This is a genomic window from Microbacterium sp. NPDC058345 (genome assembly GCF_042723855.1).
Classification (GTDB): Bacteria; Actinomycetota; Actinomycetes; order Actinomycetales; family Microbacteriaceae; genus Microbacterium.
In genome coordinates, this window is the sequence record NZ_JBHXIG010000004.1 from 57,188 (window position 1) to 113,247 (window position 56,060).

General features: G+C 69.6%; 56 protein-coding genes and 1 tRNA gene (2 of these 57 running past the window's edge). 34 read left to right on the forward strand and 23 right to left on the reverse strand.

Translation table 11 applies throughout. From position 1 onward, the window contains the following. A protein-coding gene (locus tag ACFWH5_RS14665) for an MFS transporter (protein WP_378836297.1) crosses the window boundary here: on the reverse strand, window positions 1–1,009 show its 5' portion. Its footprint begins 263 nt before the window's first position; the window shows 1,009 of its 1,272 coding nt (coding positions 1–1,009); its start codon is at window positions 1,007–1,009; its stop codon lies beyond the left edge, outside the window. An 82-nt stretch (window positions 1,010–1,091) separates the two neighbouring features. Between ACFWH5_RS14665 and rsmA the strand changes: the two genes are divergently transcribed. From rsmA to ACFWH5_RS14705, 8 genes are all read left to right on the forward strand, one after another. Next, window positions 1,092–1,934: a 16S rRNA (adenine(1518)-N(6)/adenine(1519)-N(6))-dimethyltransferase RsmA gene (gene rsmA / locus ACFWH5_RS14670; RefSeq protein ID WP_378835951.1), complete on the forward strand. Its 843-nt coding sequence runs from the start codon at window positions 1,092–1,094 to the stop codon at window positions 1,932–1,934. A 43-nt stretch (window positions 1,935–1,977) separates the two neighbouring features. Next, complete coding sequence (mgrA, locus tag ACFWH5_RS14675) at window positions 1,978–3,042, forward strand: L-glyceraldehyde 3-phosphate reductase (protein ID WP_378835953.1); 1,065 nt, start codon at window positions 1,978–1,980, stop codon at window positions 3,040–3,042. Between the two features lie 7 nt (window positions 3,043–3,049). After that, window positions 3,050–3,982: a 4-(cytidine 5'-diphospho)-2-C-methyl-D-erythritol kinase gene (locus tag ACFWH5_RS14680; protein ID WP_378835956.1), complete on the forward strand. Its 933-nt coding sequence runs from the start codon at window positions 3,050–3,052 to the stop codon at window positions 3,980–3,982. Between the two features lie 48 nt (window positions 3,983–4,030). Further along, window positions 4,031–5,086 (forward strand): LacI family DNA-binding transcriptional regulator, encoded by a 1,056-nt coding sequence (locus ACFWH5_RS14685; RefSeq protein ID WP_378835958.1) that lies wholly within the window; start codon window positions 4,031–4,033, stop codon window positions 5,084–5,086. 168 nt (window positions 5,087–5,254) lie between these two features. Next, a complete protein-coding gene (mmsA, locus tag ACFWH5_RS14690) occupies window positions 5,255–6,775 on the forward strand; it encodes a multiple monosaccharide ABC transporter ATP-binding protein (RefSeq protein WP_378836300.1) in 1,521 nt (506 codons plus the stop codon). After that, window positions 6,772–8,130 carry a multiple monosaccharide ABC transporter permease gene (mmsB, locus tag ACFWH5_RS14695; RefSeq protein ID WP_378835961.1) on the forward strand — a complete coding sequence of 453 codons (1,359 nt, stop codon included), beginning with the start codon at window positions 6,772–6,774 and terminating at the stop codon, window positions 8,128–8,130. The genes mmsA and mmsB overlap by 4 nt, the downstream gene beginning before the upstream one ends. Before the next feature lie 40 nt (window positions 8,131–8,170). Continuing rightward, window positions 8,171–9,295 carry a substrate-binding domain-containing protein gene (locus ACFWH5_RS14700; protein ID WP_378835963.1) on the forward strand — a complete coding sequence of 375 codons (1,125 nt, stop codon included), beginning with the start codon at window positions 8,171–8,173 and terminating at the stop codon, window positions 9,293–9,295. Between the two features lie 81 nt (window positions 9,296–9,376). Then, window positions 9,377–11,176, forward strand: a complete 1,800-nt coding sequence (locus ACFWH5_RS14705; RefSeq protein ID WP_378835965.1) for an ABC-F family ATP-binding cassette domain-containing protein — start codon at window positions 9,377–9,379, stop codon at window positions 11,174–11,176. Here the strand turns inward: ACFWH5_RS14705 and ACFWH5_RS14710 are convergent. Genes ACFWH5_RS14710 through idi form a run of 8 tightly spaced genes read right to left on the reverse strand, consistent with a single transcriptional unit; the run spans window position 11,157 to window position 18,216 of the window. Next, window positions 11,157–12,728, reverse strand: coding sequence for an SDR family oxidoreductase (locus ACFWH5_RS14710; RefSeq protein ID WP_378835968.1), 1,572 nt, complete (start codon window positions 12,726–12,728; stop codon window positions 11,157–11,159). The genes ACFWH5_RS14705 and ACFWH5_RS14710 overlap by 20 nt on opposite strands. Then, window positions 12,728–13,588: a prenyltransferase gene (locus ACFWH5_RS14715; RefSeq protein WP_378835971.1), complete on the reverse strand. Its 861-nt coding sequence runs from the start codon at window positions 13,586–13,588 to the stop codon at window positions 12,728–12,730. Before ACFWH5_RS14715 ends, ACFWH5_RS14710 begins: the two co-directional genes overlap by 1 nt. After that, window positions 13,578–13,877: a lycopene cyclase domain-containing protein gene (locus tag ACFWH5_RS14720; protein ID WP_378835973.1), complete on the reverse strand. Its 300-nt coding sequence runs from the start codon at window positions 13,875–13,877 to the stop codon at window positions 13,578–13,580. The genes ACFWH5_RS14715 and ACFWH5_RS14720 overlap by 11 nt, the downstream gene beginning before the upstream one ends. Beyond that, a complete protein-coding gene (locus ACFWH5_RS14725) occupies window positions 13,874–14,203 on the reverse strand; it encodes a lycopene cyclase domain-containing protein (protein ID WP_378835976.1) in 330 nt (109 codons plus the stop codon). The genes ACFWH5_RS14720 and ACFWH5_RS14725 overlap by 4 nt, the downstream gene beginning before the upstream one ends. Continuing rightward, entirely contained in the window at window positions 14,200–15,747 is a 1,548-nt protein-coding gene (gene crtI / locus ACFWH5_RS14730; protein WP_378835978.1) for a phytoene desaturase family protein, read from the reverse strand. Before crtI ends, ACFWH5_RS14725 begins: the two co-directional genes overlap by 4 nt. Further along, a complete protein-coding gene (locus tag ACFWH5_RS14735) occupies window positions 15,744–16,613 on the reverse strand; it encodes a phytoene/squalene synthase family protein (protein WP_378835981.1) in 870 nt (289 codons plus the stop codon). The genes crtI and ACFWH5_RS14735 overlap by 4 nt, the downstream gene beginning before the upstream one ends. Continuing rightward, a complete protein-coding gene (locus tag ACFWH5_RS14740) occupies window positions 16,610–17,659 on the reverse strand; it encodes a polyprenyl synthetase family protein (protein ID WP_378835983.1) in 1,050 nt (349 codons plus the stop codon). The genes ACFWH5_RS14735 and ACFWH5_RS14740 overlap by 4 nt, the downstream gene beginning before the upstream one ends. Continuing rightward, window positions 17,656–18,216, reverse strand: a complete 561-nt coding sequence (idi, locus tag ACFWH5_RS14745; RefSeq protein WP_378835985.1) for an isopentenyl-diphosphate Delta-isomerase — start codon at window positions 18,214–18,216, stop codon at window positions 17,656–17,658. Before idi ends, ACFWH5_RS14740 begins: the two co-directional genes overlap by 4 nt. Before the next feature lie 72 nt (window positions 18,217–18,288). Between idi and ACFWH5_RS14750 the strand changes: the two genes are divergently transcribed. The 5 genes from ACFWH5_RS14750 (at window position 18,289) to ACFWH5_RS14770 (ending at window position 22,499) form a co-directional block, all read left to right on the forward strand. Then, window positions 18,289–18,861 carry a MarR family winged helix-turn-helix transcriptional regulator gene (locus tag ACFWH5_RS14750; RefSeq protein ID WP_378835988.1) on the forward strand — a complete coding sequence of 191 codons (573 nt, stop codon included), beginning with the start codon at window positions 18,289–18,291 and terminating at the stop codon, window positions 18,859–18,861. A 58-nt stretch (window positions 18,862–18,919) separates the two neighbouring features. After that, the gene (locus ACFWH5_RS14755; RefSeq protein ID WP_378835991.1) at window positions 18,920–19,690 is read left to right on the forward strand and encodes a class I SAM-dependent methyltransferase; all 771 of its coding nucleotides are present in this window, start codon (window positions 18,920–18,922) and stop codon (window positions 19,688–19,690) included. A 109-nt stretch (window positions 19,691–19,799) separates the two neighbouring features. Next, on the forward strand, window positions 19,800–20,711 hold the full coding sequence (locus tag ACFWH5_RS14760; protein WP_378835993.1) for a MetQ/NlpA family ABC transporter substrate-binding protein: 912 nt from the start codon (window positions 19,800–19,802) through the stop codon (window positions 20,709–20,711). A gap of 82 nt (window positions 20,712–20,793) precedes the next feature. Next, on the forward strand, window positions 20,794–21,840 hold the full coding sequence (locus ACFWH5_RS14765; RefSeq protein ID WP_378835996.1) for a methionine ABC transporter ATP-binding protein: 1,047 nt from the start codon (window positions 20,794–20,796) through the stop codon (window positions 21,838–21,840). After that, window positions 21,840–22,499, forward strand: a complete 660-nt coding sequence (locus ACFWH5_RS14770; RefSeq protein ID WP_378835999.1) for a methionine ABC transporter permease — start codon at window positions 21,840–21,842, stop codon at window positions 22,497–22,499. The genes ACFWH5_RS14765 and ACFWH5_RS14770 overlap by 1 nt, the downstream gene beginning before the upstream one ends. A 2-nt stretch (window positions 22,500–22,501) precedes the next feature. On the opposite strand, the gene ACFWH5_RS14775 is transcribed toward ACFWH5_RS14770, so the two are convergent. Beyond that, window positions 22,502–23,440, reverse strand: coding sequence for a pseudouridine synthase (locus tag ACFWH5_RS14775; RefSeq protein WP_378836002.1), 939 nt, complete (start codon window positions 23,438–23,440; stop codon window positions 22,502–22,504). 37 nt (window positions 23,441–23,477) lie between these two features. Further along, on the reverse strand, window positions 23,478–23,972 hold the full coding sequence (locus ACFWH5_RS14780; RefSeq protein WP_378836004.1) for a MarR family winged helix-turn-helix transcriptional regulator: 495 nt from the start codon (window positions 23,970–23,972) through the stop codon (window positions 23,478–23,480). Window positions 23,973–24,075: 103 nt separating this feature from the next. On the opposite strand from ACFWH5_RS14780, the gene ACFWH5_RS14785 reads away from it, so the two are divergent. From ACFWH5_RS14785 to ACFWH5_RS14810, 6 genes are all read left to right on the forward strand, one after another. Then, window positions 24,076–24,147 (forward strand) — tRNA-Gln (locus tag ACFWH5_RS14785). A gap of 1 nt (window position 24,148) precedes the next feature. Further along, a complete protein-coding gene (glmU, locus tag ACFWH5_RS14790; RefSeq protein ID WP_378836007.1) occupies window positions 24,149–25,597 on the forward strand; it encodes a bifunctional UDP-N-acetylglucosamine diphosphorylase/glucosamine-1-phosphate N-acetyltransferase GlmU in 1,449 nt (482 codons plus the stop codon). Between the two features lie 7 nt (window positions 25,598–25,604). Continuing rightward, window positions 25,605–26,639, forward strand: coding sequence for a ribose-phosphate diphosphokinase (locus tag ACFWH5_RS14795; RefSeq protein WP_378836009.1), 1,035 nt, complete (start codon window positions 25,605–25,607; stop codon window positions 26,637–26,639). A 44-nt stretch (window positions 26,640–26,683) separates the two neighbouring features. Next, window positions 26,684–27,136 (forward strand): FMN-binding protein, encoded by a 453-nt coding sequence (locus ACFWH5_RS14800; protein WP_378836012.1) that lies wholly within the window; start codon window positions 26,684–26,686, stop codon window positions 27,134–27,136. A 10-nt stretch (window positions 27,137–27,146) separates the two neighbouring features. After that, window positions 27,147–28,037, forward strand: coding sequence for an FAD:protein FMN transferase (locus tag ACFWH5_RS14805; RefSeq protein ID WP_378836015.1), 891 nt, complete (start codon window positions 27,147–27,149; stop codon window positions 28,035–28,037). Window positions 28,038–28,041: 4 nt separating this feature from the next. Further along, window positions 28,042–29,592: an FAD-dependent oxidoreductase gene (locus ACFWH5_RS14810; protein ID WP_378836017.1), complete on the forward strand. Its 1,551-nt coding sequence runs from the start codon at window positions 28,042–28,044 to the stop codon at window positions 29,590–29,592. A gap of 166 nt (window positions 29,593–29,758) precedes the next feature. Here ACFWH5_RS14810 and ACFWH5_RS14815 read toward each other — a convergent pair whose 3' ends face one another. The 3 genes from ACFWH5_RS14815 to ACFWH5_RS14825 form a co-directional block, all read right to left on the reverse strand. Next, window positions 29,759–31,255: a sensor histidine kinase gene (locus ACFWH5_RS14815; RefSeq protein ID WP_378836020.1), complete on the reverse strand. Its 1,497-nt coding sequence runs from the start codon at window positions 31,253–31,255 to the stop codon at window positions 29,759–29,761. A gap of 9 nt (window positions 31,256–31,264) precedes the next feature. Continuing rightward, complete coding sequence (locus tag ACFWH5_RS14820; RefSeq protein WP_378836021.1) at window positions 31,265–31,993, reverse strand: response regulator transcription factor; 729 nt, start codon at window positions 31,991–31,993, stop codon at window positions 31,265–31,267. Between the two features lie 67 nt (window positions 31,994–32,060). Beyond that, on the reverse strand, window positions 32,061–32,825 hold the full coding sequence (locus ACFWH5_RS14825) for a FadR/GntR family transcriptional regulator (protein ID WP_378836024.1): 765 nt from the start codon (window positions 32,823–32,825) through the stop codon (window positions 32,061–32,063). A gap of 135 nt (window positions 32,826–32,960) precedes the next feature. On the opposite strand from ACFWH5_RS14825, the gene ACFWH5_RS14830 reads away from it, so the two are divergent. The 6 genes from ACFWH5_RS14830 to ACFWH5_RS14855 all read left to right on the forward strand — a co-directional run bounded on the left by ACFWH5_RS14830 (window position 32,961) and on the right by ACFWH5_RS14855 (window position 39,605). Next, window positions 32,961–34,268 carry an ABC transporter substrate-binding protein gene (locus ACFWH5_RS14830; RefSeq protein WP_378836028.1) on the forward strand — a complete coding sequence of 436 codons (1,308 nt, stop codon included), beginning with the start codon at window positions 32,961–32,963 and terminating at the stop codon, window positions 34,266–34,268. Between the two features lie 65 nt (window positions 34,269–34,333). Further along, the gene (locus tag ACFWH5_RS14835; RefSeq protein ID WP_378836030.1) at window positions 34,334–35,260 is read left to right on the forward strand and encodes a carbohydrate ABC transporter permease; all 927 of its coding nucleotides are present in this window, start codon (window positions 34,334–34,336) and stop codon (window positions 35,258–35,260) included. Then, window positions 35,257–36,141: a carbohydrate ABC transporter permease gene (locus ACFWH5_RS14840; protein ID WP_378836033.1), complete on the forward strand. Its 885-nt coding sequence runs from the start codon at window positions 35,257–35,259 to the stop codon at window positions 36,139–36,141. The genes ACFWH5_RS14835 and ACFWH5_RS14840 overlap by 4 nt, the downstream gene beginning before the upstream one ends. A gap of 2 nt (window positions 36,142–36,143) precedes the next feature. Continuing rightward, window positions 36,144–37,298, forward strand: a complete 1,155-nt coding sequence (gene dgoD / locus ACFWH5_RS14845; protein ID WP_378836035.1) for a galactonate dehydratase — start codon at window positions 36,144–36,146, stop codon at window positions 37,296–37,298. Window positions 37,299–37,341: 43 nt separating this feature from the next. Continuing rightward, window positions 37,342–38,331, forward strand: coding sequence for a zinc-binding dehydrogenase (locus tag ACFWH5_RS14850; protein ID WP_378836038.1), 990 nt, complete (start codon window positions 37,342–37,344; stop codon window positions 38,329–38,331). Between the two features lie 38 nt (window positions 38,332–38,369). Beyond that, window positions 38,370–39,605: an FAD-binding oxidoreductase gene (locus ACFWH5_RS14855; RefSeq protein WP_378836041.1), complete on the forward strand. Its 1,236-nt coding sequence runs from the start codon at window positions 38,370–38,372 to the stop codon at window positions 39,603–39,605. 56 nt (window positions 39,606–39,661) lie between these two features. On the opposite strand, the gene gndA is transcribed toward ACFWH5_RS14855, so the two are convergent. Next, on the reverse strand, window positions 39,662–41,116 hold the full coding sequence (gndA, locus tag ACFWH5_RS14860) for an NADP-dependent phosphogluconate dehydrogenase (protein WP_378836043.1): 1,455 nt from the start codon (window positions 41,114–41,116) through the stop codon (window positions 39,662–39,664). An 80-nt stretch (window positions 41,117–41,196) separates the two neighbouring features. Next, window positions 41,197–41,322, reverse strand: a complete 126-nt coding sequence (locus ACFWH5_RS14865) for a hypothetical protein (RefSeq protein WP_378836046.1) — start codon at window positions 41,320–41,322, stop codon at window positions 41,197–41,199. Between the two features lie 206 nt (window positions 41,323–41,528). On the opposite strand from ACFWH5_RS14865, the gene ACFWH5_RS14870 reads away from it, so the two are divergent. Together ACFWH5_RS14870 and pth are read left to right on the forward strand one after the other, a co-directional pair. Beyond that, on the forward strand, window positions 41,529–42,149 hold the full coding sequence (locus tag ACFWH5_RS14870; protein WP_378836048.1) for a 50S ribosomal protein L25/general stress protein Ctc: 621 nt from the start codon (window positions 41,529–41,531) through the stop codon (window positions 42,147–42,149). 75 nt (window positions 42,150–42,224) lie between these two features. Next, complete coding sequence (pth, locus tag ACFWH5_RS14875; protein WP_378836051.1) at window positions 42,225–42,806, forward strand: aminoacyl-tRNA hydrolase; 582 nt, start codon at window positions 42,225–42,227, stop codon at window positions 42,804–42,806. Between the two features lie 21 nt (window positions 42,807–42,827). Here pth and ACFWH5_RS14880 read toward each other — a convergent pair whose 3' ends face one another. Further along, the gene (locus ACFWH5_RS14880) at window positions 42,828–43,415 is read right to left on the reverse strand and encodes a hypothetical protein (RefSeq protein ID WP_378836053.1); all 588 of its coding nucleotides are present in this window, start codon (window positions 43,413–43,415) and stop codon (window positions 42,828–42,830) included. Window positions 43,416–43,455: 40 nt separating this feature from the next. Continuing rightward, complete coding sequence (gene trpS, locus ACFWH5_RS14885) at window positions 43,456–44,460, reverse strand: tryptophan--tRNA ligase (RefSeq protein WP_378836056.1); 1,005 nt, start codon at window positions 44,458–44,460, stop codon at window positions 43,456–43,458. Between the two features lie 56 nt (window positions 44,461–44,516). Between trpS and ACFWH5_RS14890 the strand changes: the two genes are divergently transcribed. Next, the gene (locus ACFWH5_RS14890; RefSeq protein WP_378836058.1) at window positions 44,517–44,843 is read left to right on the forward strand and encodes a hypothetical protein; all 327 of its coding nucleotides are present in this window, start codon (window positions 44,517–44,519) and stop codon (window positions 44,841–44,843) included. A 3-nt stretch (window positions 44,844–44,846) separates the two neighbouring features. Here ACFWH5_RS14890 and ACFWH5_RS14895 read toward each other — a convergent pair whose 3' ends face one another. From ACFWH5_RS14895 to sdhC, 5 genes are all read right to left on the reverse strand, one after another. After that, a complete protein-coding gene (locus ACFWH5_RS14895) occupies window positions 44,847–45,686 on the reverse strand; it encodes an exodeoxyribonuclease III (RefSeq protein ID WP_378836061.1) in 840 nt (279 codons plus the stop codon). A 104-nt stretch (window positions 45,687–45,790) separates the two neighbouring features. Next, the gene (locus ACFWH5_RS14900) at window positions 45,791–46,561 is read right to left on the reverse strand and encodes a succinate dehydrogenase iron-sulfur subunit (protein ID WP_378836064.1); all 771 of its coding nucleotides are present in this window, start codon (window positions 46,559–46,561) and stop codon (window positions 45,791–45,793) included. Window positions 46,562–46,563: 2 nt separating this feature from the next. Continuing rightward, on the reverse strand, window positions 46,564–48,390 hold the full coding sequence (sdhA, locus tag ACFWH5_RS14905) for a succinate dehydrogenase flavoprotein subunit (RefSeq protein WP_378836066.1): 1,827 nt from the start codon (window positions 48,388–48,390) through the stop codon (window positions 46,564–46,566). A 17-nt stretch (window positions 48,391–48,407) separates the two neighbouring features. Further along, the gene (locus ACFWH5_RS14910; RefSeq protein WP_378836068.1) at window positions 48,408–48,851 is read right to left on the reverse strand and encodes a succinate dehydrogenase hydrophobic membrane anchor subunit; all 444 of its coding nucleotides are present in this window, start codon (window positions 48,849–48,851) and stop codon (window positions 48,408–48,410) included. Next, window positions 48,851–49,285: a succinate dehydrogenase, cytochrome b556 subunit gene (gene sdhC / locus ACFWH5_RS14915; protein ID WP_378836071.1), complete on the reverse strand. Its 435-nt coding sequence runs from the start codon at window positions 49,283–49,285 to the stop codon at window positions 48,851–48,853. The genes ACFWH5_RS14910 and sdhC overlap by 1 nt, the downstream gene beginning before the upstream one ends. Before the next feature lie 201 nt (window positions 49,286–49,486). On the opposite strand from sdhC, the gene ACFWH5_RS14920 reads away from it, so the two are divergent. From ACFWH5_RS14920 to ACFWH5_RS14945, 6 genes are all read left to right on the forward strand, one after another. Next, a complete protein-coding gene (locus tag ACFWH5_RS14920) occupies window positions 49,487–50,599 on the forward strand; it encodes a mannose-1-phosphate guanylyltransferase (RefSeq protein WP_378836073.1) in 1,113 nt (370 codons plus the stop codon). 168 nt (window positions 50,600–50,767) lie between these two features. Beyond that, window positions 50,768–51,850 (forward strand): BMP family protein, encoded by a 1,083-nt coding sequence (locus tag ACFWH5_RS14925; RefSeq protein ID WP_378836076.1) that lies wholly within the window; start codon window positions 50,768–50,770, stop codon window positions 51,848–51,850. Between the two features lie 101 nt (window positions 51,851–51,951). Next, window positions 51,952–53,466, forward strand: a complete 1,515-nt coding sequence (locus ACFWH5_RS14930) for an ABC transporter ATP-binding protein (protein ID WP_378836078.1) — start codon at window positions 51,952–51,954, stop codon at window positions 53,464–53,466. Continuing rightward, window positions 53,463–54,722: an ABC transporter permease gene (locus tag ACFWH5_RS14935; RefSeq protein ID WP_378836081.1), complete on the forward strand. Its 1,260-nt coding sequence runs from the start codon at window positions 53,463–53,465 to the stop codon at window positions 54,720–54,722. Before ACFWH5_RS14930 ends, ACFWH5_RS14935 begins: the two co-directional genes overlap by 4 nt. Beyond that, on the forward strand, window positions 54,719–55,993 hold the full coding sequence (locus tag ACFWH5_RS14940; protein ID WP_378836083.1) for an ABC transporter permease: 1,275 nt from the start codon (window positions 54,719–54,721) through the stop codon (window positions 55,991–55,993). Before ACFWH5_RS14935 ends, ACFWH5_RS14940 begins: the two co-directional genes overlap by 4 nt. A gap of 30 nt (window positions 55,994–56,023) precedes the next feature. Continuing rightward, on the forward strand, window positions 56,024–56,060 hold the 5' end (the start) of the coding sequence (locus ACFWH5_RS14945) for a cytidine deaminase (protein ID WP_378836085.1). The gene runs 380 nt beyond the window's last position; 37 of the gene's 417 nt are visible here — the first part of the coding sequence; it begins with the start codon at window positions 56,024–56,026; its stop codon lies beyond the right edge, outside the window.

A 56,060-nucleotide genomic window follows, 5' to 3' on the forward strand; every position in this document is an offset into this window, starting at 1 on the left:
GCAGTTCGTGCGGCACGAGCCGTTGGCGCACCGTGGTGGAGATCGTGCCCCACACGAAGGCGTAGAAACCGAAGAACACCATGATGACCAGCGCCACCCAGCCGGTGGTCGTGAGCGCGAACGAGAGGTGCATGAGTACCTCCAGCGACAGGCACACGCGCATCAGCGTCGCGAACGAGACGTGCCGCTCCAGCCATCCGAAACTCATGGTGGCGAGCAGGCCGCCCGCGGCGGAAGCCGTGGTCAGAGCGCCGTAGCCGATCGCACCCATCTGCAGGTGCTCGGTGGCGTACAGCACCAGGACGCCCCACGGCGCCGCCCAGGTGATGTTGAACAGCAGGATGATGAGCACGAGCATCCGCACGGGCGGGTTGCGCCACAGCCAGCGGATGCCCTCGGCGATGTCGGTGTGCACCGGCGTGCGCACATCGGCCTCGGCGCGGGCGGGCACCGGAGTCGCGGCCATGCGCGAGACGAGCACGATCGCGAGGAGCACGCAGAGCACCTCGAGCAGGAACGGCCATGCGGCGCCAGCGGCGAACAGGAACGCCCCGAGCGGAGGGCCGGCGAACTGGTTGGCGACGAGGTAGCCGGCCTGCAGCCGTGCGTTGCCGATACCGAGGTCGGCGGGCTTGACCAGCATGGGCAGCAGGGTGCTGGCGGCGGTGTCGACGAACACCTCGGCCGTGCCGTAGAGGAACGCGACGGCGAGCACGATCCAGATGTTCGCGGTGCCCGTGATCAGGAAGAGGCACAGGGCGGCGAGCACGACGGCGCGCGCGGCATTCGCGAACATCACCATGCGGCGCCGGTCGAACCGGTCGGCGATCGCGCCGGCGTGCAGGCCGAACAGCAGCCACGGCAGGAACTGCAGCACCGCACCGGAGGCCACGAGGATCGGCGAGGAGGTCATCGAGGCGATCAGCAGGGGAGCGGCGGCCAGCGCCACCCCGTCGCCGACGTTGCTCGTCCACGACGAGGCCAGCAGCCAGCGGAAATCCCGCCCCATGCGGCGTGGCGCGACGAGCTCTCCCAGTGCGGTCACCCGGTCGAGCATAGGGCCATCTCCGAACATGCGGGAGAATGGCGGGATGACCGTCTCCCTGCTCGGCGCGACCGAGATCCGCCGTCTGGCCGCCGAGCTCGACGTGACGCCCACGAAGAAGCTCGGGCAGAACTTCGTCGTCGACGCGAACACGGTGCGCAAGATCGTGCAGGCGGCGTCCGTGCGGGCGGGGGAGAGGGTCGTCGAGATCGGACCGGGGCTCGGCTCGCTGACGCTCGCGATCCTCGAGACCGGCGCCTCGGTCACGGCGGTCGAGATCGATCACCGGCTCGCAGAGCGGCTGCCGCAGACGGCGGCCGAACGCGGGGTGCCCGAGGGCGCGCTCACCGTGGTCGATGCGGATGCCCTGCGCGTCACCGAGCTGCCCGGAGAGCCGACCGTGCTCGTCGCGAACCTGCCCTACAACGTCTCGGTTCCCGTGCTGCTGCACTTCCTCGAGACCTTCCCCGCGCTCGAGCGCGGGGTGGTGATGGTGCAGGCCGAGGTCGCGGAACGGCTCGCCGCGAAGCCGGGCTCGAAGATCTACGGCGCTCCCAGCGTCAAGGCGGCCTGGTACGGTCCGTGGCGTCTCACCGGCAACGTCTCGCGGCAGGTCTTCTGGCCGGTGCCGAACGTCGACAGCCTGCTCGTCGGATTCCATCGCGACGCCGAGCCGCGCGGCGACGAGACCGAGCGCCGGCGCACCTTCGAGATCGTGGATGCCGCCTTCAACCAGCGTCGCAAGATGCTGCGTCAGGCGCTGTCGGGTGTCTTCGGCGGATCCGCCGCGGCATCCGCGGTGCTGGAATCGGCGGGCGTCGCTCCGACCGGCCGCGGTGAGGACCTCACGGTCGACGACTATCACCGCATCGCCCGCGCGGCGGGATGACGTCGGGCGGGCGGATGCCGTCGTATCCGGATAGCCTGTCAGCGTGACCGAACCGCGCTATCGTCCCGACGTCCCAGAGCTGCACCGGCCGTACACGGCGGCCGCCGGTCGGTACCAGCGCTTCGCGTACCGGCAGGTCGGCTCGTCCGGCCTGTACCTGCCGCCGATCTCGCTCGGGCTGTGGTGGAACTTCGGCGACAACATCCCCCTCGACAACCAGCGCGAACTGCTGCGCCACGCGTTCGACAACGGCATCACGCACTTCGACCTGGCCAACAACTACGGCCCGCCCTACGGCTCGGCCGAGAAGAACTTCGGCCGCATCCTCGCCGAGGACCTGCGCCCCTACCGCGATGAGCTGATCATCTCGTCGAAGGCCGGCTGGGACATGTGGCCGGGGCCCTACGGCGACCTGGGCAGCCGCAAGTACATCCTCGCCAGCGCCGAGCAGTCCCTGACCCGGATGGGACTCGACTACGTCGACATCTTCTACTCGCATCGCGTCGACCCCGTCACGCCGGTCGAGGAGACCGTCGGGGCGCTCGACACGCTGGTCCGCCAGGGCAAGGCGCTCTATGTCGGGATCTCGTCGTACAGCGCCGAGCGCACCGCAGCCGCCGTCGCCGTCGCCCGCGACCTCGGCACGCCCCTGGTGATCCACCAGCCGTCGTACTCGATCCTGAACCGATGGATCGAGGAGGGCCTGACCGACACGCTGCGCGCCGAGGGGCTGGGCGCGATCGCCTTCACGCCGCTGGCTCAGGGACTGCTGACCGGCAAGTACCTCGCTGACGGCCGGGCGGAACGCGCGCAGAAGCGACGCTCGCTGCCCGACAGGCCGGTGTCCGAGGAGGGCCTGGCCGTGCTGCGCGGCCTGAACGACGTCGCCGCCGAGCGGGGGCAGTCGCTCGCCCAGCTCGCGCTGCAGTGGACGCTGCGCGATCCGGTGGTCGCCTCGGCGCTCATCGGCGCATCCCGCCCGGAGCAGCTGGACGAGAACCTCGCGGCGGTGGACGGCCCCGAGTTCAGCGACGAGGAGCTCACCGCGATCGACGCGCTCGCGCACGGCATCGACGTGAACCTGTGGGCGACCTCGTCGGAGCTGTGAGCGAGCGATGACGCTGGCGCATCGACCGGACGGCGTGCACGTGCGCGCACCGGGCAAGATCAACGTCTATCTGGGTGTGGGGCCGCGGCACGACGACGGCTATCACGCGCTCGCGACCGTCTTCCAGGCGGTGTCGCTGTACGAGGACGTCTACGCGTATCCCTCCGAAGGCTTCTCGGTGGAGATCGTCGGCGACGTGAACGTCGCCGACGTGCCCACCGACGACCGCAACCTCGCCATGCGGGCCGCCAAGCTGCTCGCCCGCACCGCCGGGGTGGACGACGGCGTGCATCTGCGAATCCGCAAGGGCGTTCCGGTCGCGGGCGGCATGGGCGGCGGCTCGGCGGATGCCGCGGCGACCCTCGTCGCCTGCGACGCGCTGTGGGGCACCGAGCTCGGCCCGCACCGGCTGCACGAGCTGGCCGCACGGCTCGGTGCCGACGTGCCCTTCGCCCTGCACGGCGGCACCGCCGTGGGCACGGGTCGCGGCGACCAGCTCACCCCGGCGCTGGCCCGCGGCCGCTTCGACTGGGTGCTCGCGATGAGCGAGCAGGGCCTGTCCACGCCGACCGTGTACGGGCGGCTGGACGAGATGCGCGCCCACGGTGAGGGCCTGGCCGACGACGCCGCGCCCTCGCTGGAGGTGCCGGTCGCCATGCTGCACGCGCTGCGCGTCGGCGACGCTCACGAGCTCGCGCCGGTGATGATGAACGATCTCGAGCCTGCGGCGATCGCGGACCGCGCCGACCTCGCGCTCGCCCTCTCCGACGGCGTGCGATTCGGCGCGCTGACCGGCATCGTCTCGGGGTCGGGTCCGACCCTCGCCTTCCTCTGCGCGGGCCCCGGGGCGGCCAGGACCGTCCAGGAGGAGCTGCGCGCGACGGGACGCGATGCACTGCACGTGCACGGTCCCGTCGCCGGCGCGCGGATCATCCTCTGACCGCGAAGCAGGGCCGGCGGATGCGGGTGCGGGCCCTCGCATGCCATGATGGAATCTCGATGTGACCGTGCACATGCGAGGAGGCATGCCGTGACCGCCGCCTCCGAACGTGCCAGGACGCCCAGCATCCGCGATGTGGCGCGGCTCGCTGGCGTCTCGCATCAGACCGTGTCGCGCGTGCTCAACGATCACCCCAGCATCCGCCCGGAGACGAAGGCGAAGGTGCTCGACGCGATCTCCGTGCTCGACTATCGCCCGAACCTCGCGGCCAGGGCCCTGGTCACCAGCCGCTCCAACACGCTCGGCATCCTCTCGGCGACGATCGGCGAGTTCGGCCCCACCTCGTCGATCGCGGCCATCGAGGAGGCGGCGCGCGCCGAGGGGTACTCGGTGTCGACGCTCAATCTTCCCGAGACGACGCCCGAGGCGATCGGCGCCGCGGTGCGCCAGCTGGGCCGCGAGCACGTCGACGGCATCGTGGTGCTCGCCCCGCAGGTGCGGGTCTTCAACGTCCTGCGCGGCATGGCGGCCACCGTGCCGTACGTCAGCCTGCAGACCGCGTCCGGATCGGACGGCGTGACGCTGTCCGCCGACCAGGTGTCCGGCGCCCGCATCGTCACCGAGCATCTGATCTCGCTCGGGCACTCCGACATCCTGCACCTCGCGGGCCCGCAGGACTGGATCGAGGCCGAATCACGCATGCGCGGCTACCTCGACGCGCTGCGGGACGCCGACCTGCCGACGTTCCCGCCGATCAGGGGCGACTGGACGGCCGACTTCGGCTACTTCGCCGGGCAGGAGCTCTCCCGGCGGCCGGACTTCACGGCGGTGTTCGCCGCGAACGACCTCATGGCGATCGGGCTCATGCACGGGTTCCGCGACGCCGGGCTGCGCGTTCCACAGGACGTCAGCGTCGTCGGATTCGACGACATACCCGTCGCCGCGCACACCTCGCCGACGCTGACGACGGTGCATCAGGACTTCTCCGAGGTGGGCCGGCGCGCCGTGCGCATCCTGATCGCCGAGATCCGCGGCGAGGCGATCCCGGTGTTCGGGCCGCTGCAGCCGGAACTCCGCCTGCGCGAGTCCTCTTCGTCACGGTGAGATTGCGAATCGCGGCCCTCCTCTTGACACTGCGGGCAGGGCGGTGCACCATGGGGTAGCCAATGTGAACGGTCACATCGGCACATGCGAGAGCATGGCCGCCTGTATCGAGGAAGATTCGTGAGCATCACCACCACGCTGCCGAGCGTCTCGGGCCCGATTCTCGAGATGCGACGCATCACCAAGGAGTTCCCCGGCGTCAAGGCGCTCTCGGATGTCTCCATCACCGTGCGCGCCGGCGAAGTCCATGCCATCTGCGGAGAGAACGGCGCCGGCAAGTCCACCCTCATGAAGGTGCTGTCCGGCGTGTACCCCTACGGCAGCTACCAGGGCGACATCGTGCTGTACGGCGAGGAGCAGCGCTTCAAGGACATCGCCGCGAGCGAGGCCGCCGGCATCGCGATCATCCATCAGGAGCTCGCGCTGATCCCCGAGCTGTCGATCGCGGAGAACATCTTCCTCGGCAACGAGATCCGCCGCTTCGGCGCCGTGGACTGGCAGGCGCAGAAGCAGCGTGCGCTCGAGCTGCTCGCCCGCGTCGGTCTGAACGAGGATCCCGACATCGCGATCAAGCACCTCGGTGTGGGCAAGCAGCAGCTGATCGAGATCGCGAAGGCGCTCAACAAGGACGTCCGGCTGCTCATCCTCGACGAGCCGACCGCGGCGCTCAACGAGTCAGACTCCCAGCACCTGCTCGATCTGATCCTGGGGCTGAAGGCCAAGGGGATCGCGTCGATCATCATCAGCCACAAGCTCAACGAGATCGAGCAGATCGCCGATGAGATCACCATCATCCGCGACGGCCGCACCATCGAGACCCTCGACATCTCGCGCGGCGAGATCAACGAGGACCGCATCATCCGCGGGATGGTGGGACGGTCGCTCGAGAGCCGATACCCGGACCGGACGCCCGAGATCGGCGAGGTGTTCTTCCGCGTCGAGGACTGGTGGGTGCAGCATCCGACGGTCTCCGAGCGGATGGTCGTGAAGGGGTCGAGCATCGATGTCCGCCGCGGCGAGGTGGTCGGGATCGCCGGTCTCATGGGCGCAGGGCGCACGGAGTTCGCGATGAGCATCTTCGGGCGCTCGTACGGCAACTTCCAGAGCGGCCGGCTGTTCAAGGACGGTCAGGAGATCGTGCTGCCCGACGTCGCCGCCGCGATCCGTCACGGACTCGCCTATGTCAGCGAGGACCGCAAGGTGCTGGGGCTCAACCTCCTCGACACCATCAAGCGCTCGATCGTCTCGGCGAAGCTGTCGAAGATCGCCGGCCGCGGCGTCGTGGACGATCGCGAGGAGTTCGCCGTGGCCGAGCGGTACCGCAAGGCGCTGCGCATCAAGACGCCCAGCGTCGAGGAGGGCGTCTCCAAGCTGTCGGGCGGCAACCAGCAGAAGGTCGTGCTGGCGAAGTGGATGTTCACCGACCCGGACCTGCTCATCCTCGATGAGCCCACGCGCGGCATCGACGTCGGCGCGAAGTACGAGATCTACTCGATCATCAACGAGCTGGCCGCACAGGGCAAGGGCGTGATCGTCATCTCCAGCGAGCTCCCGGAACTGCTCGGCATCTCCGATCGGATCTATACCGTCTTCGAGGGACGCGTCACCGACTGCATCCCCGCGAACCAGGCCACCCCGGAGGCGCTCATGCGCAGCATGACCTCCACGAACCAGAAGGCGAGCGCATGAGCGAGCTGAACACCGAGACCACGCAGCGGGGATTCCGGTTCCGCGACATCCGCCGGATGTTCGGCGGCAACGGAACATCATCCCTGCGCCAGTTCGGCATCCTCGGCAGCCTGATCGTGATCGTCCTGCTGTTCGAGATCCTGACGCTGGTGCGCAACGGCCCGAACGGCGCGACCCTGACGTCGGGCAACCTGATCAACGTCATCAACCAGTACTCGTTCATCCTGATCCTCGCGATCGGCATGGTGATGGTCATCATCATGGGTCACATCGATCTGTCGGTCGGCTCCGTGGCCGCGTTCGTCGGCATCATCGTGGCCAAATCGATGACCGAGTGGAACCTGCCCTGGCCGCTGGCGATCCTGCTGGGGCTCGTCGTCGGCGCCCTCGTCGGAGCGTGGCACGGATTGTGGGTGGCGTACGTCGGCGTGCCGGCGTTCATCGTGACGCTGGCCGGCATGCTTTTCTTCCGCGGTGCGAACCAGTGGATCGGCAACTCGCAGACGGTGCCGGTCGCACAGGGCTTCCAGTACATCGGCACCGGCTATCTGCCCGAGGTCGCCCTGCCGCTGAACTTCAACGTGCCGACGATGGCGCTCGCACTGCTCGGCGTCGTGTGGCTGGTCTTCTGGGAGATGCGCACCCGGCGCGTGCAGCAGAAGATGGGCTCCGACCGCGCGCCGGTGTGGGTGAGCGGCGTCAAGGTGACGCTGCTGTCGATCATGGTGCTCGCCGCCGGCTGGATGTTCGCCACGGGACGACCGGGCACGAGCTTCCCGGTGCCGGGACTGATCCTGCTGGCCCTCGTCATCATCTACTCGTTCATCACGCGCAACACGGTGTTCGGCCGCCACATCTACGCGGTCGGCGGCAACCGGCAGGCCGCCCGTCTGTCGGGCGTGAAGGACCGCTGGGTGGACTTCTTCGTGATGATGAACATGTCGGTGCTGGCCGCGCTGGCCGGCATGATCTTCGTCGCCCGCTCGCAGGCCTCCGGCCCCGGCGACGGCAACGGCTGGGAGCTCGACGCCATCGCCTCGGTCTTCATCGGCGGCGCCGCCGTCGCCGGCGGCATCGGCACGGTGATCGGCTCGATCATCGGTGGTCTGGTGATGGCCTTCCTCAACAACGGCCTGGCCCTGCTCGGTCAGGGCGCCGACGTCGTCTCGATGATCAAGGGCCTCGTGCTGCTGCTGGCGGTGGGCATCGACGTGTGGAACAAACAGCAGGGACGCCCGTCGATCATCGGCTTCCTCACCCGTCGCCGGCCGCGTACCGACGAGTTCGGGTCATCGACCCTCCAGCCCCCCGCCGCCACCAGCGCGAGCGGACAGAAGGAGACCGCGTCGCGCTGAGCGCGGGCGGCCTTCGAAACACCAGAGAGAAAGAGATCGCATGAAGAGAATGGCAGTGGCGGCGACAGCGATGTTCGCCGCGGCAGCGCTCGCCCTGACCGGCTGCTCGTCGGAGCGCGGTGGCGGCGCGGGAGACGCCGGTGGCTCGGGCGACGAGGCCAAGGGCTTCGCCGCCGACGCCTCGATCGGCGTCGCCCTTCCGGACAAGACCAGCGAGAACTGGGTGCTCGCCGGTCAGCTGTTCACGGACGGACTGAAGGAGGCCGGCTTCGAGGCCGACGTCCAGTACGCCCCGGCCAGCAACACCGTCGCCGAGCAGCAGAACCAGATCCAGGCCATGGTCACCAACGGCGCCAAGGTCATCATCATCGGTGCCAAGGACGGCAAGCAGCTGGCCACCCAGGTGAAGGCCGCGAAGGACGCGGGCGCCTACGTGATCGCCTACGACCGCCTCATCGAGAACACCGACGCCGTGGACTACTACGTCGCGTTCGACAACTTCAAGGTCGGCCAGCTGCAGGGGCAGGCCCTGCTCGACGGCCTGGAGGCGAACGCCGGTCACGAGGCGCCGTACAACATCGAGCTCTTCTCGGGCTCGCCCGACGACGCCAACTCCGCGGTGTTCTTCGACGGCGCCATGGAGGTGCTGCAGCCGAAGATCGACGACGGCACGCTGAAGGTCGTCTCGGGGCAGACCGAGATCGCGCAGACCGCGACCGAGGGCTGGCTCGCCGAGAACGCCCAGAACCGCATGGACACCCTCCTGACCGGTTCGTACGGCGGCGACACCGTCCTCGACGGCGTGCTCTCACCGAACGACACCCTGGCCCGCGCGATCATCACGTCGGTGCAGCAGGCAGGAAAGCCCGTGCCCGTGGTCACCGGCCAGGACTCCGAGGTGGAGTCGGTGAAGTCCATCATGGAGGGCGTGCAGTACTCCACGATCAACAAGGACACCACGCTGCTCGTGGAGCAGGCCATCAAGATGGTCGGCCAGCTGCAGAAGGGCGAGGATGCCGAGGTCAACGACACCGAGCAGTACGACAACGGCGTGAAGGTCGTCCCCGCGTACCTGCTCGACCCGGTGATCGTCACCAAGGACAACGCGGAGGAGGCGTACGCGAACGTGCCGAGCCTGCTCGAGATCGTGCAGTCCTACAAGTAATCGCCGCGCGCGTGATTCGCGGGCCGCTGCGGATGCTTCGGGGCGGCCCGCTCTCGCATGCACGGCTACCCTTGACAGGACATGGCACATCTTCTCGGGGCCGAAGGGCTCCACCTCGAATACCCCACCCGCGTCGTCTTCGACTCCGTCACCCTCGGCATCGAGGAGGGCGAGCGGATCGGCATCGTGGGCCGCAACGGCGACGGCAAGTCGAGCCTGCTCGCGATGCTCGCGGGGCGGAAGGAACCGGATGCCGGGCGGGTGACCATGCGCGGCGGCACCACGATCGGCGTGCTCGACCAGGCGGACACGCTCGACGACGCCCTCTCCGTGGGACGTGCGGTCGTCGGAGACACCCCCGAGCACGAATGGGCGGGCGACGCGAGGGTGCGCGACGTCATCGCGGGCCTCGTCGCCGACCTCGACTGGGACGCGTCGGTCTCCTCGCTCAGCGGCGGGCAGCGCCGGCGGGTCGCGCTGGCGACGCTGCTCGCGGGGGAGTGGGACGTCATCGCCCTCGACGAACCCACCAACCACCTCGACGTCGAGGCGATCACCTGGCTCGCCGGGCACCTGAAGACCCGCTGGGCGAAGAACGCCGGTGCGCTGCTCGTGGTCACCCACGACCGCTGGTTCCTCGACGAGATCTGCACGGCGACGTGGGAGGTGCACGACCGCGTCGTCGAGCCGTTCGAGGGCGGCTACGCCGCGTACATCCTGCAGCGCGTGGAACGGGATCGGATGGCGGCCGCATCCGAGGCGAAGCGGCAGAACCTGGCCCGCAAGGAGCTGGCGTGGCTGCGCCGAGGCGCGCCGGCCCGCACCAGCAAGCCGAAGTTCCGCATCGACGCGGCCAATGCCCTGATCGCCGACGTGCCGCCGATCCGCGACACCATCTCGCTGCAGTCGCTCGCGGTCGCCCGCCTCGGCAAGGACGTCGTCGACCTGCTCGACGCCGGCGTCGAGTACGGCGACCGGGAGGTGCTGAAGGACGTCGAATGGCGCATCGCTCCCGGTGAGCGCACCGGCATCCTCGGCGTCAACGGGGCGGGCAAGTCGACCCTGCTCGGGCTCATCGCCGGCACCGTGCAGCCCACCAGCGGCAGGGTCAAGCGGGGCAAGACCGTGCAGGTGCGCACCCTGACTCAGCGCATCGACGAGCTGGCGCAGCACTGGAACGACCCCGTGCGCACCGTCATCAACGGGCTGCGCACCTCGTACACCTTCGGCGCCGGCTCCAAGGCCCAGGAGCTGACGCCCGGTCAGCTGCTCGAGCGCCTCGGATTCAGCTCCGCGCAGCTGTCCACTGCCGTGAAAGACCTCTCCGGCGGTCAACAGCGTCGCCTGCAGCTGCTGCTGGTGCTGCTCGACCAGCCGAACGTGCTCATCCTCGACGAGCCCACCAACGACATGGACACCGACATGCTCGCCGCGATCGAGGATCTGCTCGATTCGTGGCCGGGAACCCTGCTCGTGGTCAGCCACGACCGCTACTTCCTGGAGCGCGTCACCGATCAGCAGTTCGCGATCCTCGACAGGCACCTGAGGCACCTGCCGGGCGGGGTCGAGGAGTACCTGCGGCTGCGGGCGCTGGAGCAGACGACGGATGCCGCCGCATCCGCCTCACGCGTCTCGGCCTCGGGAACCGCGCCGGAGCTGGACGGCGCGGCCCGCCGCGCCGCCGAGAAGGAGCTCTCCGCGCTGGAGCGGAAGATGCAGAAGCTGAACGACCAGATCGACCGGGCCAAGCACGCGCTGGCCGACCACGATCAGTCCGACTACGCGGGCCTCGGCGAGAAGATGAAGGCGATCCAGGCCCAGCAGGGCGAGGTGGAGGAGCTGGAGCTGCGCTGGTTCGAGCTCACCGAGCAGCTCGACTGAACAGCGCGTCCTCGGCCGTCGCGACGATGCGGCGCGCCATCCCGCGGAAGATCAGACCGTGGAAGGGCAGCATGGCGAGCCAGTAGAGGCGCCCCGACAGCCCTCGCGGGAAGAAGACCGCGCGCTGCCGGTACTCGGCGCCCGTGGCTGACGGCGTCACACCCAGTTCCAGCCATGCGCTGCCCGGTACCCGCATCTCGGCACGCAGTCGCAGCAGGCGTCCCGGCTGCACCGCCTCGACCCGCCACACGTCGACGGCGTCGCCCTGCCTCAGGTGCGACCGCGTGCGGCGGCCGCGCTGCAGACCGACGCCGCCGATGATGCGATCCGCCCAGCCGCGCAGCGCCCACAGCAGCGGCGCCGAGTACCAGCCGTTCACGCCGCCGATCTGGACGATGGCCGCCCATACGGCGTCGGGGTCGGCGACGGTACGACGGCGTCTGTGATCGGTGAAGACCGTGCGTCCCGCCCAGTCCGGGTCACTGGGCAGCGGATCGCTCGGCGCGCGGTCGACGCTCGCGTCGACCCAGCTGGTCTCGACGTCATCGATCGCGATCCTGCCCAGCGCCATCCGCACGGCCTCGCGGTAGCCCGTCAACCCATCTGGGGGACGGGGGATGATCCGGTCGACGTCGTGGTCGGCCATGACGCAGGGATGCTGCAGCGACTCGACCAGGGGGCGCGCGATCTGCTGAGGCACCGGGGTCACCAGCCCCACCCAGAGCGACGCGAGGCGCGGGGTGAGCACGGGAAGCGCCGCGATCCCGCGCTGCGGCAGACCCGCCTCCACCGCATAGCCGTTCATCATCTGGCCGTAGCGCAGCACGTCGGGGCCGCCGATGTCGACCGTGCGATTCAGCTCGGCGTCCACGCGGGCGCCGGCGAGCAGGTAGTGCAGCACGTCGCGCACGGCGATCGGCTGGATGCGGTTGCGCACCCATTTCGGCGCAGGCATGTACGGCAGCACCTCGGTGAGGTGGCGCACCATCTCGAACGACGCGGATCCGGACCCGATCACGACGCCGGCCTGCAGCACCAGCGTCGGCACGCCCGAGCGGAGGAGAATGTCACCGACCTCCCTGCGGGAGGCGAGGTGGCGGGAGAGCCGTGCGCCGTCCGGGTGCAGCCCGCCCAGATACACGATGCGACGGACGCCGCCGCGTGCGCTGCCGTACGCCACGTTGCGGGCGATGCGGCGGTCGGCGGCCGCGAAATCCCCTCCGCCGTTCATGGAGTGCACGAGGTGGTAGACGATGTCCGCACCGGAGGTCGCCGCGAGCACCGCGTCACGATCGGCAGCGTCCCCGGTGAAGATCTCCACCTCCGACGCCCACGGCAGCGGCTGGATGCGGTCCGCGGAGCGCGTGAGCACCCTCACCCGGTAGCCGCCGTTGAGCAGTCTCGGCACGAGCCGCCCGCCGATGTATCCGGTCGCCCCGAGCACCAGCACGAGCGGCGCTGCTCCGTCGGGGCCCGGCACGGACCGGAGGATCTGCTCGGCACCGGACGGTGCGCGAAGACCGGCTGTTCCGGCGTGTGCGTCGTGCGACATCATGCGGTCCTCATCGCGAACAGGATCAGCAGCAGGGTGACCACGAATCCGCAGGCGTAGTTGATCCAGAGGAAGTGGCGCCAGCCGCGGTTCGCGCGGGCCGAATCCGCATCCGTCACCCGCGCGTAGGGCAGAGCGGCGATGAGATAGGGCACCGCGAGCAGGGCGGCCAGCGCGCCCGGCAGGCCGGTGGTGAGCATCAGCAGCCCCGCAGCGGTCCAGCAGGCGAGGGCGAGGCGCACCGTGCGGGCGGCGCCGATGACCGTCGCGATCGAGGAGATCCCGCCCTCGCGGTCGGGCACGACATCCTGCACCGCCCCGAACGCGTGACTGGCGACCCCCCACAGGAAGAACGCCGCCAGCATGGCGAGCAGTCCCGGCGTCGGCGATCCGCCGGCCAGCGTGACGCCGTAGACGGCGGGGCTCACGAAATGCACGCTCGAGGTGATCGAGTCGAGCACCGGGATCTCCTTGAACCGGAAGGGAGGAGCCGAGTAGGCCACCACGGCGAACAGGCTGACCGCGAGCACGAGCCACGAGACGGCGCCGCCCATCAGCACCAGCGCGATGACGAACGGCAGAGACGTGAACAGTGCGGCGAGCAGAACGCCCCGATGACGCTCCGGCGCCAGCACCGCACCCTCCACGCCGCCCTTACGCGGATTGGCGAGGTCCGAGGCGTAGTCGAAGACATCGTTCACACCGTACATGGCGAGGTTGTAGGGGATGAGGAAGAACAGCGTGCCGACGATCAGTGCGGCGTCCACCTCGCGGCCGGACAGGAGGTAGGCTGCAGCGAACGGGTACGCGGTGTTCACCCAGCTCAGCGGCCGGGACGCCGCCAGCAGATCAGCGATCATCTCGCCTCCGCATCCGGCTCCACAGCGCCGGCAGGAGGATCACCGCGGCGAGCGGATACGCGAAGTCCTCGAGGGGCGCGGCGCCGATGCGCAGACCGGAGACGTGCGCATCGGAGTAGGCGAAGAGTCCGGCCGAGATCATCAGGTTGTCGAACACGGCGGTCAGCAGCAGGAGCACCGCGGCCGCGATGACGAGCGCCGGCAGTGACAGATCGCCCCGCCGGCGCAACACGAGGGCGGCGAGGGCGGCGGCCATCAGGAACCCCGCGCACAGCAGCAGGTAGGTCACGGGAGCTCCTTCCGGCGATGCGCGAGCATCCGCTCCGCACCGCAGACGAGCACCATGGTGAGCTCGCACAGGAAGAGCAGGAAGACCGGCTCTTCGAGTGGTAGGTCGGGCGCGAGCAGGATGCCGGTGGCGAACGGCCCGTCGGCGCGGAAGAAGATGCCCAGGGCGATGCCGGCGAGATCCCACAGCAGGAAGAAGCCGACCCCGATGCCCAGGACCGCCAGCGCGCGTCGCGGATCACGGCCGAGGAACAGCCGGTGGCGCACGTCGAGGGCGGTCACCCCCGCGAGCGAGACGAGCAGGAACGTCAGGTAGAGGATGCTCACAGCGGCTCCGGCAGCGGTCCGGGCGAGCGGTCGCCGCGCAGCCGCTTGACGACCAGCTCGGCGCTGATGAGGCACATCGGCAGGCCGATGCCGGGGATCGTCGTCGCCCCGGCGAACAGCAGCCCGCTCACCTTGGACGAGGCGTTCGAGCCCCGCAGGAGCGCGCTCTGACGCAGCGTGTGCGCCGGTCCCAGCGCGCCGCCCCGCCACGCCCCGAACTCGCGTTCGAAGTCGGCCGGGCCGATGCTGCGCCGTACGACGATCCGTTCGCGGAGGTCGGGGATGCCGCACCAGTCCGAGATCTGATCGATCGCCGCGTCGACGGCGCGCTCCACGGCGGCCGAGCCTGCTCCGTCCACCCCGCCGGCGCCGATGGCCGGGTCGGCGGGCACGGGGATGAGTACGAACAGGTTCTCATGGCCCTCGGGAGCGACGTCGTCGGTGGCGCTGGGACGGCACACGTAGATCGACGCGGGGTCGGGGATGCGGGGACGATCGCCGTAGATGGCGTCGAACCCTGCTTCCCACTCCCGGGTGAAGAGCAGCGTGTGGTGCGCGAGCGCGGGAAGCTCGCCGCGGACGCCGAGGAGCGCGAGCACCGCGCCGGGACCGGGGTCTCGGGTCCGCCACCAGCGGTCGTCCCTGCTGCGGTGCTGCGGCTCCAGCAGTCGATGCTCGGTGACGTGCAGATCGGCCGTCGAGACGACGACGTCGGCGGGCAGGTGCTCCGGGGCACCGTCCCGGCCCTCCACCTCGACGCCGACCGCGGCTCCGTCGCGCACGGTGATGCGCCGCGCCCGGCATCCGGTGCGTATCGTCGCGCCGTGCTGCGCGGCGAGTCGCGCGATGGCGTCGATCACGGCGGAGAATCCGCCGCGCGGATAGAGCACTCCCTGGCCGATGTCGAGGTGGCTCATCAGGTGGTACATGCCGGGGGCCGCCGCGGGGGACGTGCCGAGGAAAACCGCGGGGTAGCCGAGCACCTGCTGCACGCGGAGGTCGCGGGAGTGCCGGCGGATGCGGCGGTCGAGCGGCTCGCTCAGCAGCCGTGCGAGCCGGTGGAGTCCGCGCAGGGTGTCGCGGCTGAGCAGGGGGCGCAGCGACTCGTACGTGCTGTAGAGGAAGCGCGACGTGGCGAGGTCGTAGGTCTCGGCGGCCGAGGCGAGATAGGAGTCCAGCCGGTCTGCGGAGGGCGGGTCGAGGGAGACGAGCGCGTCGCGCGCACCCTCGGCCGGCAGATCGAACGGCTCGTCCTCGCCCTGAAAGTAGACGCGGTACGCGGGGTCGAGGCGCACGAGGTCGAGCTGCTCGGCGGCCGAGGTTCCCATGAGCCGGAAGAAGTGGTCGAACACCTCCGGCATGAGATACCACGACGGGCCGGTGTCGAAGGTGAACCCGCCGGACTGCCAGCGTCCCGCGCGGCCGCCGAGTTCCTCGCGCGCCTCGATGAGGGTGACATCGGCGCCCTCGCGCGCCAGCAGGGCCGCGGTGGCCAGGCCGGAGATCCCGCCGCCGATCACCACGGTGCGCCTCGCGGCGCTCATGCGCGCACCCGGCCCATCGCGGCGCCGGCGAGCAGTCGCAGCTTCACGACGGTGGGCACCGAGATGCGGCGTCGCCGAAGCTCGGCCGCGGGAGTGGCGCGCAGCTGCTCGTTGAGCCGGGTGAAGAGCGCGGCCGCGGCGGTCGTCGCACGGCGCGATCCGCGCGGGAGCCGCGCGATGGCGATCCTCGCGGCCGCCAGATCGTCGGCGATCTCGTCGACCACCGCATCCTTCTGGGCGTCGGTGAGCGTGCCGGGATCGACCCCCGGGATGTACGACCTGCCCAGACGCCCGGCGTCCTCGGCGAGATCGCGCAGGAAGTTCACCTTCTGGAAGGCCGCGCCCAGCCGGCGGGCGCCCTCCTCCATCTCGGCATCCAGCTGCAGGCCGGGGCTCTCGAGAGTGAAGACCCGAAGGCACATGGAGCCGACGACTTCGGCGGAGCCGTGGATGTACCGGCGATACTGGTCGCGATCGAGGTGCACGTCGCCGGCATCCATCCGCATGGAAGCGAAGAACGGGCGCACCAGTGACGTGTCGATGCCCGTCGCCCTCGCGGTCGCCGCGAACGCGTGCACGACGAGGTTGGCGCTGAATCCGCGGGTGAGCGCGGCCAGGGTCTCGCTCTCGAGCTCGTCGAGCACCTCACGCGTGGCCGCGGAGCCCATGCCCGCCTCGGACGCGGGTCCGTCGACGATCTCATCCGCCACCCGGACGAGGGCGTACACGTCGGCGATGCCGTCACGCACCGCTGCCGGCAGCAGCCTGCTCGCCATGCCGAACGACGTGGAATAGGCGCGGATCACGCGCGACGACGACGCGCGGGCGGTGCGCGTGTAGAGCTCGAGACCCGTGCGCCTGGTCACGCGTCCCGCTCCGCGCATTCGGCGGCGATGCGCGTCAGCTCATCGCGCAGCGGTCCGGGCAGCTCCGAGTCGGCGATCGCGTCGCGCACGCGGTCGCGGTGCGCCGAGACGGTCGCCTGCATCCGCTCCGCCGCCCCCGAGGTGACCAGGGCGGTCCGGAGTCGCTCGGCATCGCTCTCCTCCAGGGACGCACGCCCGAACAGATGCTGCACGGCGCGCCACTCCGCGCTGCCCTCCGCGAAGGCGACGAGCAGGGTGCGCTTGCCCTCCCGCAGGTCGCCGAGCACCGTCTTGCCGCTGCGGTCCTCCGCTCCGAACACGCCGATGACGTCGTCGCGCATCTGATAGAGCAGCCCGAGGTCCGCCCCGATGCCGGCGAGTGATTCAAGGGTCTGCGTCGCGGCGCCGGCCAGCATCGCACCCGCCTGAAGGGGCGCGGCGAACGAATAGCAGGCCGTCTTCTGCTCCATCATCCGCAGGATAGCGGGCTCGTCGGCGGAGATCACGCCCAGCGCGAGACCCACATCCGCGTGCTCGCCCGCCGCGGTCACGGCCAGGCAGTCGTCCACGAGCGCATGCAGCGCGGTGCGGGCCGGATGCTCGATGCGGGAGAGCAGCGCGTGCACGCCGCTGATCAGCACGTCCCCGGCGAGCAGCGCGGAAGCCGTTCCCCACCCCGTCGCCGTGCCCACCGGGCGACCGTCCTCGACGGCGTCCGCGGCGAAGCGGCCGGCGAGGTTGGGGCGGCCGCGGCGGATGAGGTCGCCGTCGAGCACATCGTCGTGCAGCAGCAGGGCCGTGTGCAGCACCTCGAACGCCGCCGCGGCGGCCCGGGCCGCTGCGGGATCCTGGCCACCGAGATGCTCGTGGGCCAGCAGGAGCAGCTGCGGACGCAGCCGCTTGCCGCCGTTTGCGGCATCCGCGGCCGTGCGCCAGACGTCCGCGTACGACGTGCCCAGCTGCTCTGCGCGGGCGATCCGCTCGGCGAAGTAGCGGTCGATGACCTCATCGACAGCGTGCGGCCGCGTCGAGCGCACCGCTCTCACGCCGCGTTCCTCCATGCGTCCGCATGAACCGTTCCGCCGGCGGCGGACATCTCGGCGGCCTGCAGCACCAGCCACGGGCTGAACGCCCACGGCGTCGCGGTGAGCGCGTCCGCCAGGTCTTCGGGCTCCACCCAGCGGTGGTCCATCGCCTCGGCGGCGTTGAGCGCGGGCTCGCCGGCGGCGACGGCGATGTACACCGGGCAGACCTCGTTCTCCACGACACCGCTCGCATCCACCGCGCGATAGCGGAAATCGGCGAGGACGAGGCGCACGTCGCGCAGCGGCATCCCCAGCTCCTCGAGGGCGCGACGGTGCACGGCGTCCGGGATGGCCTCGAAGGGCTGCGGGTGCCCGCAGAACGCGTTGGTCCACACGCCCGGCCACGTCCTCTTGCCCAGTGCCCTGCGCGTCATGAGGATGCGGCCGCGATCGTCGAGGACGTGACAGGAGAACGCGAGGTGCAGAGGTGTGTCCTCGTGGTGGACGTCCGACTTCGGCGCGGCGCCGCGCGGACTGCCGTCCTCCTCGAGCAGCACGACGCGCTCTTCCTCGGTCATGGGCGTCTCCTTTTTCGCTAGCCAGGCTAACTTCTCGCCAAATATATATCGTCATTGCGATAAAGTCATGCCATGGCGAAGCGGAGTGCGCATGAGGTGCAGCGCGTGACTCTGCACGACCCCGCGCGGCTGGATCCCGATCAGGAGATCGTGCGGCGATCGCACCTGTCCGAGCAGGATCTCGAGGGGATCGTGCGCGTTCTCGACGCGATGCACCGGTGGCGCGAGGCGGAGCGCGAGATGAGCGAAGCCTCCCGCCGCTACATGAAGCTCGGCGAGACCGACATGCGAGCGCTGCGTCTGCTCATCGCCGCCCAGCGGCAGCAGATGGTGGTCACCCCGACGTCGATCGCGACGCACCTCGGCATCTCCACCGCATCCACCACCAAGCTTCTGGACCGGCTCGAAGCCGGCGCGCACATCCGCCGGACGCCGAATCCCCGAGACAGACGGAGCCTGGCGATCGAGGTGACGCCGGCGACGCTCCGTGCCGCGCGCGAGAGCGTCGGGCGCGCGCACGCACAGCGCTTCGACGTCATCGCGAGCCTGTCGCCCGAGGCGCGTGAGTCCATCGCCGACTTCTTCGACGCGCTCACGGCGACGACGGCGACGGCCGACGACGACGAGGGTGAGCGAGGGTTCTGAGAAGGCCTACCCGTCGGCGCCGGATGCTGTCATCCTGCTCGTGTGAGAGGAGACGGTGATGGACGAGGGGATGTTCCGCACCGCGGAGGGCTATGACCGCCTGATCGGCCGCTTCCTGCCGTCGCTGGCGCCCGCGTTCGCCGAGTTCGCCGGTGTGCGCGCGGGCAGGGTGCTCGATGTGGGCTGCGGTCCCGGTGGTCTCACGGCGGAGCTGGTGGAGCGCGTCGGCGACGGGAAGGTGTCGGCGATCGACCCCTCCGCACCCTTCGTCGCCGTCTGCCGCGACCGCGTGCCGGGAGCCGATGTGGTGGAGGGGGTGGCCGAGAGCCTGCCCTATGCCGACGGTCACTTCGATGCGAGCCTGTCGTCCCTCACCGTGGGGTTCATGACGGACGCACGGCAGGGCGTCCGGGAGATGGCGCGCGTGACCCGGCCCGGCGGCGTCGTGGCGCTGTGCTTCTGGAGCAGCGGTCGGATGCAGGCCGTCGGCCGCTTCTGGCGCGCGGCCGGCCGTGCGATCGGCGCCTTGCCCTCCGACGACGCCCTGGTCGGAAGGCAGGAGGGAGACCTGGAGGGTCTGCTGGAGGAGGCCGGACTGCAGGACATCCGTGCCGCCGAGATCGAGGCGACCGCGTCCTACGCCGGCTTCGACGATCTGTGGTCCGGCTACATCGCGGGAGTAGGACCGATCGGACGGTATGTGCGGTCGCTCACGCCGGCACAGCTCGAGGCGGTGCGCGTCGCGGCGCGGGAAGACCTCGGAACGGCAGGGCAGCCGTTCACGCTGACGGCGATGGCCTGGGCGGCCTGCGGCGTCGTCCCCGGGTGACCTCCCGCGCCACCCGTCGCGGATGACGTCGTATGACGACCTGATTGGAAGGTGCCGAGGAGCGCCGCGTACCGTGACGGAGTCCACCACGAGAGGAACCCGAACCGTCATGTCCCGCCGCACCACCTCCGTCATCGCCGCGCTCGCGGCCGTGCCCCTCGTCGTCGCCCTCGCCGGGTGCGCGTCCTCGCCCGCGTCGGACGACGCCGGTGACAGCGGCGGTGCCGCCGGTGAGACGGTTCGCATCGGCGTGGTCGGCAAGAGCGACCCGCAGTGGCCGGCCTTCGTCGAGGCCGCCGCGGAGGAGGGCATCGATGTCGAACTGGTCGACTTCGCCTCCTACGAGCAGCCGAACCCCGCCCTCAGTGCGGGGGAGCTCGACCTCAACCAGTTCCAGCACATCGTGTACCTCGCCGGATACAACGTCGCCTCGGGCGACGACCTCGTGCCAATCGGCTCGACCGGCATCTACCCGCTCGGCCTCTACTCGCAGAAGGTCGACGACGTCGACGACATCGAGAAGGGCGAGACGGTCGCCGTGCCCGACGACGCCTCCAACCAGGCGCGCGCCCTGCTCGTGCTGCAGTCGGCCGGCCTCATCGAGCTGAAGAGCGGCGGCACGATCTTCTCCGACCTCGCCGACATCGACGAGGCGAAGTCCAAGGTCAAGGTCACCGCGCTCGAGGCCGCGCTCATCCCGAACTCGCTGCCCGACGTCGCCGCCGCCATCATCAACAACGACTTCGTCACGCAGGCCGGTCTCAAGTTCGAGGATGCCATCGCCCAGGACGACCCGAGCGACCCGAACGCGCTGCCCTACGTGAACATCTTCGCCGCCCGCGCCGAGGACAAGGACAACGAGACGTACCTCACCCTGGTCGACATCTTCCAGAACGACCCTGAGGTGCAGGCCGGGCTCGCCGAGGCATCCGGCGACACCATCGTGCCGCTGAAGACCCCCGTCGCCGACCTGGAGAGCTCGCTGCAGAAGGTCGAGAAGGACACCGAGGAACAGGGCTGATCCGGGCGGTCAGCCGAGTGCGGCAGAATCGGGCGGTGCGCATTCGCGCCGCCCGATTCCCGCGTGCACAGGGAGAGAAGACATGACAGCCATCGTGACCCTCAGCGACGTCACGAAGACGTATCCTCCGGCAGCGAAGGGCGATGACGTCGTCACCGCCGTCGCCGGCGTCGACCTCGAGATCGAGCGCGGTGACGTCTTCGGCATCATCGGGTACTCCGGCGCGGGAAAGTCCACCCTCGTCCGGCTGATCAACGCGCTCGAGCCTGCCACGAGCGGATCGATCCATGTCGACGGCGTCGACATCACCGCACTGCCGGAGCGCGAACTGCGCAGGGTGCGCGGCGGCATCGGCATGATCTTCCAGCAGTTCAACCTCTTCTCGGCGAAGACCGTGAAGGCCAACATCGCCTACCCCCTCAAGCTCGCCGGGTGGTTGAAGGCCGACATCGACGAGCGGGTCGCAGAACTGCTGCGCTTCGTCGGGCTCAGCGACAAGGCGAAGGCGTACCCCGAGCAGCTGTCGGGCGGGCAGAAGCAGCGCGTCGGCATCGCCAGAGCGCTCGCCACCCGCCCCGCCATCCTGCTGGCCGACGAGGCCACCAGCGCGCTCGACCCGCAAACCACGCACGAGGTGCTGGCGCTGCTCAAGCGCGTGAACGAGGAGCAGGGCGTCACGATCGTGGTGATCACCCACGAGATGGATGTCATCCAGACGATCGCCACGAAGGTCGCCGTCATGGAGCGAGGGCGCGTCATCGAGCAGGGCGACGTCTTCCAGGTGTTCTCCGACCCGCAGAATCCCGCATCTCAGCGGTTCGTGGGCACCGTCATCAAGGGCATCCCCTCCCCGGCCGAGGCCGCCGCGCTGCGCGCCAGGCACGAGGGCAGGCTGGTGACCTTCTCGTTCCGCGACGGCGACTCCTCGCAGGCGCAGGTGTTCCTCGACCTCGCCGAGGCGGGTATCGGGTTCGAGCTGGTCTACGGCGGCATCAACGACATCCGGGGCCGGGCCTTCGGCCACCTCACCCTCGCACTGCGCGGAACGGATGCCGCTGTCAGCAGCGCCCTCGACCGGATCCGCGTGCATGCCACGGTCACCGAGATCGAGCGGGAAGGGGCACTGTGATGGACCGGCTTAACGAACTGTGGCCCGAGTTCTGGGACGCCGCGCTCGAGACCCTCTACATGACCAGCTTCGCGCTGGTGCTCGCCGGTGTGCTCGGCACGATCATCGGCGTCGGCCTGTACGTCACCCGGCCGGGTGGCGTGATGCAGAACCGCGTGCTGAACGCGCTCCTCGAACTGCTGGTCAACTTCTTCCGGCCCATCCCGTTCGTCATCTTCATCGCCGTGCTGCAGCCGGTGACCCGCGCCGTGATCGGCATCGGTATCGGCACCACCGCGGGCGCCTTCGCCATCGGTATCGCGGCGGCGTTCGCCATCGGCCGCATCGTCGAGCAGCACCTGATCTCGGTCTCACCCGGCGTGATCGAGGCGGCCCGCTCGATGGGAGCCGGCCCTTGGCGCATCCTCTTCACCGTGGCGATCCCCGAGTCCCTCGGGCCGCTCATCCTCGGCTACACCTTCATCGTCGTCGCGCTGATCGACATGACCGCGATGGCCGGGATGGTCGGCGGGGGCGGCCTGGGCGCGTTCGCGCAGATCTACGGCTTCCGCCGGTTCGAGCCGATCGTGATGTGGGCGGCGATCGTCCTCATCGTCGTGTTCGTGCATCTCGTGCAGACGCTGGGCACCCGTCTCGCCCGCGTCATCATGCGACGCTGAGCTCAGCGGCCGGGCGCCTGCTGCAGCACCCGTCTGGTGCGGAACTCCCGCTGCTCGCCGGTGAGCGGATCGGTGAAGCGCAGCTCCCGCGCCAGCAGCTGCAGCGGTCTGCCGAAGTCGTCTGGTGCCTCCGGCAGAAGCTCCGGGTAGAAGCCGTCGTTGAGGATGCCGGCGCCCAGCGCCGCCAGGTGCACCCGCAGTTGGTGCATTCGCCCGGAATGCGGGCGCAGCAGCGTGTGCAGCACCCGGTCATCGTGACCGATCAGCTCGATCAGCGTCTCGGAGTTCGGCTCACGATCCGCATCCACACGGACGCACACGTGCGCGCGGAGCTTCTCGATGTGGTTGCGGTACACGATCGGGAACGGCCGGCCGTCGAGGGCAGGGGATGCCGCGTCCCAGCCCGCAGGCAGCGCCGAAACGGCCTCGTACACCTTCTCGACCCGGCGGTTCTCGAAGAGCAGCTGATAGGCGCCTCGGGTGGCGGGACGCGTCGAGAACATCAGCAGGCCAGCGGTCGCGCGGTCCAGCCGATGGATCGGCGTGAGCTCGGGGATGCCGAGCAGGTTGCGCAGCCGCACGAGCGCGGAGTTCTGCAGGTACTTGCCGCCCGGCGTGGTCGGCAGGAAGTGGGGTTTGTCCGCGACGACCAGGTCGCGGTCCTGGTGCAGCACCTCGATCTCGAACGGGATGACGCGCTCGACGGGCGGCTCGCGGTAGTACCAGACGAACTCGTGCGCGCCCAGAGGCGTCTCGCGCGTGAGCGCCGTGCCGTCCCGCGCCACGATCTCGCCCCGGTCGAAGCGGCGCAGCAGACGCTCGGGATCGAGATGGAAGAAGCGCTCGGCCATGTACGCGCCGACCGTCGGCCAGGGGCCGGTCGTCGGCAGATGCAGGCGCGTCGCGCCGACGCCGTCGCGTACCGGCAGGGGAGAGCGCATCGCCATCAGGCGCTCCCGACGGTCGTGGGGGCCGTGCTCATGCGTCGAAGCTCAGGCTGAGCTTGCGCAGCAGACCCGCCAGCCGGTCGCGGTCGCCTCGGGGGAGGGCGCGAAGCAGTTCGGCCTCGGCATCCACGAGTCGCGTGATCGCGGCGTCGACACGCACCCGCCCGTCGTCGGTCAGCGTCACGAGCACGCTGCGTCCGTCGCCCGGGTCCGCCTCACGACGCACGAAACGCCGGCCGACGAGGCGATCGATGCGGTTGGTCATCGTGCCGCTGGAGACGAGCGTCTGCTGCAGCAGCTGCTTGGGGCTGAGCTGGAAGGGATCGCCGGCGCGGCGCAGCGCCGAGAGCACATCCCACTCCCACGGCTCGATGTCGCTGCGGCGGAACACCTCGCGGCGTGCGCGGTCGAGGTGGCGCGAGAGCCGGTCCATGCGCGACAGCACCTCGAGGGGCGAGAAGTCCAGGTCGGGGCGCTGGGTGTTCCAGGCGCCGACGATCCGATCGACCTCATCCGCCTGGCTCATGCCTCCATTATCCCGTGAGAGCGCGGAGCCGCTCGGCGGGTTCACGGCCCGGCGCGTGGCAGACTTGTCAGGCGACCGACGCTCGACACGAGCACGGCCGCGGTCCGCCGTAGTGTAATGGCAGCACGACAGCCTTTGGAGCTGTGAGGTCCAGGTTCGAGTCCTGGCGGCGGAGCATGACGGAGAACACCGCGTCCACCCCCGGCGACCTCGCCATCATCGTCCTGGCCGCGGGCCAGGGCACCCGCATGAAGTCGCGCCGGCCGAAGGTGCTGCACGAGATCGGCGGGCGACCGCTCCTCGGGCATGTGCTCACCACCGCGCACGCCCTCGGCGCCGCCCACATCGAGGTCGTCGTGCGGCACGAGCGCGACCAGGTCGTCGCCGCGCTCGCCGAGCAGCACCCCGACGCGGTCATCGTCGACCAGGACGACATCCCCGGCACCGGCCGGGCCGTGCAGGTCGCGCTCGACCGTCTTCCCGCGGACTTCGAGGGCGACGTGCTCGTGCTCTCCGGCGACGTCCCGCTGCTGCAGGCCCAGACGCTGCACGCGCTGCTCGACGGCCACCGCGCCGCCTCCGCCGCGGCCACCCTGTTGAGCGCGCATCTCGACGATCCGACCGGCTACGGCCGCGTGATCCGCGGGGCTGACGGCACGGTCGAGCGCATCGTGGAGCAGAAGGACGCCACCGACGACGAGCGCGCGGTCACCGAGATCAATGCGGGCGTCTACGTGTTCCGCGCCACCGCGCTGCGCACCTTCCTGACCCAGGTCGGTCAGGACAACGCCCAGGGCGAGATGTACCTCACCGACGTGATCGGCCTGCTGCGCGCGGCCTCCGAGCCGGTCGCGGCCGAGATCGCCTCCGATGTGGCATCCACCTTCGGCGTGAACGACCGCGCCCAGCTCGCCGAGGCCGGCCGGGTGCTCAACCAGCGCATCGTGCGGCATTGGCAGCGTGAGGGCGTCACGGTCGTCGACCCGGCCACCACGTGGATCGACGACGACGCCACGCTCGCCCCCGACGTCACGATCCTGCCGAACACGCAGATCCTCCGTGCCACGGTGATCGCCGCGGGGGCCACGATCGGCCCCGACACCACTCTGGTCGACTGCGAGGTCGGCGAGGACGCCGTCGTGCGCCGCACCGACGCCACCCTCGCGGTGATCGGCGCGAACGCCACCGTGGGGCCGTTCTCGTTTTTGCGCCCAGGGACGGTGCTGGGCGAGGGCGGCAAGATCGGCGCGTACGTCGAGACGAAGAACGCGCAGATCGGCGAGGGCAGCAAGGTCCCGCACCTGTCGTACGTGGGCGATGCCACCATCGGCCGCGGCGTGAACCTGGGTGCCGGCACGATCACGGCCAACTACGACGACGTGAACAAGCACCGCACCGAGGTCGGCGACGAGGTGCACACCGGCTCGCACACCGTGCTCGTCGCGCCCGTTAGGCTGGGTGCTGGTGCGAAGACCGGTGCCGGCGCCGTCGTCCGCAAGGACGTCCCCGCAGGTGCCCTGGCCATGAGCGTCGCCCCTCAGCGCAACATCGAGGGTTGGGTCGAGAAGAACAGAGCAGGCACGGGTGCGGCGGACGCCGCGGCCCGGGAACGATCGGCGGAATAGGCGGACCATGGGGCGCAAGAAGAAGACCGTGGAACTGGACCGGGACAACGGCGTCGCCCCCGGCCTGATCGCGAAGACCAAGAAGCGGCTCGTCGTCGCGGGAGGGCGCTCGCACCCCGAACTCACCGCGGCGGTCGCCAAGGCGCTCGGCACCGAGCTCGCCCCCGTGGAGCACCGCACCTTCGCATCCGGCGAGATCTACGCCCGTTTCGAGGTGTCGATCCGCGGCTGCGACCTGTTCATCGTGCAGTCCTTCGGCACCCCGGTCAACGAGTGGCTCATGGAGACGCTGATCATGCTGGATGCCGCCAAGCGCGCATCGGCCAAGCGCATCACCGTCGTCGCCCCGTACTACCCGTATTCGCGGCAGGACAAGAAGGGTCGCGGTCGCGAGCCGATCAGCGCACGCCTCGTCGCCGACATGCTCAAGACCGCCGGTGCGGATCGCGTGATGAGCGTCGACCTGCACGCCGCGCAGATCCAGGGCTTCTTCGACGGCCCCGTCGACCACCTGTTCGCCAAGCCCGTGCTGCTCGACCACTTCAAGCGCACTCTGAGTCCGGCGGACCGCGAGATCCTCACGGTCGTCTCGCCCGACATGGGCCGCGTGCGCGTCGCCGACACGTGGTCCGACAGCCTGGGCGCCCCGCTCGCGATCATCCACAAGCGCCGCGACCCGAAGGTCGCCAACCAGGTCTCCGTGCACGAGATCGTCGGCGCGGTCGCGGGGCGCACCTGCCTGCTCGTCGACGACATGATCGACACCGGCGGCACGATCGTGAAGGCCGCGCAGGCGCTGAAGGCGAACGGCGCGCACCGCGTCATCGTCGCCGCGACGCACGCGATCTTCAGCGACCCGGCATCCACGCGCCTGCAGGACGAGTCCATCGACGAGGTGGTCGTCACCGACACCATCCCGCTGACCGAGTCGCGCCGGTGGGAGACGCTGACGATCCTGCCGATCGCACCGCTGCTCGCGACCGCGATTCGGCAGGTGTTCGAGGACGGCTCGGTCACGAGCATGTTCGGCGGCGACGCCTGAGTCGCATCCGGAGTTCTCATAGCCGGATGCCGGATGCTGGACGCATGACCGCGCACCCCGCTCTCCGCACCGGCACCGTCGTCCGCACCGGAACAGCTCTCGCCGGCCTCGCCGGCGCCCTCGTGCTGGCCGGATGCTCGGGTGCGGCCGACGCTGATCAGCAGTCGCCATCCGGCGGCGCGCCGTCGGAGGCGACCGCCCCCTACGCCGACGGCGAGTACACCGCGGAAGGGTCGTACCAGACTCCGGAGACCGTCGAGACGGTGTCGGTGACCCTCACCCTGGAGGAGGACGTCGTCACCGCCGTCGAGGTGACCGGCGACCCGATGGCGCCCGAGACCGAGCGCTTCCAGGGCCAGTTCATCGACGGAATCGACGACGTCGTCGTCGGCAGGAAGCTCGACGACCTCCAGGTCGACAGGGTCGCCGGATCGTCGCTGACCAGCGGCGGGTTCAACCAGGCGGTCGAGGCGATCAAGTCCCTCGCGGCGGAGTGAATCGGCCGCCGTGATCGTGTGGCGCTTCGACGCGATCGGCACCCGATGGGAGATCGAGACCGCTGAGCCGCTGCCCCGCCGGGTGCGCGACGCGGTCGGCGCCGTGATCGAGCGCTTCGATGCGGACTGGTCGCGGTTCCGTGCGGACTCGCTGGTGACGCGCCTGCGCGAGGGCGGCACGGCCGCCGCGCCCGCGGACGCCGCGGCGATGCTCGGCGCATACGGTGAGCTGTCCGACGCCACCGGCGGCGCGGTGAACCCGCTGATCGGCGATGGCCTCGAAGCGCTCGGCTACGATGCCGCCGTCTCGCTGCGGCCGGGGTCACCACGGCCCGGCCCGCAGGACTGGCGACGGATGCTGCGCTGCAGCGCCGCCGCGCTGACGCTGGAGGGCCCGGCTGTGATCGATGTCGGCGCACTGGGAAAGGGCCGGCTCGTGGATCTGGTGCTCGCCGAGCTCTCAACCGTGCCGGGGCGCGTGGTCGTGGACGCCAGCGGTGATCTGCGCGTGCGCGGCGGGTCTCTGCGCATCGCCCTGGAGCATCCGTACGACCCGAGCCGGGCGATCGGCGTGGTCGAGGTCGCCGACCGCGCGCTGTGCGCCTCGGCGGTGAACCGGCGCGCGTGGGGCGGCGGCCTGCACCACGTGCTCGATGCACGCACCGGGATGCCGGTGCGCAGGTGGGCGGCGACCTGGGCGATCGCGGCCGACACCATGCACGCGGATGCCGTCGCGACCGCGCTGTTCTTCGACGGGGGTGAGCGCATCGCCGAGCGCTGGGATGCACAGTGGGTGCGGATGAGCACCGACGGACGCGTCGAGTGGTCCGCGGGCTTCGACGGCGATCTGTTCCTCGGCACCCCCGGCCGCGCCGGGGCATCAGGAAGTACGGAAGAGTAGAGGGGTGATCACCTCCTTCACGGCGCTGCGGCAGCGTGTGCTGGCCGTCCTCGGCGCGATCTCGATGTACCGGCTCGTCCTCTTCGCGCTGATCGCCCTGGCGGCGATCGCGATCGTGCTCTCGTTCTTCGGAGCGGTCGGGGCGAGCGCGCTCGAGATCGTGGTCTCGTTCGCCGTGCTCGCGCTGGTGATCTCGCTCGTCGACGCCGGTGCCCAGAGGATCCTGCGCCTGCCCTGGCGCGTGGAGTCCTCGCTGGTCACGGCGCTGATCCTGCTGTTCGTGCTGCAGCCGTCGATGACCCTTCCCGGTCTGGCCGGCACCGCCCTGGCGGGAGCGCTGGCGAGCCTGTCGAAGTACCTCATCGCCTGGCGCGGCCGGCACATCCTCAACCCGGCGGCCTTCGGCGCCGCGGTCGTGACGGTGTTCGGCCTCGGCACCTTCTCGTCCTGGTGGGTCGGCACGCCGGCGCTCGCGGTGCCGGTCGCCGTGCTGGGGCTCGCCGTGCTGTGGCGCACCGAGAAGGTGCGCATCGTGCTGGTGTTCCTCTTCATGGCCGTGATCGTGTCGATCGTGCGGCAGGCGGTGCAGGCCCAGGCGTTCGGCCTGGTCTTCTCGCTGCCCGACGCGCTGCTGCTGGCGCTCGCGCAGTCACCGTATCTGTTCCTCGGCGCGTTCATGCTCTCCGAGCCGCTCACGCTGCCCCCGAGGCGCTGGCAGCAGTTCAGCGTCGCCGGCCTGGTCGGCCTCCTCGCGGGCTGGCCGATCTCGATCGCCGGCCTCTTCACGCTCGGCCAGGAGCGGGCGCTGCTCGTCGGCAACCTGCTCGCCTTCGCCTTCGCCGTGCGCGGCTCGGTGCGCCTCGTCCTCGAGAAGCGGCAGTTCGTCACGCCGACCGCTCAGGAGCTCACCTTCCGCGTCGGGAGCCGGCTGCGGTTCATCGCCGGACAGTACCTCGAACTCGACATGCCGCACCGCCGTCCGGATGCCCGCGGCACCCGCCGGGAGTTCAGCATCCTCTCCGCGCCGGCCGACCTGCCCACGCTGCGCATCGCATACAAGGACGGCGATCAGAAGCATCCCTCCAGCTACAAGCGGGCGCTCGCCGCCGCCGAGCCCGGCGCCGTGCTCGCCGTGACCGGCACCTGGGGCGACTTCGTGCTGCCCCGGGGTGGCGCACCCGTGCTGATGGTGGCCGCGGGAATCGGCGTCACGCCTTTCGTGTCGCAGCTGCGCCAGCTGCGCGCGACCCGGGTCGAGCGAGACGTCGTGCTGGTCTACGTGGCGGCCGAGGCGGCCGAACTGGCCTTCCGCGACGAGATCGCGGAAACCGGAGTGCGGGTGGTCGTCTTCACCCGCGACGAGCCTTCGGCGCTTCCCGCGCACTGGACGTGGGCGCGCGGCGCGCGGCTGGACGCCGCCGGCCTGGAGCGGATCGTCCCGGACCTCGCCGTCAGGCACGCCTTCATCTCGGGTCCGCCGCGGCTGATCGCGGATCTCGCCCCCGCCCTGCAGAAGGCGCGCTCGCTGACGACCGACGCGTTCGCGGGCTACTGAGCCGCGGCCGCATCCGCCGCATCCGCCGCATCCTTCCCGCAGCGCCCCACCCGCCGCATCCTTCCCGCAGCGCCCCCACCACTGTCACACTTTTCGTCGATTGTCACGTCGATCGCCGTGCCAGATGCCGAAAAGTGTGACAGTGGTGGTGGTGTTGGCGAGCCGGTCACGGCTCGGGCGGTGACTCCGACCCGGATGCCGATGCCGCGGCGGCGGGCAGGCGCACGGTGAAGGTCGTGTCGCCGGGCTCACTGGTCACCGAGATCGTGCCGCCGTGCCCCTCGACGATCGCCTTCGCGATCGCGAGACCAAGGCCGGTGCCGCCGCTCTGCCGTGCACGTGAGACGTCGCCGCGCGCGAACCGCGCGAAGAGCTCCTCGCGCAGACCCGGATCGATGCCGGGCCCATCGTCGTGCACCCGCACCTCGGCCCCGTCCGGCACCGACGCCACCGAGAGCGTGATCGTCGTCCCCTCCGGTGTGTGGGTGCGGGCGTTGGCGAGCAGATTGGCGACGACCTGGTGCAGGCGCCCCGCGTCGCCCGTGATCCGCACCGGATGCTCCGGCACATCGATCTCCCACGCATGTTCGAGCGCCGTGGGCTGCGCATCCGCGATCGCCTCCACGGCGAGCTGCGTGAGATCGACCTCGCCGCGGACGAGCTCGCGGCCCTCGTCGAGACGCGCCAGCAGCAGCAGATCCTCCACCAGCCGGGTCATCCGCACCGACTGCGCCTGGATGCGCTCGAGCGCCGAGGTCGTGTTCTGCAGGGTCTCGGGCGTGCGGCCCTGGCCGAGCGCCTTGAGCGACAGCTCGGAATAGCCGCGGATCGAGGCGAGCGGCGTGCGCAGCTCATGGCTGGCGTCGGCGACGAAGCGCCGCATCCGCTCCTCGTTGCGCTGGCGGGCGGCGAGCGAGCTGTCGACATGATCGAGCAGGGTGTTCAGCGCCGCCCCCACCAGCCCCGTCTCGGTGCGCGGATCGGCTTCGGTCTCGGGCACCCGTTCGGTGATCGACACCTCGCCGCGGTCGAGCGGCTGGTTGGCGACGCGGGTGGCGGTCGCCGCGACGGCGCGCAGCGGGCGCAGACTCACGCTGATCGTCACGGCGGTGGTGAGCGCGAGTAGCACGAGCCCGCCGAGGGTGGCCAGGGCGATCACGGTGAACAGCGAACCAAGAGTGCGCTGCACCTCGGCGCGGGAGAGCCCCGTGACGATGACGGTGCCGTTCGGGGTGCGATCGACGGTCACCCGGAACGATCCGTGGTCGGCGAGCGACACCGTGGCGTCATGCGTGTCGCGCAGCGCCTGGGTCAGCTCGAACAGCTCGCCGCTGTCGAGCGCCCTGCCGCCGTTCGGGGTGACGATCAGTCCGGTCGCCGCGCTGTTGGGCGGCTGCACCGCCAGCAGCAGCCCGGCGGGCACGCGTCGTCCTGTGAGCACCCGCTCGGCGGTGAGCTGATCGCCGGGGAGCAGTTCGTCCATATCCGCGACGAGCTGCTTGGTGGTGGCCGAGTACGAGTTCAGCTGACTCTGCACCTGATCCTCGAGGGTCTTGCCGAGGGTGGCGCTGGTGATGATGGCGACGATCACCAGGATGAGCGAGACGAACCCGATCACCGCGGCCATGAGCCTGGCCTGCAGGCTCAGGGGTCGGGGCAGCATCACGACGTCCTACTGCGGCGACTTGATCATGTAGCCCACGCCGCGCACGGTGTGCAGCAGGGGAGTGCGACCGGCGTCGATCTTCTTGCGCAGGTAGGAGATGTACAGCTCGACGACCGACGACTTGCCGCCGAAATCGTAGCTCCACACCCGGTCGAGGATCTGCGCCTTCGACAGCACGCGCCGCTCGTTGCGCATCAGGAAGCGCAGCAGCTCGAACTCCGTCGCGGTCAGCTCGATCTCGTCGTCACCGCGCATCACCTCGTGGCTGTCCTCGTTCAGCGACAGATCGGCCACGCGCAGGATGGCCTGCTCGTCGTCGGCGCGCACCTGTCCGGCGCGGCGGATCACCGCACGCAGGCGCGCGATGACCTCTTCCAGGCTGAACGGCTTGGTGACGTAGTCGTCGCCCCCGGCGGTGAGTCCGGCGATGCGATCGGCGACGGCGTCCTTCGCGGTGAGGAACACCACGGGCACGAGATGGCCCGACTCGCGCAGTCTGCGCAGCACGCTCATGCCGTCGAGGTCGGGCATCATCACATCGAGTACCAGGGCGTCGGGTTCGAAATCGCGCGCCACCTGCAGCGCCTCCAGGCCGGATGCGGCGGTGCGCACCTCCCAGCCCTCCATGCGCAGCGCCATGGCCAGCAGGTCGGTCAGCATGGGCTCGTCGTCGACGGCGAGGATGCGCAGCGGCGTTCCGTCCGGTCGGCGCAGATCCGGGTGCTCAGTGCTCATGGCTCCATTGTGCGCGTCCTGCCGCATGGAAGGCTAGGGAAGTCCTATGAGCCGTCTGTGAGACACCTCAGTCCTGGTCGTGCGGCGCGTCCAGGTCGCGTTCCCAGATGCTGCTCATCTCGGCGAGAGCCCGTTCCGTGATCTTGATCATCGACTGCGCAGCGCGATCGGCGTTCCCGGTCTGGATCGCGGTGGCGATGTCCACGTGCCACTCCAGCGCCTCGGCGGCAGGGAACTGCGGCATGAGGTTGTACTGCGAGCGGCCGCGCAGCACCTCATCGACGAGGTGGTGCAGCTGGGCGAACATCTCGTTCCCGCTCATCTCCAGGACCAGTCGGTGGAACTGCAGGTCCAGACGCACGAACGCGGGCAGGTCTCCGGTCTTGCCCGCGCCCCACATCCGGCCGGCGATTCCGACGAGCTCGCTGGCCTGGTCGAGATGCGCGCGCGTGGCGGCGAGACGGGCGGCGGCGGGCTCGATCGCGCCGCGCAGCTCGGTGAGCGAGCGCAGCTGCGCCACACGACTGGGTCCGGCCAAGCGCCAGCGGATCACCTGCAGGTCGTAGACGTTCCAGTCGACGAGGGGCAGCACCCGCACCCCGATGCGGCGCTTCGGGGTGACCAGCCCCAGGGCCTCCAGTGCGCGCAGGGCCTCGCGCACCACAGGACGCGACACCTGGAAGCGGCTCTCGATCGATTCGATGGTGAAGGTGCTGTTCGGGGCGACGGCGCCCGCGCAGATCTCCCTGCCGAGCGTGTCCAGCACGAGATTGCGCAGATCGCCGACGGGTGCCGGACCGGCGTTCGTGACGCTCGATGAGGAGCTGTTCATGGATTGATCTTATCTTTCGCGCCTCACGTCTTGATAAGTATGATTTTACGTGCCTAGAGTGCTCATTGAGCAGATGTAACGGAACACCTGCACCAAGAGCTGTCGCGAAGACGCGCGGCTCGGGATGGAGACACAGTGAAGAACGGATCCACGGCCACTCGATTCGCCGCAGTGGCCCTCACCGCCGTCGTCGCCGGAGCTCTGGTCAGCTGCAGCTCCGGCTCGGACATCGACGAGAACGCCGGTATAGAGGGCGAGACCATCCGGGTCACGCTCGCCAATCACGTCTGGACCGAGACGATCAAGGAGCTGATCCCGAAGTTCGAGGAGGAGACCGGCGCGACGGTCGAGATCACTCAGCTCGCCGAGGATCAGCTCTCCGACCAGTACAACGTGAAGCTCAACGCGGGTACGGACGAGATCGACGTGCTCATGTACCGGCCGCTGCAGGAGAACATGCTCTTCGCCAGCAACGGCTATCTCTCCGACATCACCGAGCAGGTCGAGTCGGACGAGGAGTGGGACTGGGCGGACTTCCAGGAGGGACCCGCCTCGCTCACCACTTACGAGGACGCCGTCGTCGGCGTCCCGATCATCACGGAGCGCACCGTCCTGTACTACCGCAAGGACCTGCTCGAGCAGGCCGGTCTCGAGGTTCCGAAGACCCTCGAGGAGCTGGATGCGGCGGCGGCCGCCATCCATGAGCAGAACCCCGAGGTCGCCGGGTACGTCGGCCGCACCGGCAAGTCGGCCGCGGTGACGCAGTTCAGCGCGTTCCTGTTCAGCTTCGGCGGGAAGTTCATCGAGGACGGCTCGTCGGCGATCGGCAGCGATGCGGCGCGCGAGGCGTACACGTTCTACGGCGATCTCATCCGCAACCACACCGACGCCACGATCAACCCCGAGATGAGCTGGCCCGAGGCGTTCGCGGTGTTCCAGCAGGGCAAGGCCGCGTTCATCGCCGACGCCGACAGCCTCTACAAGAACATGACGGACCCGTCGCAGTCGACGGTGTCGGACCAGGTGGGCTTCGCGGCCTTCCCTGAGGGGCCCGACGGCTCCAAGCCGTACAACGTCGCGGCATGGGCGCTCGGCATCAACGAGGCGTCCGCGCACCAGTCGGCGGCCTGGCAATTCATCCAGTGGGCGACGTCGAAGGAGATCACCCTCGAGATGTCGAAGCTCGGCGTCTCCGGAGCGCGCACCTCGGTGTGGGACAACCCCGAGGCCACCGCCGAGTACCCGGAGGAGCTCGTCGAGGCGATCAAGGTCAACGGTCAGAACGGCGTCGGCCAGGACCGTCCGCTGGTGTTCCAGGTCGCACAGGCTCGCGAGATCGTCGGCGAGCCGATCGTGGTGGCGATCGCCGGGGGTGATGTCGATGAGGCGGTCGACACCGCCGACACCGCCTTCGACGAGTTCCTCGTCGAGGACAGCGAGTAACCCCTTCCGTCCGCCGTCGCCCCGGGACCGCTCCCGGGGCGACGGCCCACCCTACGGATGCACTCATGACTGCACTTCAGACTCAGAAGAGCGTCGGGGCGGGCGAGCGCTTCAGTCGTTGGGCGAACAAGCACCGCAAGTGGCTGTTCGCCGGACCGACCATGGCGTTCACGACGCTGCTGCTCGCCGTCCCGCTCGCCTGGACGCTGTACCTCAGCTTCACCGACGCCAAGCGCTCGGTGCGCCGCGACTTCGACTTCAACGGCGTTCAGAACTACGCCGAGGTGCTCACGGACACCGAGCGGTTCTGGCCCGCGGTGTGGCGGACGTTCGCGTTCACCGCAGGCGCCCTGACCTTCGAACTCATCCTCGGCATGATCATCGCCCTGCTGCTGTGGAAGCCGTTCCGCGGTCAGGGCCTGGTCCGCACGGTCGTGCTGCTTCCGCTCGTCGCCACGCCGGTCGCCGTCGGCATGATGTGGCGCCTGCTGTTCGAGCCGAACATCGGCTTCATCAACGAGATGCTCGGCTGGTTCGGCATCCCGCCGCAGCCCTGGCTCGCCGACCCTGCCACGTCGCTCGCCACCCTCACCTTCGTCGACATCTGGCAGTGGACGCCCATGGTCGCCCTGATCCTGCTGGCCGGTCTCACCAGTCTCTCCGACGAGCCGCAGGAGGCGGCGCGCGTCGACGGCGCCAACGGGTGGCAGCGCTTCTGGTACGTCACCGTGCCGCTCATGCGCCCGGTCATCATCGCCGCCGTGCTGCTGCGAGGGATCGATGCGCTGAAGACCTTCGACATCCTGTACGCCACGAAGGGCAAGGGCGGCGGCGCGTTCCACGATGTGGAGACGTTGAACGTGTACGCCTACGGGCTGAGCTTCGACTACAACGAGTACGGCGTCGCCTCGGCGGTGCTGATCCTCTTCTTCCTCATCATCCTCGCCGTGATCTGGGTGCTCCAGATGCAGAGAAAGGCCAGGGAGTCATGACCGCGATCACCGACACCCGCACCGTCGTGACCGGCGGGAGCAGACCCCCGATGCTGCGCCGGCGGCGGTTCCGGTGGAGCGGGGTGGCGCGCTTCGCCGGGCTCGCGCTGATCGTCCTCGCCTTCCTCGGACCGATCGTGTGGATGGTGCTGGCGAGCTTCAAGCTGAACGTGCAGATCTACGACCCCTCGCAGGCGTTCGTCTTCGCTCCGACGCTCGAGAACTATGGCACCGTGTTCGACCCGCGCCGCGGGAACTACCTGGTCTACATCTGGAACTCGTTCTTCGTGGCGTTCATGGCCACCGGACTGTCGCTCGTGCTGGCCGTGCCCGCCGCCTACGCGATGAGCCGGTTCATGATGAACAAGTCCGCCATGGTGGTGCTGCTCGCCCGGATCATCCCCGGTGTCAGCCTGCTGGTGCCGTGGTACTTCATCTTCGCGCAGCTGCGGATGACGGGCGGCTACGCGCCGCTGATCATGTCCCACATGTTCGTGTCGCTGCCGCTGATCCTGTACATCATGATGTCGTTCTTCGATCAGCTGCCCGAGGAGCTCGAGGAGTCCGGCCAGGTCGACGGGCTCACCGCGATCGGGGCGTTCTTCCGCATCACGCTGCCGCTGTCGATCCCCGGCATCGCGACGGCGACCATCCTGTCGTTCATCTTCTCGTGGAACAACTTCATGTTCGCGCTCGTCCTCTCCGGGCAGTCGACCAAGACGCTGCCCGTCGCCATCTTCGATTTCATCGGGTACGCCTCGATCGACTGGGGGGCGCTGATGGCGGCATCCGTCGTCGTCACCACGCCGATCATGCTGATCGCGCTGTTCACCCAGCGGTACATCGTGTCGGGGCTCACCGCCGGCGCCACGAAGGGATAGGCATGATCCCTGCATCCATCACCCGGGTCGAGAGCTTCCCGGTCGCGCCGCGCTGGCTGTTCGTGCGCATCGAGACGGACGACGGCCTCGTCGGCTGGGGTGAGGCATCGCTGGAGGGGTACGCCGACGTCGTGCGAGCGGCCGTCGACCAGTTCGCCGAGTACCTGCTCGGCAAGGACCCCGGCCGCATCGAGGATCACTGGCAGGTGCTCACCAAGGGGCAGTTCTACCGGGGCGGCCCTGTGCTCGCCAGCGCCGTCTCCGGCGTGGACCAGGCGCTGTGGGACCTCAAGGGCAAACGGCTCGGCGTGCCGGTGCACGACCTGCTGGGCGGCCCGGTGCGCGACCGCATCCGCGCGTACGGCTGGGTCGGCGGCGATGATCCGGCCGAGGTCGCCGACCACATCTCCGCGCAGCTCGAGGTCGGCCTCACCGCGGTGAAGATGAACGCCTCCGGGCGGATGAATCGCAGCGGCACCGTCGCCGATCTGAACGGCGTCGTCGACCGCGTCGCCAGCGCGCGCGAGGTGCTGGGGCCCGACCGGGATGTGGCCGTCGACCTGCATGGCCGGTTCACGCTGGGCACCGCGCGACGCCTCGCGCCGCTCATCGAGCCGCTGCATCCCTTCTTCATCGAGGAGCCGGTGGTCCCGGAGAACACGCACATGATCGGAAAGATGGTGGATGCCACCACGATCCCGATCGCGACCGGCGAGCGCCTGTACACCCGGCAGGAGTTCCTGCCGGTGCTGGCGGCCGGCGTGGCGATCGTGCAGCCGGACCTGTCGCACGCCGGCGGGATCTCGGAGGTGCGCCGCATCGCCGCGCTCGCCGAGGCGTTCGACGTCGCCATCGCCCCGCACTGTCCGCTCGGCCCGCTCGCACTGGCCTCCTGCCTGCAGATCGGCTTCGCCGTGCCGAACCATCTCATCCAGGAGCAGTCGATCGGCATCCACTACAACAGCGGCGCCGAGGTGCTCGACTACGTCGCCGACACGTCGCCGCTGAAGTTCGTCGGCGGCGGGTTCGAGCGCCTCACCGGCCCAGGGCTCGGCATCGAGATCGACGAGCGCGCGGTGCGCGACGCCTCGGCGAGCTGGGAGCGCTGGCAGAACCCGGTGTGGCGTCACCCCGACGGATCGGTCGCGGAATGGTGAGGGCGCGCCGCCGATGCCGGCCGGGCGCGAGAGGCGGCGTGTCGTGCGTGCGGTGATCAAGCGCCGAGAGGGCCAGTCGGGGATCGAGATCGGCGAGGTCGACCCTCCGTCCGCCGGGCCGGGCGAGGCGATCGTCGACGTGATCGCCACCGGCCTCTGCGGCACGGACGTGCACATCGCCCACGACGAGTACGCGCACGCCCGCCCCGTGATCATGGGGCATGAGGTCCTCGGCGTGGTCTCCGCGACCGGCTCGCCGGAGGACGCCGGATGGATCGGCGCCAAGGTCGCGCTGGAGACGTACTTCTCGACGTGCGAGCACTGTGACGCGTGCCGGGCCGGCCGGCGGAACCTCTGCGCCGAACGCCGGTCGATCGGGTCGTTCCGTGACGGCGGGTTCGCGTCGCGGCTGCGCGTGCCCGTGATCAACCTGCACCGCCTCCCGGCGACGCCGGGAGAGCTCGACGGCGTGCTGAGCGAGCCGCTCGCCTGCGTCGCGCAGTGTCTGCTCGACCCGCCGGTGGTGCAGGCCGGCGACCGGGTGCTCGTGACCGGGCCGGGCGCGATGGGGCAGCTGGCGGCGCAGGTCGCCCGTGCGTCCGGCGGCGTCGTGACCCTCGCGGGTCTGCCGTCGGATGCCGCGCGCCTCGCCGTCGCCGCCGAACTCGGCATCGGCGTCACCGAGGGCCCGCCGGACGAGGATGCCTTCGACGTCGCGATCGAATGCTCCGGCGCCGCAACGGCGGCGGCATCCGCCCTCCGTGCGCTGCGCGCGGGTGGGAGGTACGTGCAGGTCGGCATCTTCGGCCGGGAGATCATGCTGCCGTTCGACACCGTGCTCTACAAGGAGCTGACGGTGACGAGCGGCTTCGCCTCGACCCCCGCCTCGTGGCGCGCCGCGATGAGGCTCATCGCGTCGGGTGACGTCATCCTGACCCCGCTGATCACCGGCAGGGTGGGCATCGACGACTTCTTCTCGGCGCTGACGGCCGCGGAGCGCGGCGAGGGCGTGAAGACGGTCGTCGTGCCCTGACCTGTCGCGGTGTCGGTCACCAGGGCTAGCGTGTGCACATGGATTCAGAGCAGAACCTGCGGCCTCGGACCGCAGAAGATGTCGCCGCCCTCGTACGGCAGGCGCAGGCGGGCGCTCAGCCCGTCACCGTGATCGCGGGCGGTCACGGACCCTGGTCGCACTCCGCATCGGAGGGTGTGCGGATCGACCTCTCCGCGCTCGCGGACATCGGCGTGGCGGGCTCACGGGTGAGCATCGGCGGCGGCGCCACCTGGGGTGCCGTGGCGGACGTGCTCGCCGACCACGAGCTCGCCCTCAGCTCCGGTGACACCCGCAGCGTCGGCGTCGGCGGGCTCACCCTCGGCGGAGGCATCGGACTGATGGTGCGCGCCTGGGGACTGGCCGTCGACCAGCTCGTCGGCGCCCAGGTCGTCACCGCCGCGGGGGAGATCGTCGAGACCTCGGCCACCGAGCAGCCGGAGCTGTTCTGGGCGCTGCGCGGCGGCGGAGGCAACTTCGGCGTCGTCACCCGCTTCGATTTCGAGGCGCATCCGCTGACGCGCGTCGCGCTCGGCGAGTTCCTCGTCGGCGACGGTGCGGACCGTGCCGCGGTGCTGCGAGCGATGCGCGACATCCTCAGGGATGCACCGCGGGAGCTGACCGTGACGTACATGGACGTGCCCGCGATGGACCCCAGTGCACCGGCCGGCGCTCGTCTCGTCGCCGTCTGGGCGGGTGACGACCCCGATGCACTCCGTCGCGTCTTGGCCCCGCTGACCGAACTCGACGGTGTCGTCGGCGACGTCTCCGGCGCGGCGTATCCCGACATCCTGATGGAGATGCCGCAACCGGCCGACCCCGACGCCGCACCCCCTCGGCTGCTGGGCGGTAACGGGCTGATCCGCGAGCTGGACGATGAGCTCATCGACCGCCTGGTGGCCTTCCGATCGGCGTACCCCGCCTCGGTGGTCTTCCTGCGCTCACTCGGCGGCGCCTTCGGCGACGTTCCGCAGGAGGGCACGGCCTTTCCCGCCCGCGACGCGACCTGGTTCGTGATGGCAGGCGGCTTCGACGTGCCCGGGATGCTCGACGACGCCATGCGCGAAGCGGTGCTCGCCGACGCGGGGGCCATCACCGGCGGACGACTCGCCGAGTATGGGAACTTCGCCGATGCGGAGCGCCCGGACGCGGTGCCCGGCATGTTCGACGTCGTCGCGTACGAGCGGCTGCGCGAGCTGAAGGCGCGATGGGACCCCCAGAACACCTTCCGGCGCAACCACAACATCGCGGTCTGATGCGCGAGAGGCCGGGACCGTACGATCCCGGCCTCTCGGCATGAAGCGGTGGAGGACTAGTGGGTGTCTTCCGCTTCGATCTCGGAGCGGTCGCCCGACCACAGCGTGTGGAAGGTGCCCTCCTTGTCGATGCGCCGGTAGGTGTGTGCACCGAAGAAGTCGCGCTGCCCCTGGATGAGCGCGGCGGGCAGGCGGTCGGCACGGATGCCGTCGTAGTACGACAGCGATGACGAGAACGCCGGGGCGGGGATGCCGGCCTGTGCGGCAGCGACGACCACGCGCCGCCACGAGACCTGTGCACGCGTGAGCGCCTCCGCGAAGTACGGCGCCGCCATGAGCACGGCCAGGTCGGGGGTGCTGTCGTACGCGTCGGCGATGCGGTTGAGGAACTGCGCGCGGATGATGCAGCCGCCGCGCCAGATCTTCGAGATGGCGCCGAGATCGATGTTCCAGTCGTACTCGGCGGCACCGGCGCGGATCTCGTCGAAGCCCTGCGAGTAGGCGACGATCTTCGAGGCGTACAGCGCCAGACGCACGTCCTCGATGAAGGCGTCCACCTCGTCTGCGGGCACGGCGAAGACATCATCAGGGCCCGGCAGGTCGGCGGCCACGACACGCTGCTCGGGGTGCGAGGACAGCGAGCGGGCGAACGTCGCCTCGGCGATGCCCGAGACCGGCACGCCCAGCCCCAGCGCAGTCTGCACGGTCCAGGCGCCGGTGCCCTTGGCGCCGGCCTGGTCGAGGATGACGTCGACCAGGGGCTTGCCGGTCTCGGCATCCACCTGGCGCAGCACCTCGGCGGTGATCTCGATCAGGTACGACTCCAGCTCGCCCCTGTTCCACTCGGCGAAGATCTCGGCGATCTCCGCCGGGGTCTTGCCGGTGCCGCGGCGGATGAGGTCGTACGCCTCGGCGATGAGCTGCATGTCGGCGTACTCGATGCCGTTGTGCACCATCTTCACGAAGTGACCGGCGCCGTCATGGCCGACGTGCGTCACGCACGGCTCGCCCTCGGCGACGGCGGCGATCGAGCGCAGGATGGGGCCGAGGGTCACCCACGATTCGTCCGAGCCACCGGGCATGATCGACGGACCGGTGAGCGCGCCCTCCTCGCCGCCGGAGATCCCGGCGCCCACGAAGTTGATGCCCGTCTCGCGCACCTGCTTCTCGCGCCGGATGGTGTCGGGGAAGTACGCGTTGCCGCCGTCGACGATGATGTCGCCCGGTTCGAACACGCGCGTGAGCTGGTCGATCACGGCATCCGTACCCGCGCCGGCCTTGACCATGATGATCGCCGTGCGCGGCTTCTGCAGGCTGGCCGCGAACTCCTCGTATGAGAACGCCGGAACGAAACCCGCCTCGGGGTGCGCGGCGACCAGCTCATCCGTCTTCCCGCGGCTCCGGTTGAACACCGCGACGGTGTTCCCCTCCCGGCTGGCGAGATTGCGGGCCAGGTTCGAACCCATGACGGCGAGTCCGACGACTCCGATGTTGGCTGATGCTTCGGGCACTGAGAGCTCCTCGATGGCAGCGGGTGGGACGGCTTTCAGCGTACCGTCGCCCGTTCAGCCGGAGCGCATCTGTGTCGGCGTCAGTCCTTGCGGTACCCCGTGCGCCCCATCGCGAACAACGCGGCGAACGACGAGACGACGCCGCAGACGGCGATCGCGCCGACGACCCAGAGGACGACGTGGGAGAGGAAAGCACCATCGAGCATGGCAACAGCCTACCCGCGATTCGGGTACCATGGAGGAGTTCCTCGGCGAGGGGTGGCGCGCGTGCGCGTTCATCCGTTATCGACGCGGCGATGTGAGCCCAGTGGTCAGTTGAGCATCATGGCTTCGCCTCCTCGTGTCCGATCCGAGGCGCCGAGACCCCACGACCACCGCGCGGCCCATCCCGCGCGTCCTGAAGGAGAACCACATGTCCGACGACAACAAGGTCAGCGCCGAGCTGCGCACCGAGTTCGGCAAGGGCTTCGCCCGCCGCCTTCGTGCGGCAGGCAAGATCCCGGCCGTCATCTACGGTCACGGTACCGAGCCCGTGCACGTCGCACTGCCCGGCCACCAGACCGCGCTGATCATCCGCCGCGCCAACGCGCTGCTCACCCTCGACATCGAGGGCCGCAGCGAGCTCGCCCTGGTCAAGGACGTGCAGAAGGACCCGGTGCACCAGATCATCGAGCACATCGACCTGCTGGTCGTGAAGAAGGGCGAGAAGGTCGCGATCGACCTCCCCGTCGTGCTCGTCGGCGAGTCCTTCGCCGGTACCATCGCCAACCTCGACGCGACCACGCTGGCGGTCGAGGCTGAGGCCACGCACATTCCGCAGCACGTCGAGGTCTCGGTCGAGGGCCTCGAGGAGGGCGCGCACATCACCGCCGCCGACGTGAAGCTGCCCAAGGGCGTCAGCCTGGTCGCCGACCCGGAGACCCTGATCGTCGCGATCTCGGTTCCCGCGGTCTCCGCCGAGCCCGAGGCTGAGGAGGGCGCCGCCGAGGGGGCTGGCGCCGAGGCTCCGGCCGAGGAGGCCGCTGCGGAGTGATCCGCTGAGACCACGGATGGAGGGGACGCGAGCGGATCGCGTCCCCTTCGTCGTCCCCGCAGGAGAGGAGCGGCCATGGCGGCCACCTGGCTGATCGTCGGACTGGGCAACCCCGGGCCGCGTTACGAGACGACCCGGCACAACATCGGGCAGATGGTGCTCGACGAGCTCGCCGAGCGGCGGGGTGAGCGGTTCCGCGAGCACAAGGCGGGCGCGCGGGTGATCGAGACCTGGCTGCGCCCTGGCGCGGACAAGCTGGTGCTCGCCAAGCCGAACACCTACATGAACACCTCGGGTACGCCGGTCGCCGCCCTCGCCCGGTTCTACTCCGTCGATCCGGCGCACGTCGTGGTCATCCACGACGAGCTCGACATCCCGTACGACAGCATCCGGCTCAAGACCGGCGGCGGGCACGGCGGGCACAACGGCGTCCGCGATGTGGCCCGCGCTCTCAGCACCCCCGACTTCCCGCGCGTGCGTGCGGGCATCGGCCGTCCGCCGGGACGTCAGGACCCGGCGGACTGGGTGCTCTCGCCGTTCGGCTCCGCGGAGCGTGACACGCTGCCGATCTTCGTCTCCGACGTGGCGGATGCGGTCGAGCAGCTCGTCGACGAGGGACTGCTCGCCGCTCAGCAGCGGCACCACTCGCGCGGCTGAACCGCGCACGGGTGCCCGCCGTCAGGCGGCCGCCATCATTCCGGTGGCCGTGCCGATGCCGAACAGCACGAACGTCGCGCCGAAGAAGAGCAGCGGCCCGAGGGCGGCGACGACGATGGCCGCGATGCCCTGGCCGCGGCCGCGGCGCTTCACGGTGGCGACGATTCCGAGCGCGATGGCGGCCACGCCGAGTACGGTTCCCGCCCAGAACGAGATCTCCGCCCACAGCACCTGCGTGCGCGCGGGGCTGAGGAAGGAGAGGTCGTCGCCGGTGGTGGCGGCGATGTCGGCGGCGGGAACCCGTACGCCGATCTCATGGCCGAGCACTCCGCCGATCACCGGGATGACGACGCCGGCGAGCAGAGCGGCGATCAGCGCGAAGACGCCCAGGCCGGCGGATGCCGGGGGAGTGGTCGGCGGCACGCTGTACCCGCCGGCGGGAGCCTGATAACCGCCCACGGGCACGCGGTAAGCCCCGGCAGGCGCCTGATAGCCGGGAGCGGGAACGCCGGAGTCGGCAGCGAGCGGGCCAGGAGCCGGGAAAGGCGTCGCGGGCGGCGGCGGGACTGCTCCGTGCGGTGGAACGGGCGGCGATGTCGGCTCGGTCACGCCACTATCCTACGGCGCGGGAGCGACCCTTCCCGGCGGCTCACACGCGCCGCAGCAGGCCCACCTTCTCGTACACGTCGGCGAGGGTCGCATCGGCCACGGCATCCGCCTTCGCGGCGTTCACCGCGAGCAGCCGGTCGAGCTCGGCGGGGTCGGAGAGCAGTTCCGTCGCACGCTCGCGCACCGGGCCGAACTCGTTCACCACGACCTCGGCGAGGTCCTTCTTGAAGTCGCCGTAGCCGCGCCCCGCGTACTCGTCTTCGATCGAGCCCACCTCGCGACCGGTCAGCGCCGCGTAGATCGTGAGCAGGTTCGAGACGCCGGGCTTGTTCTCGCGGTCGTAGCGCACCGATCCTTCGGTGTCGGTGACCGCCCGCATGATCTTCTTCGCCGACTTCGCCGGGTCGTCGAGCAGCCACAGCACGCCGGCGTCGCTGTCGGCCGACTTCGACATCTTCGATGACGGGTTCTGCAGATCGTAGATGCGGGCGGTGTCCTTCTGGATCACGGGCTGCGGGATCGTGAACGCCTCGCCGAAGCGCTTGTTGAAGCGCTCGGCGAGATCGCGGGTCAGTTCGACGTGCTGCTTCTGGTCGTCGCCCACCGGCACCAGCTCGGTCTGGTACAGCAGGATGTCGGCCGCCATCAGCACCGGGTAGGTGAACAGGCCGACCGAGGTGGAGTCCTGGCCGTAGCGGGCCGACTTGTCCTTGAACTGCGTCATCCGGCCGGCCTCGCCGAACCCGGTGATCGTGCTGAGGATCCAGGCGAGCTCGGCGTGCGCGCGCACGTGCGACTGCACGTACAGGGTCGACTTGGACGGCTCGATGCCGGCGGCGATGTACTGCGCGGCGGTCCGGCGCGTCTTCTCGCGCAGCTCTGCGGGATCCTGGGCGACGGTGATGGCGTGCAGATCGACGACCGAGAAGAACGCGTCGTAGGACGCCTGCATGTCACGCCACTGCAGCAGCGCCCCGATGTAGTTGCCGCTGTGGAGGGAGTCGGCGGAGGGCTGCATTCCGGAGTAGAGGCGTGGTCTCGTCACCGTTCAATCCTATGGGGGAGCCTGGAGCGCCTCGTCATTCGTGGCACACTCCTGTCATGAGCGACATGTCACCCGAGCGCCTCGGGGAGAGTCCCCTCCGCATCGTCTCCCTGGTGCTGGCGCTCGTCTTCGGAGTGCTGTGGCTCGGAGCGCTCGCCGTCGAGCTCTTCATGTTCGGCCGGCCGAGCGGTTCTCCGGTCGAAGACAACAGCTTCATCCTGCTTCTCGGGCTGACGCCGATCGTGCTCGCGATCGAGATCGTCGCCGCGACGTTCGCTGCGCTCGCCTTTCCGGCGCGGCGCAGGACCGTCGCGTTCGGCATCGCCGCTCTGGTCGTCCTGCTGACTCCCGTCGCGATCGTCGCCGCCTGGATGAACCGCTGAGGATCAGTACGTGTAGTCGACGACCACAGGCGCGTGATCGCTCCACCGCTCGGCGTAGGTCGCGGCGCGGGCGACGGTGTATCCGGTCGCCCTGGCGGCGAGTGCGGGCGTGGCGAGGTGGTAGTCGATGCGCCAGCCGCTGTCGTTGTCGAACGCCTTCCCCCGCATCGACCACCAGGTGTACGGCCCATCCACCTCGCCGTGGTGCACGCGGCCGATGTCGACCCAGCCCAGTCCAGAGCCGGTCGAGCCGTCGACGCCGGTGACCTGCGCACCGGCCTCGCCGAGGAAACGGTCGAAGTAGGCGCGCTCGCGGGGGAGGAACCCGGCCTTGGTGCGGTTGCCGCGCCAGTTCTTGATGTCGAGCTCGCGGTGGCCCACGTTCAGATCGCCGGTGATGAGGGCCATCGCGTCAGGCGTGCCCAGCTCGCCCAGCCGCACCGTCATGGCGTCGAGGAACTTCCACTTCTCGTCCTGCTTGGGGGTGTCGGCTTCACCGCTGTGCACGTAGGCGCTGACGACGGTCAGCGGAAGCCCGCCGATGGCGAAGTCCGCCTCGAGCCAGCGGCCCGCCGAATCGAAGTCGTCGGCCCCGAGAATCGCGCGCGAGGCGGACGCCGGCTCGCGGCTGAGGATCGCGACACCCGCGCGGCCCTTCGCGGTGGCGGCATCGTGCACGATCGCCCAGTCGGGGAACGCCGCCCCCAGATGCTCGTCCTGACCGCGCACCTCCTGCACCGTCAGCACGTCGACGTCGGCCGCATCCAGCCAGGAGCGCATCCCGTTGCGCACGGCGGCGCGGATGCCGTTGACGTTGACGGAGGCGATACGCAGATGGGGCATGTTTCCAGCCTAAACTCGGCCGCCGACATCGCTGCGCCGCCGCCAAAACGACGAAGCGCCCGGCCGAATCGGATCGACCGGGCGCTCTGCCACGATGGGGGCGTTCAGGAACCGCCGCGCAGGATCGCCTGCTTCACGTCGGCGATCGCCTTGGTGACCTCGATGCCGCGCGGGCATGCCTCGGTGCAGTTGAAGGTCGTGCGGCAGCGCCACACGCCTTCCTTGTCGTTGAGGATGTCCAGACGCACGTCGCCCGCGTCGTCGCGCGAGTCGAAGATGAAGCGGTGCGCGTTCACGATCGCCGCCGGGCCGAAGTACTGCCCGTCCGTCCAGAACACCGGGCACGACGACGTGCACGCGGCGCACAGGATGCACTTGGTGGTGTCGTCGAAGATCGCGCGGTCGGCGATCGACTGCACGCGCTCCTTGCCCTTCTCGGGGGCGGAGTTCGCGATGAGGAACGGCTGCACCTCGCGGTAGGAGGCGAAGAACGGCTCCATGTCGACGATGAGGTCCTTCTCCAGCGGCAGGCCCTTGATGGCCTCGACGTAGATCGGCTTGGAGATGTCGAGGTCCTTGATCAGCGTCTTGCACGCCAGCCGGTTGCGGCCGTTGATGCGCATGGCATCGGAGCCGCAGATGCCGTGCGCACAGGAGCGGCGGAACGACAGCGAGCCGTCGACCTCCCATTTGATCTTGTGCAGCGCGTCGAGCACGCGGTCGGTGGAGAACAGCTCCACGTCGTAGTCCACCCAGCGCGGCTCCGCGTCGACCTCGGGGTCGAAGCGGCGGATGATGAACGTCACCAGGAAGGACTGCACGCCGGTGTCGCCGGCGGTGCTGTCGGCGGGAGCCTCTGCGACGGCGTTGGACATGATCAGTACTTCCTCTCCATCGGCGGGTAGCGCAGTTCGCCATCTTCGTTCTTCGCGAACACGACCGGCTTCGTGCTGAGCTCGATGTGGTCGCTGGGGTCCGATGAGTGCGCGTCTCCGGTGAGATACGCCATCGTGTGCTTCATCCAGTTCTCGTCATCGCGGTTCGGGAAGTCGTCGCGCATGTGGCCGCCACGGCTCTCCTCGCGGTTCTGCGCGGCGTAGACGACGACCTCGGCGATGTCGAGCAGGAAGCCGAGCTCGACGGCTTCGAGAAGGTCGGTGTTGAAGCGACGGCCCTTGTCGTCGACGTGGATGTTCTTGTAGCGCTCACGAAGCTCGGCGATGACGCCGAGAACGTGCTGCAGTGATTCGTGCGTGCGGAACACCTGCGCGCCCCTGTCCATCTCGTCCTGCAGCGTCTTGCGCAGCACGGCGATGCGCTCGGTGCCCTGGCTGTTGCGCAGGTTCTCGATCATCTCGGACACGAACGCGGCGGGGTTCTCGGGCAGGGGCACGAAGTCGGCGGTCTTGACGTACTCGACCGCGTTGCGGCCGGCGCGCTTGCCGAAGACGTTGATGTCGAGCAGCGAGTTGGTGCCGAGGCGGTTCGAGCCGTGCACCGACACGCAGGCGCACTCGCCCGCGGCGTAGAGGCCGGGGACCACGGTCTCGTTGTCGGCGAGCACCTCAGCGTCGTTGTTGGTGGGGATGCCGCCCATCGCGTAGTGCGCGGTCGGCATCACCGGCACCGGCTCGACGACGGGGTCCACACCGAGATAGGTGCGGGCGAACTCCGTGATGTCGGGCAGCTTCGTCTCGAGGATCTCCGCACCCAGGTGCGTGCAGTCCAGCAGCACGTAGTCCTTGTGCGGTCCGGCACCCCGTCCGTCCAGCACCTCCTGCACCATCGAGCGGGCGACGATGTCACGCGGGGCGAGGTCCTTGATGGTGGGGGCGTAGCGCTCCATGAAGCGCTCACCGGACGCGTTGCGCAGGATGGCGCCCTCGCCTCGGGCGCCCTCGGTGAGCAGGATGCCGAGGCCGGCGAGGCCGGTGGGGTGGAACTGGAAGAACTCCATGTCCTCCAGCGGCAGGCCCTTGCGCCACACGATCCCGACGCCGTCACCGGTGAGGGTGTGCGCGTTGGAGGTGGTCTTGAAGATCTTGCCGAAGCCGCCCGTGGCGAAGACCACGGCCTTGGAGTGGAACACGTGCAGTTCGCCCGTGGCCAGGTCGTAGGCGATGACTCCCGCCACCTGGGTGGCGCCGTCGGCGTCCTTCACGGTGATGAGGTCGAGCACGTAGAACTCGTTGAAGAAGTTGATGCCCAGCTTGACGCAGTTCTGGAACAGCGTCTGCAGGATCATGTGCCCGGTGCGGTCCGCCGCGTAGCAGGCGCGGCGCACCGGCGTCTTGCCGTGCTCGGCGGTGTGACCGCCGAACCGGCGCTGGTCGATCTTGCCGTCGGGCGTGCGGTTGAAGGGCAGACCCATGTTCTCGAGGTCGATGACCGCGTCGATCGCCTCCTTGGCGAGGATCTCGGCGGCATCCTGGTCGACGAGGTAGTCACCGCCCTTGATCGTGTCGAAGGTGTGCCACTCCCAGCTGTCCTCCTCGACGTTCGCGAGCGCCGCGGCCATACCGCCCTGCGCCGCACCGGTGTGCGAGCGGGTGGGGTACAGCTTCGAGATCACCGCGGTCCGTGCGCCGGGGCCGGCTTCGATCGCGGCGCGCATCCCGGCGCCGCCGGCGCCCACGATGACGATGTCGAACTGGTGGTAGTGCACACCGTCGCGCACGACGGAATCCTGGGTCTGCGTGGTCACTCGTATGCCTCTTCTTCTTACTTGCCCAGCGCCTGGCAGGTCTCCCACATGGCGCCGTCCGCGAGGACGCCGCCGCACGGGTCGAACGTGAACACCACGAGGGTGCCCAGGATGATCAGCAGGGCGGCGGCCAGGCCGAGGGCCCACACCAGCGCCTTGCGAGCCTTGTCGTGCGTGACGTAGTCGTTGACGATCGTGCGCATGCCGTTGGCGCCGTGGATCAGCGCGAGCCAGAGCATCAGTACGTCCCACCACTGCCAGAACGGGTTGGCGAACTTGCCGGCGACGAAGGCGAAGTCGAGGGCGTGGATGCCGTCACCGATCATCAGGTTGACGAACAGGTGGCCGAAGATCAGCACGACGAGCAGCACGCCGGAGGCGCGCATGAACAGCCAGCCCCACTTCTCGAGGTTGAACCCGCGCTGACGGCGGGCGACGGGAGCCACGGTCTGAACCGACATCAGTGTCCTCCTCCGAATCCGGCGAACGCGAGGGCGAGATGGCGGGGCACGAAGCCGGCCATGATCACGACCCACACGCCCATGACGATCCAGAACAGCTGGCGCTGGTACTTGGCGCCCTTCGCCCAGAAGTCGACCAGGATGATGCGCAGGCCGTTCATCGCGTGGAACGCGATGCCCGCGACGAGGACGACCTCGCCGAACGCCATGACCGGGTTCTTGTACGTGCCGATGACCGCGTCGTACGCCTCGGGGGAGACGCGGATGAGCGCTGTGTCGAGCACATGCACGAGGAGGAAGAAGAAGATCGCGACTCCGGTGATGCGGTGAAGCACCCACGACCACATGCCTTCGCGACCCCGGTAGAGGGTTCCGCGCGGCGTCTTCGATGTGGTTTCCGAAATCGACGGTGTCAAGCGAGTGCTCGTGGACACGGTCGTCCTCCCTATCGATGCGATGCCGGGCACACGCACCGAGGGCGCGCCCGATCCCCCTCATCCTATTCCCGTCGCAACGCCGGGGGCGACGAAGGCGACCCTAAGGCGGTCCGCGGTCATTCCGATCGTGCATCGTGCCGATGTCGCGCGCCTATCGTCGGCTCACGGCGCCGGCGGACCGGCGGATAGGTTAGGGGCATGGGGCGAATCGACGACTTCTACGCAGTGATCCCGGCCGGCGGCATCGGCAGCAGACTGTGGCCGCTGTCGCGCGCGGATGCGCCGAAGTTCCTGCACGATCTCACCGGCTCGGGGCAGTCGCTGCTGCGTGACACCTGGGATCGGCTCGAGCCGCTCACCGGTCCGGACCGGATCGCCGTGGTCACCGGGCGGGCGCATCGCGCCGCCGTCGAGGAGCAGCTGCCCGGCATCGCGGATCTCAACGTCATCCTGGAGTCCGAGCCGCGCGACTCCGCCGCCGCGATCGGACTCGCCGCGGCGATCCTGCATCGCCGCGAGCCCGACGTCATCATCGGTTCGTTCAGCGCCGACCATGTCATCCGCGGCACCCGCGTGTTCGAGTTCGCCGTCCGCGACGCCGTCGAGGTGGCCCGTGAGGGATACATCTGCACCATCGGCATCGCTCCCACCGAGCCGTCCGTGGGTTTCGGTTACATCAAGCGCGGACCGGAGCTGATCGTCGAGGGCGCGCGCGAGGCCGCGCTCGTCGAGCGCTTCGTCGAGAAGCCCGATCTCGAGACCGCGAAGACCTATCTCGCCGAGCGCACCTACCTGTGGAACGCGGGCATGTTCATCGCGAAGGCGAGCGTGCTCCTCGACGAGCTGGCGGCGAACGAGCCCGAACTGCACGCGGGACTGCTCGAGCTGGCCGAGGCCTGGGACGACCGCGAGCGCCGCGGTCCCGCCGTCGACCGCCTCTGGCCGCGACTGAAGAAAATCGCCATCGACTACGCCGTCGCCGAGCCTGCCGCCGACCGGGGAAGGCTGGCGGTGGTTCCCGGTCACTTCGACTGGGACGACGTCGGGGACTTCGCCTCGCTCACCAAGCTCATCACCCACGGCCGCAAGAACGATCTCGCCGTGCTGGGCCCCAAGGCGCGGGTGCTCACGGATGCCGCCAGCGGCATCCTGGTCAGTCAGACGTCGCGGGTGATCAGCCTCGTCGGGGTGCAGGACATCGTCGTCGTCGACACCGAGGATGCGCTGCTGGTCACGACGGTCGAGCACGCCCAGCGCGTGAAGGGCGTCGTCGAGTCGCTCAAGCTGACCGGGCGCGGGGACGTGCTCTGATCACCGCATCCGCGACTGTGCCCGGTGACCAGGCGCTCCGCGCCGTCATCATTGCAGCTTTGTAACCTTTCGCCAGCACAACCGGGCCGAGCGTGCACAGTCTGCGTAACCGTAGGTAACTTAGACCGACCCGCGATGTCCGCGGGGATCTCTTCAGGGAGGCATAGCGTGCCCATCTCCACGACCAGGAAGCTGCTCGGCGCGACGATCGCCGCCGGCGTCATCTTCGCTCTCGCCGGCTGCGGCCAGGCTCCGACCGAGAACGAGCCGGGTGGCGGCGGCGACGCCGCAGCGGACTTCTCGGCCTGCATCGTCTCCGACGCCGGCGGCTTCGACGACAAGTCCTTCAACCAGCTCTCCTACGAGGGCACGAAGAAGGCGGCCGACGAACTCGGCGCCACCTTCCGCGAGGCGGAGTCGAATGCCGAGACCGAGTACGGCCCGAACATCGACAACATGGTCTCCGAGGGCTGCAACGCCATCGTCTCCGTCGGCTTCGCGCTCTCGCAGGCCACCGTCGACGCGGCGAACGCCAACCCCGACACGGACTTCATCCTCGTCGACGACGCCGGCGGCGAGAACAAGCCCGACAACGTCAAGCCGCTGCTGTACAACACCGCTGAGGCCGCCTTCCTGGCCGGTTACCTCTCGGCCGGCTACTCCGAGGCGGGCAAGGTCGGCACGTACGGCGGCATGGAGTTCCCGACCGTCACGATCTTCATGGACGGCTTCAAGCAGGGCGTGGACTACTACAACGAGCAGAACGGCTCGGAGGTCCAGGTCGTCGGATGGGACGGCACCACCGGATCGTTCACCGGTGGCTTCGAAGCCAACCAGGGCGCCAAGACCGTGGCGAAGAACATCATCGACCAGGGCGTCGACGTGCTCTTCCCCGTGGGCGGCCCGATCTACCAGTCGGGTCTGCAGGCCATCAAGGAGTCCGGCAAGGACGTCGCGCTGATCGGCGCGGACGCGGACCTGTTCAACACCGACCCGACCACGGCCGACTTCGTGCTCACCTCGGTGCTGAAGGCGATGGACCTCTCGACGTACGAGGCGGTGACGGCCGCGGCCGACGGCAGCTTCGACGGTGAGGCCTACATCGGCACGCTCGAGAACGAGGGCGTCGGCATCGCGCCGCTGCACAGCTTCGAGGACAAGGTCGACGCCGAGCTCGTGGAGCAGCTCGACCAGATCAAGCAGGACATCATCGACGGGAACATCACCGTCACGTCCTACCTCAGCGAGTAAGACGAATCGCCACGGGGAGGCCGGCCGGAGCCGGCCTCCCCGCTGTCGTCTGCTCGGGCGATCCCTGGGCGACGCAGCATGTCACGAATAGGATCGGACACATGAAGCTCGAGCTGCGCGGCATAACGAAGAGGTTCGGCGCACTGACGGCCAACGACCACATCGATCTGGTCGTCGAACCCGGTGAGATCCACTGTCTTCTCGGGGAGAACGGCGCGGGGAAGTCCACGCTGATGAACGTGCTCTACGGCCTGTACGAGGCCGACGAGGGGCAGATCCTCATCGACGACGTCGTGCAGGACTTCGACGGCCCCGGCGACGCCATGAAGGCGGGGATCGGCATGGTGCATCAGCACTTCATGCTCATCCCGGTGTTCACCGTCGCCGAGAACGTGATGCTCGGACACGAGAAGACCTCGTTCGGAGGGCGTCTGGATCTCGCGGCCGCGCGTCGCCGGGTGAAGGAGATCTCCGACCGCTTCGGATTCGACGTCGATCCGGATGCGGTCGTCGAGGACCTCCCTGTGGGCGTGCAGCAGCGCGTCGAGATCATCAAGGCGCTGTCGCGCGACGCGAGCATCCTGGTGTTCGACGAGCCGACGGCGGTGCTCACCCCGCAGGAGACCGACGAGCTGATGGCGACGATGCGTCAGCTGCGCGAGCAGGGCACCGCGATCGTGTTCATCACGCACAAGCTGCGCGAGGTGCGCGAGGTGGCCGACCGCATCACCGTGATCCGGCTGGGCAAGGTCGTGGGCGAGGCATCACCGACCGCGTCCAACGCGGAGCTGGCCTCTCTGATGGTCGGCCGCGCTGTCGAGCTGACGGTGCACAAGGGCGAACCGCAGTACAGCGAGAACGCGCTCGTCGTCGAAGATCTCACCGTCACGGATGCCGCCGGCACCGTCCTCGTCGACTCCGCCTCGTTCGAGGTGCGCGGCGGGGAAGTGCTCGCCATCGCCGGCGTGCAGGGCAACGGGCAGACCGAGCTCACCGAGGCGCTGCTCGGGCTTCAGGAGCGCGTGCGCGGCAGCGTGCGGCTGAACGGCCAGGAGCTGGTCGGTCGCAGCGTGCGACGCATCCTCGACGCCGGCGTCGGCTTCGTGCCGGAGGACCGCGGCGTCGACGGGCTGGTGAAGGAGTTCTCCATCGCCGAGAACCTGATGCTCGACCGCTCCAACGGCGCGCCGTTCGTCAAGGGCGGTGCGCTGCAGCTGAGGCTTCTCGACGAGTTCGCGCGCGAGAAGATCACGGAGTTCGACATCCGCACACAGGGACCGACGCAGGCGGCGGGACGCCTCTCCGGCGGCAACCAGCAGAAGGTCGTGCTCGCCCGCGAGCTGAGCCGCGACCTGTCGCTGTTCGTCGCCGCGCAGCCCACCCGAGGCGTCGACGTCGGATCGATCGAGTTCATCCACAAGCGCATCATCGAGACCCGCGATGCAGGCGTCCCGGTGATCGTGATCTCCACCGAACTCGACGAGGTGACGGCCCTGGCCGATCGCATCCTCGTGATGTACCGCGGGCGCATCGTCGGCGTCGTCGCCGGCGACACGCCCCGCGACCAGCTCGGTCTCATGATGGCAGGTGCCGTGAACGAAGGAGTCCAGGCATGACCGCCGCTGAGACGCAGACCCCCGCTCCGCCGCAGACGCCGACGCCGACGCCGTCGCGCGGACGCCAGGCGGTGATGCAGATCGTCACAGGCACCTTCGCCATCTCGCTCCTCGCCGTGGTCGCGGCGGTCGTCGTGGGATCGCTGATGATCGCGCTCACCGACAAGGAGGTGCAGGCGGCCGCGGGCTACTTCTTCCAGCGGCCGAGCGACACCTTCCAGGCGATCGGCAGCGCCGTCGGCGGCGCGTACGCGGCGCTGTTCCGCGGGTCCATCTACAACTTCAACGCCGACAGCTTCGCGGTGGGGATCCGCCCCCTCACCGAGACGCTGAAGTTCGCCACGCCGCTGATCGCGGCGGGGCTCGGCGTCGGTCTCGCCTTCCGGGCCGGCCTGTTCAACATCGGCGGTCAGGGCCAGATGCTCATGGCGGCCGCCGCCGCGGGCTACGTCGCGACCGCATGGGACATGCCGTTCCCCCTGCACCTCATCGTCGCGCTCGCGGCCGGCGTCGTCGCCGGAGCGATCTGGGCCGGCATCGCGGGTCTGCTCAAGGCGCGCACCGGCGCGCACGAGGTGATCGTGACGATCATGCTCAATCACATCGCGGTCTACCTGCTGGCGTGGATGCTCGCGACGCAGGGGATCCTGCAGGCGCCGGGCTCCAGCAACCCGAAGACCGCTCCGATGGCGGAGAGCGCCGTGATGCCGCTCATCCTCGGGCCGATGTACAAGCTGCACCTCGGCTTCCTGCTGGCGCTGATCGCCGTCGCGATCACCTGGTGGCTGCTGGAGCGCTCCAGCCTCGGCTTCCGCTTCCGCGCGGTGGGTGAGAACCCCGCCGCCGCCCGCACCTCCGGCATCTCGGTGGGCAGGATGTACTTCCTCGTGATGGTCATCGCCGGAGCGCTGGTCGGCCTCGCCGGCGTCAGCCAGGTGCTCGGTACCGAGCCGAAGGGCTTCAGCGGCGGCATCGACGCCGGAATCGGCTTCGACGCCATCACCGTGGCGCTGCTCGGGCGCTCCCGCCCGCTCGGCATCCTGTTCGCCGGTCTGCTCTTCGGAGCCTTCAAGACCGGCGGCTTCACCATGCAGGCCTCGCAGGGCGTGCCGATCGAGATCGTGCTCGTCGTGCAGTCGCTGATCGTGCTCTTCATCGCGGCCCCGCCGCTGGTGCGGGCGATGTTCGGCCTGCCGCAGCCCGGCCGCGCGAGCCGTCGACAGCGCCGCGCCGCGAAGAAGGAGGTGACGGCATGAGCGTCCAGATCCTCGAGGCCGAGCCCCGCACCGTCGCCGTCATCTCATGGAAGACGCCGATCATCCTCGGCGCGATCGCCGTGCTCGTCGCGCTGCTGCCGCTGCTCGCACCCCGGGCCGGGGACGCGGTGTTCCGCTTCGCCGCGGGCAGTGAGATCGTCAGGGTGCCCGATCTGATCGTCCCCGGCACGGCGACCGCCTGGGTCGGGGTGATCATCGCCCTCGGGATCGCGGTGGCGGCCGCTGTCCTCGCATCGCGGCACCGCGCGGTGCCGCTGTGGCTCGTCGCGATCTACGTCGTCGCGCTCATCGTCGGCTTCCTCGCCTGGGCCGCGGCCGGCAGCTCCGGAACGCTTCCGATGATCGGTCTGCTCAGCGGCGCGCTGGCGCTGGCCACCCCGCTGATCTTCGGCGCGCTGGGCGGTGTGATCGGCGAGCGGGCCGGCGTCGTCAACATCGCGATCGAGGCGCAGCTGCTCGCCGGCGCGTTCACCGCCGCGATGGTGGCGTCGCTGACCGGGACCGCCTGGGCCGGCCTGGTGGCGGCGATGGCCGCTGGCGTGCTGGTCGCATTGATCCTCGGCGTCTTCGCGATCACCTACTACGTCGATCAGGTCATCGTCGGCGTGGTGCTCAACGTGCTGGTCATCGGCGTGACGACGTTCCTGTTCCGCCAGGTGCTCGCACCCAACCAGGCGACGCTGAACACCGTCGAGCCGTTCCGCGCCCTGCCGATCCCGCTGCTCAGCGACATCCCGGTGCTCGGCCCGATCCTGTTCCGACAGACGATCGTGGTGTACCTGATGTACGTCATCGTGTTCGCGGTCTGGTACGGCATGTACCGCACCCGCTGGGGCCTGCGCATGCGCGCGGTGGGCGAGCACCCTCAGGCGGCCGACACTGTGGGCATCAACGTCGCGCGCACCCGGTACATGAACGTGCTGATCGCCGGTGCGATCGCGGGCATGGGCGGCGCGTTCTACACCCTCGTCTCGGTGCCCCGGTTCAACCCCGAGATGACGGCCGGCGCGGGCTTCATCGCCCTCGCCGCGGTGATCTTCGGAAAGTGGGATCCGATCCGCGCGACCCTGGCGGCGCTGCTGTTCGGCTTCGCGACGAACCTGCAGAGCGTGCTCAGCGTCATCGGCTCGCCGGTGCCCAGCCAGTTCATGCTCATGCTGCCGTACGTCGTGACGATCTTCGCCGTCGCCGGGCTCGTCGGCCGCTCCCGGGCGCCCGCGGCTGACGGCGAGCCGTACATCAAGTCGTAGACACGACCGCACATCGAGGAGAGACGAAACGTGACCGACATCGACTGGGACGAACTGCGTCAGGTCG

Coding starts and splice junctions, on each gene's coding strand:
- pth (WP_378836051.1), top strand. CDS start 42,225: ATGGCGGCCACCTGGCTGATCGTCGGACTGGGCAACCCCGGGCCGCGT.
- mmsA (WP_378836300.1), top strand. CDS start 5,255: ATGCGACGCATCACCAAGGAGTTCCCCGGCGTCAAGGCGCTCTCGGAT.
- ACFWH5_RS14800 (WP_378836012.1), top strand. CDS start 26,684: ATGACCGCGCACCCCGCTCTCCGCACCGGCACCGTCGTCCGCACCGGA.
- ACFWH5_RS14685 (WP_378835958.1), top strand. CDS start 4,031: ATGGAATCTCGATGTGACCGTGCACATGCGAGGAGGCATGCCGTGACC.
- ACFWH5_RS14760 (WP_378835993.1), top strand. CDS start 19,800: ATGTCCCGCCGCACCACCTCCGTCATCGCCGCGCTCGCGGCCGTGCCC.
- ACFWH5_RS14865 (WP_378836046.1), bottom strand. CDS start 41,322: ATGCTCGATGGTGCTTTCCTCTCCCACGTCGTCCTCTGGGTCGTCGGC.
- ACFWH5_RS14895 (WP_378836061.1), bottom strand. CDS start 45,686: ATGCCCCATCTGCGTATCGCCTCCGTCAACGTCAACGGCATCCGCGCC.
- rsmA (WP_378835951.1), top strand. CDS start 1,092: ATGACCGTCTCCCTGCTCGGCGCGACCGAGATCCGCCGTCTGGCCGCC.
- ACFWH5_RS14680 (WP_378835956.1), top strand. CDS start 3,050: ATGACGCTGGCGCATCGACCGGACGGCGTGCACGTGCGCGCACCGGGC.
- dgoD (WP_378836035.1), top strand. CDS start 36,144: ATGATCCCTGCATCCATCACCCGGGTCGAGAGCTTCCCGGTCGCGCCG.
- ACFWH5_RS14825 (WP_378836024.1), bottom strand. CDS start 32,825: ATGAACAGCTCCTCATCGAGCGTCACGAACGCCGGTCCGGCACCCGTC.
- ACFWH5_RS14935 (WP_378836081.1), top strand. CDS start 53,463: ATGACCGCCGCTGAGACGCAGACCCCCGCTCCGCCGCAGACGCCGACG.
- ACFWH5_RS14930 (WP_378836078.1), top strand. CDS start 51,952: ATGAAGCTCGAGCTGCGCGGCATAACGAAGAGGTTCGGCGCACTGACG.
- ACFWH5_RS14765 (WP_378835996.1), top strand. CDS start 20,794: ATGACAGCCATCGTGACCCTCAGCGACGTCACGAAGACGTATCCTCCG.
- ACFWH5_RS14820 (WP_378836021.1), bottom strand. CDS start 31,993: ATGAGCACTGAGCACCCGGATCTGCGCCGACCGGACGGAACGCCGCTG.
- ACFWH5_RS14755 (WP_378835991.1), top strand. CDS start 18,920: ATGGACGAGGGGATGTTCCGCACCGCGGAGGGCTATGACCGCCTGATC.
- ACFWH5_RS14815 (WP_378836020.1), bottom strand. CDS start 31,255: ATGCTGCCCCGACCCCTGAGCCTGCAGGCCAGGCTCATGGCCGCGGTG.
- crtI (WP_378835978.1), bottom strand. CDS start 15,747: ATGAGCGCCGCGAGGCGCACCGTGGTGATCGGCGGCGGGATCTCCGGC.
- ACFWH5_RS14870 (WP_378836048.1), top strand. CDS start 41,529: ATGTCCGACGACAACAAGGTCAGCGCCGAGCTGCGCACCGAGTTCGGC.
- glmU (WP_378836007.1), top strand. CDS start 24,149: ATGACGGAGAACACCGCGTCCACCCCCGGCGACCTCGCCATCATCGTC.
- ACFWH5_RS14795 (WP_378836009.1), top strand. CDS start 25,605: ATGGGGCGCAAGAAGAAGACCGTGGAACTGGACCGGGACAACGGCGTC.
- ACFWH5_RS14705 (WP_378835965.1), top strand. CDS start 9,377: ATGGCACATCTTCTCGGGGCCGAAGGGCTCCACCTCGAATACCCCACC.
- ACFWH5_RS14855 (WP_378836041.1), top strand. CDS start 38,370: ATGGATTCAGAGCAGAACCTGCGGCCTCGGACCGCAGAAGATGTCGCC.
- ACFWH5_RS14900 (WP_378836064.1), bottom strand. CDS start 46,561: ATGTCCAACGCCGTCGCAGAGGCTCCCGCCGACAGCACCGCCGGCGAC.
- idi (WP_378835985.1), bottom strand. CDS start 18,216: ATGACCGAGGAAGAGCGCGTCGTGCTGCTCGAGGAGGACGGCAGTCCG.
- ACFWH5_RS14910 (WP_378836068.1), bottom strand. CDS start 48,851: ATGTCGGTTCAGACCGTGGCTCCCGTCGCCCGCCGTCAGCGCGGGTTC.
- ACFWH5_RS14780 (WP_378836004.1), bottom strand. CDS start 23,972: ATGAGCCAGGCGGATGAGGTCGATCGGATCGTCGGCGCCTGGAACACC.
- ACFWH5_RS14840 (WP_378836033.1), top strand. CDS start 35,257: ATGACCGCGATCACCGACACCCGCACCGTCGTGACCGGCGGGAGCAGA.
- ACFWH5_RS14770 (WP_378835999.1), top strand. CDS start 21,840: ATGGACCGGCTTAACGAACTGTGGCCCGAGTTCTGGGACGCCGCGCTC.
- ACFWH5_RS14715 (WP_378835971.1), bottom strand. CDS start 13,588: ATGATCGCTGATCTGCTGGCGGCGTCCCGGCCGCTGAGCTGGGTGAAC.
- ACFWH5_RS14835 (WP_378836030.1), top strand. CDS start 34,334: ATGACTGCACTTCAGACTCAGAAGAGCGTCGGGGCGGGCGAGCGCTTC.
- ACFWH5_RS14775 (WP_378836002.1), bottom strand. CDS start 23,440: ATGCGCTCTCCCCTGCCGGTACGCGACGGCGTCGGCGCGACGCGCCTG.
- ACFWH5_RS14920 (WP_378836073.1), top strand. CDS start 49,487: ATGGGGCGAATCGACGACTTCTACGCAGTGATCCCGGCCGGCGGCATC.
- mmsB (WP_378835961.1), top strand. CDS start 6,772: ATGAGCGAGCTGAACACCGAGACCACGCAGCGGGGATTCCGGTTCCGC.
- ACFWH5_RS14940 (WP_378836083.1), top strand. CDS start 54,719: ATGAGCGTCCAGATCCTCGAGGCCGAGCCCCGCACCGTCGCCGTCATC.
- ACFWH5_RS14710 (WP_378835968.1), bottom strand. CDS start 12,728: ATGTCGCACGACGCACACGCCGGAACAGCCGGTCTTCGCGCACCGTCC.
- ACFWH5_RS14750 (WP_378835988.1), top strand. CDS start 18,289: ATGGCGAAGCGGAGTGCGCATGAGGTGCAGCGCGTGACTCTGCACGAC.
- ACFWH5_RS14700 (WP_378835963.1), top strand. CDS start 8,171: ATGAAGAGAATGGCAGTGGCGGCGACAGCGATGTTCGCCGCGGCAGCG.
- ACFWH5_RS14890 (WP_378836058.1), top strand. CDS start 44,517: ATGAGCGACATGTCACCCGAGCGCCTCGGGGAGAGTCCCCTCCGCATC.